Genomic DNA, 57671 nt, shown 5'->3' with positions numbered 1-57671 from the left:
AATGCTTGGTCCTGCCCTATCTTTTACTTCCGGTGGCGCGGGAGGAATTTTTGCTCCGGCTTTAACAGCGGGTGCAAGTATTGGTTCTGTAATTTCTGGAATTATTCATTTAACGCCAAACGAAACCAATGTTGTGATTCTCGCAGGAATGGTGGCTTTTCTTACCGGAATAACAAGAGCTCCATTTACATCTGCAATTATTGTTTTAGAAATGACAGACAGACATTCTTTGATATTTCATTTGATGTTAGCAGGCATGGTTTCTTCTATTGCTTCTATTTTAGTAAGCAGACATTCTCTTTATGATGTATTAAAGTTAAATTTTCTTGCGGAAATTAGAAAATAATTCATTTTTTTTCGTAAATATTTATTATTTTTATAAAAAATAGATATGAAAAAAATTCTCTTCTTTAGCTTTTTAGCATTTTCTTTGAGCTTATTTGGTCAAACTTATTGTGGTCCACTACACTTTGGATACATAGATCCTGATGATCCTTTTTGGAATGAAGATGGTGACGAACCAATTACATTAGTTGATTTTGCAGGGATTAACAATACTACAGATGACGAGGAATATGTTGGAACATTCCATCAAATGTTTTTATCACAAACCGCAAACGTTGTTCAGGGAAATACCTACACGATAACAATTAAAGGTAATACTGCAGGTAATTATACTAATGTATTTGTTGTTTTTATAGATTGGAATAAAAATGGAATTTTAAATGATCCCGGAGAAGTTTATGAAGTAACACAAACACTTACATATTCATCTGGAATAGACTCTCAACAGGTTACACATTCTATTGCGGTACCAGCCACAGCAACTGTTGGAAGTACTAGAATGAGAGTAAAAAAACTATATGATGACGACGATTATATTAATGATCTCACAAATCCATGCATTGGAGGTGGTTTTGGTCAGGCTGAAGATTATACCGTAAATGTAACTGCGTCAGCATTATCAGTCAATGATACGACTGCTAAGAAATCACTTTTCAAAATATACCCCAATCCCGTTTCTGATGTTCTGAATATCGATTCAGCATCAAAAATAAAATCAGTAAAAATATATGACTTAAGTGGTAAGAATGTACTAACTGAAATGATTGATGCAAACAAACCTGCAATTAATGTTTCAAGTCTAAGTTCTGGAACTTATGTAATAACTGCAGAAACAGAAACCGGTTTACAGTCTGCGAAAATAATCAAGAAATAATCAATTTATTCTAAAATGAATTAAGACCCGTTTTTGCGGGTCTTTTTTTATTCCAATAAAAAACCTGCTTCATATTGTATATTACAAATAGATTTCATAATTTTGCACCTCGAAATAATTAACAAATTCATTTAACATTATGAACAATTACGAAACTGTTTTCATTTTAACTCCCGTTCTATCTGAAGCTCAGGTGGAGGAAGCAGTGAACAAGTATGTAGATCTTTTGAAAGAAAAGAACTGTGAGATTGTCACTAGAGAAAATTGGGGATTAAAAAAATTAGCTTATCCAATTCAATTAAAAAAGAATGGATTCTACACTTTAATCGAGTTTAAAGGTGAAGGTAATGTAGTTGCTGATTTAGAATTAGCATTCAAACGTGACGAAAGAGTAATTCGTTACCTTACTACAAAACTAGACAAGCACGCTGTAGAGTACGCTGTAACTAGAAGAACTAAACTTAAAGCTTCAAGAGCTTAATTATTTATTAACCCAAAATTTAAAAAAGACAAGACATGGCAATAGATGATATGGCTAAACAAGCCTCAGCTGGAGGAGAATCTGAAGTAAAATTCCTTACACCACTTGATATCAACACTAAAACTGATAAAAAGTACTGTAGATTCAAAAAATTCGGAATTAAGCACGTTGATTACAAAGATGCTGATTTCTTATTACAATTCGTAAACGAGCAAGGTAAAATTTTACCTAGAAGATACACTGGAACTTCTTTGAAATACCAAAGAAAAGTTTCTTCTGCTATCAAAAGAGCTAGACACTTAGCTTTGATGCCTTACGTAGCTGACTTATTGAAATAAGCTAAAAAAATTAATAAAAGAAGAGAGCAATCTCTTCTTTTGTTGCTGAATACATATTAATTCTAACTTGATTTTAGATTTCAGACTACAGATTTCAGATAACAGACAATGTCTACATCTAACTTCTAACATCTAACTTCTAACATCTAAAAAAGGACAACAACAATGAACATTATTCTTAAAAAAGACGTAGAAAACTTAGGTCTTGAATTCGACACAGTAAATGTAAAGCCAGGTTATGCAAGAAACTTCTTGTTACCTCAAGGTTTTGCTCTTTTAGCTACTCCTAAAAACATTGCAGCTCTTGAAGCTACTTTGGAAGCTAGAAAAGAAGAAGAAGCTAAATTAATCGCTGCTGCAAACGCTGTAGTAGACCAATTAAAGAAAACTTCTATTACTATTCCTGCAAAAGTAGGTTCTGGTGATAAATTATTCGGATCTATCAACAATGCAGATCTTTCTGCTGCTCTTGCTAAAGCTGGAGTTTCTGTTGATAAGAAGTATATCAAAATCCCAGGAAACACTATTAAGAGAACTGGTAAAGTAACTGCAAACGTAAGATTACACAGAAATGTAGAATACAACTTCGAATTCGACATCGTATCTGACGCACCGGTAGAAGCTCCAAAACCAGCTGCTCCTAAAGCTAAAGTTGAAGAAACTCCTTCTACTGAAGAAGCATAAGACTTAAAGAGATTTTCTCAAAAATATAAACCACTTCATTTGAAGTGGTTTTTTGTTTTTATTATGTTTTTTTAGAAGCTATTTCCCGCTAACCACTCATACTCCTCACTCCATCCGCTCTCCCACACCAAAACCCTCAAGTTTCCCCACTCCTTGTTGCGGGGTAACCGTTTTTATCGGGGCTAGGAAATCTGTCTTTCATTCCATTTCTGTCATTACGAGAAGTGTAATGAAGAAGCAATGTTTAGCCTCATAAACCACCCCGTCAAAAATTCTTTCGAATTTTCGCCACCCCTCCAAAGGAGGGGAATTCTTGCGTTAAAAGTTTTGTCATTTCGATGAGCCTTGCGACGAAGTAATCTCGGTATAAAACTAAAATATATATCCACTTTGTCATTCCGTAGAAACCTAAACTCTTTTTGTAGAGACTGATTTGTAAAAACCATTGCCTAAATCCTTTTAGGATGACAAACTTTGTGAAAATCTTTATTAATAATTCTTTTAAAAAGATTGCTTCATCACATCATTTCTCGCAACAACACAAAAAACTTCGCAGCAAAAACTCTCTAACTCTATAACCCTCCAACTCTCAAACACATAACTCTCCTTCTTAATCATTCCCTCTCAGTTTTTGCTGATATTCCGTCGGAGGAATTCCAATTACTTTTTTGAAGATATTACTGAAAGAAGAAAGACTGTTGTATCCTACCATCATGGCGATCTCATACATATTATATTTTTCTTCGATCATTAGTTCCAGAGAACGGGTAATCCTCAATGCTCGCAGAAAACGGACGTAATTCATGCCTAAAATTTCTTTAAACTTTCTCGAAAGCGTTCTTGTACTCATTCCAAATTCTTTTGCGGTAGATTCGATGGTTAAAGGCTTTTCAAGATTAGCATGGATGTATTGCGCAATCTTTAATAATGTTTCATCATTAGGAAAAGGATGCTGAACCGGAAATGCAAGTTTTTTATCTCGTTTTTCAGGTAAAATACCTTTTAAAGCTTTAAGGAAATAATAATTAGCGCCATCCTTTTTTGTGATTTTCCCATCCCAATCTTTTGTATATAAAATCATCTCTCTAAGCAAATGACTGACCGAATAAATATTAATTTCATCAAAAAAGCCATTTTCATTTTCTTCTTTTTTAAAATAAAAGTTATAAAGGTCAACTTTCGGGCTTGTAGAAAAAATATAATGCGGAGTTCCAGCAGGGATCCACATAAAACATCTTGCCGGTAAATACCAGTGTTTCAAATCGGTGAAAATATGCACAATACCGCCTTCTGCATACACTAACTGAGCAGAACTGTGATGATGAATTTCTGTTTTTATATTATCTGCAAGAACATGATAGATATAAAATTCAGCATCCAATTCTTCAACGGCTCCAAAATGACTGTCGTTCATCAAATAAAGGTAATAAAAAAATCAATTTGGCGCAAATGGACAAATATTTTTCTGTTTTCACAAATCACGTCTTAAGCTTCACCCCGTAAATTTGCAGAATCAAAATCAATTCAGCAAAAAACTTTTATTTAAATTATGAAAATGATATTTGGCGCACACAGATATCACTGTATGGCGTTGTGCTTATTATTGATAAGCAGTTTTCTACATTCACAGATGATCGATTATCAACATCTCAGCTTACAACAAGCTGTTGAGATTGGATTAAAGAACAATAAAAAAATTCAGATCAGTCATTTAAAAAATGAAATGTCGGAGACCAAAGAGAAAGATCTCAAAATGGAAAAACTTCCGGATATTGAATTTCACACAAGTTATAATCAGGTTTCAAATCTTTTTCAACATGAAAATGGCGTATTTGGAAAAGCAACAAAGTATGATATCATCAATGGAATGTATGATTTTACGCTTTCAGCTTCAATCCCAGTTTATATGGGTGGAAAAATTAAAAATATTGAAAAAAAAGCAGCCATTGACACTGAAATTTCTTCATTAAAAACGCATTTAGACAAAAGACAATTAACGATGGAGATCATCACCGCTTTTCTTCAGATTCATCATTTAAAAGAACAGCAAGGTTTAATCAATGATAAAATGCATGAAGATTCTGTCAATATTAAACAGGTAAAAGCTTTAAAAGCAAACGGTGTTGTAACGGTAAATGAAGTCTTGAGAACATCTTTACAGCTTTCTAACCATAAAATGAGTTGGACAGAACTGGATAATGATGTACAAATTGCCGAACATAAATTAAAAACCATTCTGTCGCTTCCGGAAAATCAGGAAATGCATGTTGATACGGAAGATTTGATTTCAGAAAATGCAGAAATTCCTTACGTCAATGAATTAACGGAAACTGCTTTGCATAAAAACGAATCTGCTGAAATGGCGACCAAAAATCTTTCGTTGAAGGAATTAGACAAAAAAATTACAAAAGCTAATTATTTACCGAAAATTACAGCAGGTGGAGAATATTTTATGAAATATCCGAATATGATGTTTTTTCCACCCGAACCTTATGCGTATCGTTTAGGAATGATCGGTGTCAATCTTACCTATCCTATCGAAAGTCTGTATAAAAACAAATACAAAATGCAGGAAGCAAGGGAAAATATTAACCTTGCCAAATTGCAGATCGAGGAAAATGAAGAAAACATCAGACATAATGTTTATGAAGCTTACAAAAAGTTTGAAGAAACCGATCAGAAAGTGAGCATCGCAGAAGAAGCTATTAATCAGGCTAAGGAAAACTACAGAATTGTAAGAAAGAAATACACCAACAAATTAAGCTTGATCACCGAATTAATCGATGCAGACAACGCTTATCTGGAAGCTCAATCTAATTTAATTTCAGTAAAAATAAATCGTCAACTAAAATATTACCAACTCCAATATACTATTGGAAACCTATAAAAACTATGGCACAAAAGCAATTAACACGAAAGGAAAAAAGAATCAACAAGACGATTACTTTATTAGCCTGGATCCTCATCATCACCGGAATTACCGGAATGCTAAGCTTTTATCTTTTTTCAAGAAAAAACGTGACGACCAACGATGCGCAAATCGAACAATATATTACGCCAGTTTCAAGCAAAGTTTCGGGGTTTATTCAAACTATTAAGTTTAACGAAAATCAATTCGTTCACAAAGGAGATACTTTAATTATTATCGACAATCGCGAATTTGTCAATCAGGTAAAAATGGCTGAAGCCAGCCTTAATGCAAACTCTGAGAACATTAACACCATCGAAAGCGGAGTAAACACAAAAGCAAGCGACACTAAAATTATTGATGCAAAAATAGCTTCCGCCAAAATAGACATCTGGAGAACCGAACAGGATTTTAAAAGATATAAAAACTTGGTTTCGGAAGATGCCGCAACTGAACAGCAATTTGAAAATGCAAAAGCTTCTTATGAGCAGGCAAAAGCCAATCTTTTAGCTTTAGAGCAGCAGAAAAATGCAGTGAGAGCCAGTGTAAATGAACAGGAAACTAAAGTTGCTCCGGTAAAAAGCCAGATTCAGCAAAGTTCTGCCAATCTGAATAATGCTAAACTTTTCCTTTCTTACACGGTAGTTACAGCGCCTTACGACGGTTGGGTCGGTAAGAAAACCATTCAGGAAGGTCAATTGATCAAAGAAGGTCAGGCTTTAGTACAAATTGTGAGCAAAGAAAAATGGATCATTGCCAATTATAAAGAAACTCAGTTAGGAGAAATCGACCAGAATAAAGAAGTTATCATCACCGCAGATGCTTATCCGAATGCTGAATTCAAAGGAAAAATAGTTTCCGTTTCCCCAGCTTCAGGTTCTCAGTTTTCTTTGATAAAACCGGATAATGCAACAGGAAATTTCGTAAAAATCGAACAAAGATTTCCGGTGAAAATTATTCTTGAGAACAATCAGAATAACGAAAAACTACTCTCCGGAATGAATGTTCTGGTGAGCGCGAAAAAGATATAGAGTTTGAGGGTGGGAGTGTTTTAGAGTTTTAGAAGAGAAACATTCTGCTAACATTTTCAAATTATCTCATTGTCAAATTAAAATATTTTAGCGGAAAGACAGAATCGCAATTTTGCCATCTTACCTTTACTTTTATTCCTTGCTTTTTTGTCTTTTCGCATTTTTTCACTAATAATAATTTTATTTAAACTCTTTAAGCAAGTTTGTCATTCCATAGGAATCTAAACATAGTATTCTATCGGAAAGATTGGAGCCTAGATCCCTACGGAATTACAAGTTCTGTATAATGGATAAACATTGAAGGAATGACTCAACTCTAGCCCCGATTGCAACGGCATCCTTTTGTGTAGCGAAGCGAAACAAAAGATATAGTGGAAAGCGGGATTAAGCTCCTAAAAAAATTAAACAAAATAATATAAAATACAATCGACAATTGGCTAATAAGCTGATTCGCTTTTTAAAGAAAAATCATGCATCACAATACAGTTTATCATAAATGGGTGCCTCAATGGCTGAAATTACCGCTTTTGATTTTAGCTCTTTTTCCTCACCTGATGTTGTTGTCGCTTTTGCACTCCAACAGTGCTTTTACCTCTTCATTCATGGATGCAGATTCCGATGATATTCAATATTTGATGATCTTAATGTACGGAACATTTGTGGTTACTCTTTTGGTAATACAAAGATTTATGGCGTATTTCAGTGTGAAATATTACACGTTGCTGATGTCTTCCGTTTCCATTCTTATTCTTTATGCTCTGTCCATTACCAACGACTATCATATTATTCTGGTCATTCGTGTCCTGGAAGGAATTTTCGGAGTTCTGGAAGGTGCTATATTCTTACCGTTGATCATTGCCGAACTGAAAACAAAACACGCCAAAGAAATTGCCTATCTTTTTATGTATACCATTATTCTCACCGGCGGAACGATCACCACTTCCCTTTTGAAGTCGAGTATTGAAGATTACGATTTTCAGCACATGATCTTAATGATGGTTTATTTTCATGTTTTTGTTTTAATTATTGCTGTTGCTATTTTTAATAAAAACAGATTTTTTGCAAAGAAACCATTGTACCAATTGGATATTGCGAGCTGGTTTTTGCTTTGGTTGTGCCTGCAATCAGGAGCATATGCAATTATTTACGGAAAGAGATTAATGTGGTTTGAATCAAATATTATCATACTCTGTCTTTTTATCTGTATGATTTCCGGAGGTTTATTTATGCTAAAACAAAGAAATTCGGCAAGACCTTTTTTTCATTTTGAAGTATTCAGTTCTAAAAATGTGATCGTTGGTGTCATACTTTTCTTCATCTTTTATATTTTGAGAGCAAGCATCAATAACGTTTACAATATTATGGCAACCGTTTGGAAATGGCCGTGGGATTATATTGTAGAAATTCAGTACTGGAATGTTGCAGGAACACTTTTAGGCGTTTTTCTGTCTGCACTTTGTATTACAAAAGGAGCTTCATCACGATTGGTTTTCTTCAGCGGTTTTTTAATTTTAGCAATAGATTGTGCCTGGTTTACGTATACTTTTTATCCCGATACGACGCTTCAAACGATTTGTCCGCCCTTATTTCTTCAGGGAGTCGGGCAAGGATTGCTTTTCACACCTTTGGTATTTTTTCTCATTGCAGGAATGCCCGAACAATACGTTTCCAATGCAACGGCAGTCGGAACTTCCACAAGATTCTGGACAACCGCAATAGGATATGCATTAATGCAAAATTTGATGTTATTTTTAACTTTAAAACATTCAGACACATTAAGTTCCCAATTTACCGATACCAATCCTATTTTCTACTCACAATGGAGTCATATCTTTGGAGCAAACATATCAAAACTTCCGGTAAACGAGTCGATATCTATGACAGCAGGAGCTTTTAAAGCAAAAATTAATGCACAAGCCATTCTTCTTTCTAATATGGAAATTTTCACAGGATTATTTTGGTTAGCATTGATTACAGCATTTGTCGTTTTACTGTATCATCCGGTAAAAATTGCGGTGAGGAATATTCTTTAAATTTTAGGCAGAAGTTTTGATATGTTTTCTGAAATTTGATTTATGGAAATTCAGGAAATTGTATCAAAGCAGAAAGCGTTTTTCAAAACACAGCAAACGAAAAATTTAAGATTCAGAAAAATGTATCTTGAAAAACTTCGGGATTTGATTTTAGAAAACGAAAACCTTTTATATGAAACGATTTACAAAGATTTCGGGAAATCAAAATTTGATACATTTACCACAGAAATTTCCTTTGTTTTAAATGATATTAAATATTATCTAAAGAATTTAAAATCACTTTCAAAACCCAAAAAAGTAAGAACAAATCTTGCTAATCAATTCGGAAAAAGCAGAATTCACAACGAACCTTTAGGAAACATCTTGGTTATTGGAGCCTGGAATTATCCTTATCAGCTTTCATTATCTCCAATTGTTGCAGCTTTAGCAGCCGGAAACTGCTGTATTTTAAAACCCAGCGAAATTGCCGAAAATACAATGAAAGTGATGGCAAAAATCATCAATAAAAATTTTCCACCGGAATATTTATACGTTTATGAAGGTGGAATTGACGAGACCACAGAACTTTTAAAGCTCAAATTCGATAAAATATTCTTTACTGGAAGTACAAAAATTGGCAATATCGTTTACAAAGCTGCAGCAGAAAATTTAACTCCGGTTGTTTTGGAATTGGGAGGAAAATCACCTGCAATCATTACTAAAGATGCTAATCTTGAAGTCGCTGCTAAAAGAATTGTTTGGGGGAAATTTTTAAATGCCGGACAAACCTGTGTTGCTCCGGATTACTTATTGGTCGAAGAATCTATACAGGAACAGTTTTTAGAAATGTTGAGAAAAAACATTCAGCAATTTAAATATGAACCTCAATCTGAACATTATACAAAAATCATTAATCAAAAGAATTTTCAACGATTAATAAAGCTCATTGATCAGGATAAAATTTATTTTGGCGGAAATTCTGATGAAGAAAATCGATATATAGAACCCACAATCTTAACAAATATTAATTGGAAAGATGAAGTAATGCAGGAAGAAATTTTCGGTCCTATTTTACCCGTCATTTCTTTTACCAATTTTAATTTGATTTTAAATGAAATTATAGAACTCGAAAAACCTTTGGCCGCTTATTTATTCACCAATAATTCTGAAGAAAAAGAAAACTTCAAGAATAAACTTTCTTTTGGTGGAGGTTGTATTAACGACGTGATCATGCATTTAGGAAATGAAAACCTTCCCTTTGGTGGCGTTGGAAATTCCGGAATCGGAAATTACCATGGAAAATTTGGTTTTGAAACCTTTTCACATCAAAAAGCTGTTTTAGAAAGAGCAACCTGGGGCGAACCTAATATAAAATATCCGCCTTATTCTGAGAAAAAGCTAAGCTGGATTAAAAGATTGATGTAAATAAAAAAACCGAGAGAATTTCTCGGTTTTACTTTTTTATGATTTCGGAGCCCATTGGTTAAAAAATGCTTTCGTTTTTTCCAAACTGTAGCCTTTTCCTTCTTCCAGAACGTCACTTTGCTGTACATGAATCATTTTACCCGTTTTATCTAAAACAATAAAAACAGGATATCCGAATTTCTCTCCCGGATTTCCGTATTGACTAAAAACTTTTTCATTTTTATTATCCGGAGAATAATTTAAATGATAATAAAGATAATTTTTATCTACAATTTTCTTCAATTCCGGAGTTGTCTGTACATATTGGTTGAATCTCAAACACCAGATACACCAGTTTCCTCCCGCCTGAATCATAATATTTTTTCCTTCTTTTTTAGCCTGAGCTATAAGTTTATTGATATCAGCCTGCGCATCTGCTTTAGAATCATAAGGTTTGGGCAGTTTTGCTTTTTCTTCTGCCGCAGCTTTTTTCTTCGCTTCCAGTTCTGCTGCATCACTTTTCACCAACAAAGCTTTATCGTTTGAATTTTTAACTTTTGTTGGTTGATCTATCTTCTGTGCAAAAGCCAATGTGCTTAAGGCAAGAAGAGCTACTAACGACATTTTTTTCATACTTTAAAAATAAAAATAATAGTTATTACCAGCAAAAATGAAACCATATTTTTTTTATCACTAAATTTGCATACTTTATGAATCTTCTGATAAAAATACTTTTCCTGATTTCTAAGATGCCGCTTAAAATATTATATATTTTTTCGGATATCATCTTCTTTTTAAATTTCTATTTTGTAGGCTACAGAAAGAAAATTATTACCCAAAATCTAAAAAATTCTTTTCCTGAAAAAACAGATCAGGAAATTAAAGAAATAAGAAAGAAATTCTATTTAAATTTTTCGGATTATCTTGCAGAAACAGTAAAATCTTTCAGTATTTCTGAAACAGAATCCCGTGTAAGAATGCAGCATATTAATCAGCATTTATTTCACGAAGCTAAAGCTGAAGGTAAAAATATCATTCTGATGGCGGGACATGTTTTCAATTGGGAATGGATGAATGCTTTGGCAACATTAACTCCGCAAAAAAATTCACATCCGGTTTACAGAAAAGTAAACAGCAGCTTCTGGGAAGATCAGATGAAGAAAGTCCGTAATAAATTCGGAAACGAAGCTCTGGAAGCCAATGAAGTGATTTTAAATATTTTCAGAAACCAAAACGACGGGGAATCTATTTATATGTTTGTGGCAGATCAAACTCCGCATGTTGCTCACGTCAATTATGGTTTAAAATTTTTAAATCAGCGAACTCCTGCTTTTATCGGTTATGATAAATTAGCAACAAGAATGGATCTGATTTTTATTTACTGTGAAATGAAGAAGGTAAAAAGAGGTTTTTATCAGGTTAATTATCACAGAATTTATCCGGATGGAGAAAAGTTTGTAAAGAATGAAGTGGTAAGAAAATTTCATCAACTGCTTGAAAATACCATCAGAAAAAACCCGGACAACTATCTTTGGTCACACAGAAAATGGAAATATCAGGATTCTATAAAAACTTATGACGGCGAATAAATGACAGAAAATTCTAAAAATATTGCCGTAGCAATCTTAAACTGGAACGGTAAAAACTGGTTACAAAAATTTCTTCCGAGCGTTATCCGTTTTTCTGAAGAAGCTGAAATATACGTTATCGATAATCATTCGACAGATGATTCTGTTGATTTTTTAAAACAAAACTTTCATACTGTAAAAATTGTAATTAATGATAAAAATTATGGTTTTGCAGGCGGTTATAATGAAGGTTTAAAAAAAATAAATGCGGAATATTACTGTCTTCTGAATTCTGATGTAGAAGTGACAGAAAACTGGATTAACCCTGTTTTAAATTTATTTGAAAAAGATCCTTCAATTGCTGCGATTCAGCCTAAAATTTTATCTTTTAATAATAAAAATTATTTTGAATTTGCCGGAGCTGCAGGTGGTTTGATCGATAATTTAGGTTATCCTTACTGCAGAGGAAGAGTTTTTGACGATGTGGAAGAAGACAAAGGACAATATAATGACGAAACTGAAATTTTCTGGGCTTCAGGATGTTGTTTTTTTATCAGATCAAAAGATTTTTGGGAACAGAATGGTTTTGATGAAAGATTTTTTGCCCATCAGGAAGAAATTGATCTTTGCTGGAGATTAATCAATTCAGGAAAAAAAATATTTTACACCGGAAAATCTGAAGTTTATCATGTCGGTGGTGGGACTTTAAACAAGCAAAGTGCTCAGAAAACATATTTAAACATCAGAAATAATCTTTCAATGATGCTTAAAAATCTACCTTTTCCAAAATTGATTGGGTTGATTTTTTTCAGGTTGTGTTTAGACGGAATTGCATCTTTATACTTTGCTTACAAAAACGGATTTTCACATCTTTGGGCAGTTGCAAGAGGACATTTTGGATTTTATGCCCAACTTCCTGAGACGATTAAGCGCCGTCAAAAGCATCAAAAATCAGAATACTACCAAAAAAAATGGCTTATTTTTAAGCACTTTTTAGGAGGTAAAAAATAATATCGTTTATCACTTATCATTAATAATTTATGGACTTCTGCGCATTAGATTTTGAAACCGCCACTCACGAGAGACATTCTGCCTGTGAATTGGGAATCTGTATTGTTCAGGATTCTAAAATCGTGGAGACCAAAACATGGCTGATAAAACCGCCAAGTTACCCTTATTTTCATCAGAGAAACATTGATGTACACGGCATTTTACCAAGTGATGTAAAAGACGCACCAAGGTTTGATGAAATCTGGTATGAAGTACAGGATATGATGTACGGAACTTTAATGATTGCTCACAATGCAAGTTTCGATGCAGGAGTTTTAAGAGGATGTCTTGATTATTACGGAATGTTTACCCCAAAATTGAATTATCTCTGCAGTATTCAGTTAGCCAAAAAATCTTGGAATTATCTTCCGAAATATGGCTTAAAACATCTTGCAGAATATCATGATATCCAGTTTAAACATCACAGAGCCGGAGATGATGCAGAAGCTTGTGCGAGAATTTCGCTTTTAGCTTTTGAAAAACTGTTTCTTACCAGCAATGATGAAGTTTCAGAGTTTATGAAGCAGAAAATTAAAGCTTTATAATTTCTACAGATTTTCAGAGATGGAAACAGATGAAAGAAAATTTAGACTAAAAAGCATTAAACTATCACCTAATAACAAATAACTATTAACCAATTTTAATTGCTTAAAACCTCAGACACCAGATTAAATTTAGGAATATCTATTTCAAACTGTTCTTTGGTATATAAGTTTTCAACCAAATATTTTCCGCTCATATTTCCTACGCCTGAACGTAGCATAACATTCGAAAAATAAGCAAAGTTATCTCCGATTTCTACATCCGGAGTCAATCCAATCACACCATCACCTACAACTTCTGTAAACCCAAATCCTACATCGAAAATAAGCCATTTTCTTTTAAGGACTTTAATCGGGAAATCACCATCGTTTTCAATCACAATGTTATACTTAAAAACGTAACGGTTTTCTGAAGGATAAGAGTTCATACTATCATATTCAGGGTCTACCGAAACTTTGATATTAGAAGTAATTTTAGAAAACATTTCATTCAATTTAAAACATTAAATACAAAAATCTCGCCTTTTTCAAGGCGAGATTGTAGATATATATCTATTTAAAAAAATATTATAATCCTAAGCCTTTTCTTTCGTCTCCACCCAATAGAATTTCTACCGGATTATCGATCCCTTCTTTTACCGCAACAAGGAACCCTACAGATTCTTTACCGTCGATAATTCTGTGATCGTAAGACATTGCAACATACATCATTGGTCTGATTACAACCTGTCCGTCAACCGCAACTGGTCTTTGGATAATGTTGTGCATTCCTAAAATTGCAGATTGTGGCGGGTTGATAATTGGCGTAGACAACATCGATCCGAAAGTACCACCATTTGTAATAGTGAAAGTACCACCAGTCATTTCGTCAACCGTAATTTTACCGTCTCTTACTTTGATAGCCAAATCTTTGATGTTTCCTTCAACGTTTGCGAAAGACATGTTTTCAGCATTTCTCAATACAGGAACCATCAATCCTTTAGGACCTGAAACTGCAATTGAAATATCGCAGAAATCATAATTAATTTTGAAGTCTCCATCGATAGATGCATTCACATCAGGATACATTTGTAATGCTCTTGTAACCGCTTTTGTAAAGAAAGACATGAAACCAAGTCCTACTCCGTGTTTTTGAGCAAATTCTTCTTTATATTGCTTTCTTAATCTGAAAATCTCAGACATATCAACTTCGTTGAAAGTCGTCAACATTGCAGTTTCGTTCTTTACAGAAACTAATCTCTGAGCGATTTTTCTTCTAAGAACTGAAAGTTTAGTTGTTGTAGTAGATCTTGCACCTGTAGCTGTTAAAGAGTTTCCTCCCATTGCAGGAACAGCAGCTAATTCAGCATCAGATTTAGAGATTCTTCCGTCTCTTCCAGAACCTGAAACCTGAGCAGCATCAATTCCTTTTTCGTCAAGAATTTTCTTGGCAGCCGGAGAAGGAGTTCCTGTAGCGTAGGATTGAGGAGCAGCCGGAGCTGGTTTTGGAGCTTCTACTTTTGCAGGTTCAGCAGCTTTAGCTTCTTCCTGTTTTGGAGCTTCAGCAGCAGGAGCAGCACCTTCCGGTTTAGCTGCAGCCATATCAATTAAACAAACAACCTGACCTACTTGTACCACATCACCTTCTTCAGCTTTTAAAGTGATAATACCACTTTCTTCTGCAGGTAATTCTAAAGTTGCCTTGTCTGAATCTACTTCAGCGATTGGTTGATCTTTTTGTACATAATCACCATCTTTTACAAGCCAAGTTGCAATTTCAACTTCTGTAATTGATTCTCCCGGTGAAGGAACTTTCATTTCTAAAATTGACATATCGTATTTTTTATTTTTTTAATTGATATTTATTAAGACTTTGAGAAAATAGATAAAAGATGAAAGACTAATTTCTAACCTCTAATTTCTAACTTCTATTTTTTTATTAAGCTGTTACTGGTCTTTTAGCCGGAGCATCGTCTCTGTCGAATACTCTGTTGATTACAGCATTTTGATTTTTTTCAAACATTTTGTGACTTCCCGGAGCCGGTGCACCACTTGGTACCGGAGAAACAACCTGAATTCCTGTATCTCTGAAATTTCTTAAGATATAAGACCAAGCTCCCATGTTTTCTGGTTCTTCCTGAGCCCAAATGATTGATTTTCTGTTATCATATTTAGCAAAAATAGCTTCGATAGCATCAGTTTGAAGCGGATATAACTGCTCGAATCTTACCAATGCAACATTTTCACAATTTAATTCTTCTTTTTTAGCTAATAATTCGAAGTATAATTTACCTGAACATAGAACTAATTTTTCAATTTTTGCAGGATCTGCAGTAGGATCATCTAAAATAGGCTGGAATCCTTTGTTTGAGAAATCTTCAAGCGGAGAAACCACTTTTGGATGTCTTAATAAAGATTTTGGACTCATTACGATCAATGGCTTTCTGAATGCCCATTTCAACTGTCTTCTTAATAAGTGGAAATAGTTTGCCGGAGAAGTAATATTCGCAACAACCATATTCTCATTAGCACAAAGCGTAAGGAATCTTTCCAATCTTGCTGAAGAGTGTTCTGCACCCTGTCCTTCTGAACCGTGAGGTAACAACATTACCAAACCGTCCTGAATTTTCCATTTTTCTTCTGCTGCAGCCAAATACTGGTCGACAATAATCTGAGCTCCGTTGACGAAATCTCCGAACTGAGCTTCCCAAATCGTTAAAGTATTCGGAGATGCCATTGCATACCCGTAATCAAATCCTAAAACTCCGTATTCTGAAAGGTGAGAATTGAAAACATCAAATCTGCTTTCTGAAACTTCTTTTAAAGGAACATACTCTTCTTCTGTATCTTCCGTTTTTACAACAGCATGTCTGTGAGAAAATGTACCTCTTTCCACATCTTCACCAGAAATTCTTACGTTGTGACCTTCTACAAGAAGTGTAGCATAAGCCAACCACTCTCCAAGAGCCCAATCTAAAGAGTTTGCCTCAATAGCTTTGATTCTGTTATCGAAAAGTCTTGTAATCTTATTGATGAATTTTTTATCAGCAGGAAGTGTTGACATTTTAATTGCCAATTCTTTTAGCTTAGCTAAATCATATTTTGTATCAACAGCATCTTGTACAGCTCCTCTTTTTGCAATCGGGAAATTCGTCCAGTCATCTGCCATGAAAATATCCATCACATTCTTTTCGATTTCCTTAGAAGCATCAAAGTCTTTATCTAAAAGCGCTTTGAATTCTGTTTCCATTTTTGCAATTACATCGTTTGATGTAACGTTGTCTTTCAACAGTTTATCTTTATAAATCTCTCTTGGGTTCTGGTGTTTTGAGATTAATTTATACAAATTAGGCTGTGTAAATCTTGGCTCATCACCTTCGTTATGACCATATTTTCTGTATCCTAATAAATCGATATAAACATCTTTACCAAATTTAGCTCTGAAATCAGCAGCAAAATGCATCGCATGAACTACCGCTTCTGCATCATCTGCATTTACGTGCATTACAGGAGATTCTGTTACTTTCGCAACATCTGTACAATACGTAGAAGATCTTGCATCCATATAATTGGTTGTAAATGAAACCTGGTTATTTACAACAATATGAACTGTACCTCCCGTTTTGTAACCGTCCAAAGTCATCATCTGAGCAACTTCGTAAGCAATACCCTGACCTGCCAATGCACCATCACCATGAATAATGATTGGTAAAACTTTAGAGTAATCTTTATACTTATCGTCTACTTTTGCACGGCAAATACCTTCTACCAAAGCAGCAACAGTTTCTAAGTGAGACGGGTTCGGAGTCAAATTAATTGCAACCTCTTCTCCAGAAGCTGTTTTTATTTTTTTAGATGAACCTAAGTGGTATTTTACGTCACCAGAGAATACATCTTCTTCAAATTCTTTTCCTTCAAATTCTGAGAAAATCTGCTTGTAAGATTTCCCGAAAATATTGGTTAAAACATTTAATCTTCCTCTGTGAGCCATCCCCAGAACAACCTCATCAACTCCTAACTGAGAAGATCTTGAGATCAACTGATCCAAAGCAGGAATTAAAGTTTCGCCACCTTCCAGTGAGAATCTTTTTTGCCCAACAAATTTTGTATGAAGATAATTTTCAAACGCAACCGCCTGATTTAATTTTAATAAAATTTCAGTTTTTTCGTTAGCCGAAAGAATTGGGTGGTTTTCGTTTACCTGAAGCCACTGCTTGATAAAGTCTTTCTCCTGAACGTTGTTGATGTGCATGTATTCCACACCAATAGAATCGCAGTAGATGCTTTGCAGGTGTGTAATCAAATCCTGTAAAGTTGCAGGACCTTTCATACCTGTTTCAACAGCGCAGTTGAATTTTGTATTTAAATCAGACTTGTCAAGCCCAAAATTTTCAATATCCAAAGTTGGCGTATAATGCCTTCTTTCACGCACCGGATTGGTTTTTGTAAACAAGTGACCTCTCGTTCTGTAAGCTTCAATAAGGTTTACCACCTTAAATTCCTTTTTGATGTGCTCCGGAACTTCACCGTTTGAAGCCGCCTGAGAAATCTGCTGCACTGCAGGTGAAGATTTCACCGAATTTTGCACGTACTGGATGCTTTCGTCATCACTGTAGTTCTCAATGGCAAAATCAAAGCCTTGAAAAAAGGCTTTCCATGATGGTTCTAAAGAGTCAGGAAATTTTAAGTATTGTTGGTATAAATCCTCAATTAACTGAGAATGAGCTGCGTTTAGGAATGAAAATCTGTCCATTATTACAGTTTATCTATTATTAAATTTTGTTTAACGTATTAATCTTCAAATTTAATAAAAAAAACCGAGTTGGGATAACCTCAAAACCTTAAAAAAAATATAAAAAAGAGAATTGGGAAAAAATCATCTATAAACAGAGAGAGAAAGTTTCATGTTAACATCCTGACCTTCCACAGGCGGCTCTATAAAAGTCTGATAAACATCACCATAGCGCATTTTGTCTTTCTTTGCTTTTTGTATAAGCTGCTGAATTGCTTTTATTCTTGCCGGATAAGATCCTTTGAAATAGATTACATAATTTTCTGTCGGGTTCACAGATCTGAAACTGAAATTATTATCTGAAATTCCAATTCTTTTTGATAATGGAATTCCGAAAAAATAAGATACCTCATTGTCTTTAAAATTGTCGGCATCGGTAATCAAAACAGGATATCCTACTTCATCACTTTTTTTACCTAAATCCATCGTCACAAAATTATTTATTTTGTTATAATTCATGACAATATTTCTGTACAAAGCATCTTTTTTATTAGAAGTACTTACATTCACCCCCAAAATCATTTTCTCCTCTTCCTTTTCCACCATAAGACTGTCGTATTTTATGGCAGCCAGCTGATTGTCTTTTTCTACTTTATTTCCTAAAACATTTTTAAGATTAAGCATGCTTTTCTCGATGTTATCCGCAAATTTATCTTCAGTCCAAAAATTCTGAGCTCTTGATAAAACTGATAACTTCGGAGTATGAACATACCAAGTGATCTTTGTTTTTTCAGCAGAAACTGCGGTAAATTTCACATCAATTAGAGTAGGATTTTCATCCTCATCTTCGAAAAGCTGATACCTCAGCGTTTTGTTTGGATTTTCGTAACGGATAAACATTTCGCCACCATCGTCGCTTTTAGGATCATTGTAACTAATTGCACTTCCTTTTCCTTCGTAAGGCGTGTAATAATCAATCGTAATGGTTTTTGAGCTGGAGAAAAAATTATTCCAACGAGTAAAATTCTGTAAATTATTAAACTGGTTGAAGACCTTTTCTAAAGGATAATCTACTTCTTTCTCTATCGTAAATTCTTTACTTTCATCTACAAAATAATACATGGAAGCCGCATAAGCTCCCACTAACAAAACTATAATAACCGCTATGATTTTAAAAAAACGCATCGTACAAAAGTAATACAAATAAAAAAAGTGACCAATATCTTGATCACTCTTGTTTTTTATTTTTGATGGGTGATGGAAGCTTGATGGCGGATGTTTGATATTCAACCGCAAAAATTTTGAATTAAAAACAAAACTTCAAAGTTATAATTTCTCAAAACATCCATCTTCCAGCATCAAACTTCTAGCCTTTTATCCAATGTGGGTTCCCGGAGGAAGTATCGCACCTTTTTTTACGACAACAATTCCATCCTGTACCGAATGCGTTCCGTAATCACCGTCCTGAAGGTGTTTCCCACCAATGATCCTTACATTATCACCGATGAAACAGTTTTTATCTAAAATCGCCTTCTCAATGTAGCAGTATTTCCCGATCCCCATGTTGGGCAAACCTTTTCGGTCGTTATTCACAATTTCTGTGGTATTTTGATAAAAATCGGCTCCCATAATATATGAATTAACGATGGTGCTACCTTTGTCAACTCTAGTACGATTTCCAATCACAGAATTTTCTATTTTATCTGCCATGATGATACATCCGTCTCCGAAAACAGCTTTACTTACATAAGAACCATTCACTTTTGATGGCGGAAGCATTCTTGCACGTGTAAAAATTGGTGCTGATGAAAACAAATTGAACTGGGGAAAATCATGACAAAGATCTAAGTTGGCTTCGTAGAAAGATTCAATGGTTCCAATATCCGTCCAGTAACCTTCGTATTGATAACTAAGCGTTGTATATTTTCCGATAGAATTTGGGATAATATCTTTTCCGAAATCATCTCCAGCTCCCTCATCAAACATTTTCTTTAAAATTGTTTTAGAAAAAATATAAATTCCCATCGAAGCTAAAAACTCTTTTCCTTTCGCTTTATTTTCTTCTGAAACTTCAGATTGTAGACCTTCAAGCTCATCAAATCCTGGTTTCTCAACGAATGAAGTGATATTTCCATCATCATCAGATTTTAAAATTCCAAAACCTGTTGCATCTTTTGCATTTACAGGAATCGTTGCAATTGTTACATCACCTCCATTATCGATATGAAAATCGAGCATTTCATTAAAATCCATCTGATACAGCTGATCTCCTGAAAGAATAAGAATATACTCATAATCGTATTTTTCAAGATGCTTCATTGATTGGCGAACCGCATCTGCAGTTCCCTGAAACCAGCTGTCACTGTCAACATTCTGCTCTGCTGCCAAAATATCTACAAAACCCTGACTGAAAATATCAAAGTGGTAAGAATTTTTAATGTGCGAGTTAAGAGAAGCCGAATTAAACTGAGTCAAAACCAGGATCTTATTTAATCCTGAATTCAAACAATTCGAGATCGGAATATCTACCAATCTGTATTTTCCTGCAATCGGAACAGCGGGTTTAGACCTTGTATAAGTCAATGGAAAAAGCCTTGTTCCTCTACCTCCTCCCAACACAATAGAAATAACGTTGTGTTTCATAAATATCTGCGTTTTTTTTTAATTTTTATATAATGTTAAATATTTTTCAGCTGATTTTTCCCAGGCAAAGTCAAATTTCATATTAGACAAAACCAATTCATCCATTTGTGCTTTGTTTTTGTAAATATTCACACCACGACTCATCGCGTGAATAATATCGTCAACTCCGGGATAGGTAAAATTCAAGCCGGAACCTCCGGTTGTAATATCTTTTACAGTATCTCTCAATCCTCCTGTATAACTCACCACAGGAACAGTTCCGTAACGCATTGCATACATCTGATTGAGACCGCAAGGTTCAACTCTTGAAGGCATCAACAAAAAATCTGCCGAAGCGTAAATTTTATGTGATAAATGTTCTTTATATCCAATATCTGTCGCAAAATTTGAATAAACTGAGTCCAATTCTTTCAACTGTTGTTCTATATAAGCATTTCCTGAACCAAGAACAATAATATTTAAACCTCCGAAACTCTGCTTAATACTTCGCCAAATTAAATCCGGAAGCAAATCTGCACCTTTTTCAGTAGCAAATCTTCCGATAAAAGCAAACAAAGGAAGTTCAGGATTTAAACCATATTCTTTACAAAGTTTAGCCTTGTTTTTCTTCTTTATTTTAAGTGCATTTTTGCTATTAAAATTAAAATCGATCATTGGATCGGTCTGTGGATTCCAAACATCTGTATCGATCCCGTTGATAATTCCATAAGCTTTTGAAAATTCTTCTCTTACCAAACTTTCAAGACCTCTGAAACTCACAAACAATTCTTCTAAATATCCTTCTGAAACCGTTGTAAAAGCATTACAACATTTAATCATACTCGCCAAAGGATTGATAAAGCCATTCCAGTCGAGAAGTCCCCATTTGTGATGATCAAAAGCAGGCATATAATTGACCATATCCCAACTCATCATTCCCTGATATTCACCGTTATGAATCGTTCCTATCGTTTTTACACCTTTTAAAAATTCAAACTCTTCACAGTTTTCTATCATAAAAGGAACCAAACCTGTATGGTAATCATGACAATGCAAAACATCGGGACGAATTTTCATCGCAGTCAACCAATGTAAAACCCCGTGCTGAAAAGCTAAAAACTGAAAACTTTCATCTTGATAGCCATAAGGATTTTCACGGTCAAGCAATCCCGGAATTTTCACCATAAACAATTCAAATCCCAAAACATCTGTCGTTTCTTTCATTACCTGAACCTGAAGCATATTGGAACCCTGATGAATAAACCCATCAAAAACCACTTCAAAATCATAGTCGTACACAAAATGTTTGTTATACCAAGGCATCACTACTTTTGCGTTGACCTCTTTTATTTTGTTCTGATATTTTGGCAAAGCACCGACCACATCTGCAAGTCCGCCAACTTTTGCTACGGGATAACATTCTGTACTGAGGTGAAATATTGTCATTTTTTGTGTTGTTTAATCCTATTTAATTTATACTTTTTATCTTTTCTCTGTCTTAAAACAATTCCGGAAAGTGCAGGAAGATTTATGCTTATTGATCTTGGACGGTTCATCCATTCATCGTGATCTTCTCTGAAGATATTCGCCTCAACTCCGCTTCCATTGTATTTTTCATCATCGGAATTCAAAACTACTTCCCAGTGTGTACCTAAATTTACGCCAACTTTATAATCTAAAACATTTGGGGTAAGATTTAAGATCACCATAAAAACATCATCCCTTCTTTTTCCTTTCCTTAAATAAATATAGACAGAATTTTCCTGATCGTTGGCTTCAACCCATTCAAAACCATTTTGATTGAATTGATTTTCAAAAAGCGCTGTTTCGTTCTTATAAAGATGATTCAGATCTTTCACTAAAGTCTGCAAACCTTTATGAACCGGATATTCCAACAAATGCCAATCTAAGCTCTGCTTAAAATTCCATTCATTGGTTTGCCCGAATTCATCACCCATAAACAATAATTTTGCTCCGGGATGCGTAAACATATAAACATACAAAGCTCTAAGATTGGCAAATTTCTGCCATTCATCACCTTTCATTTTATAGATCAAACTTGCTTTTCCGTGTACCACTTCATCGTGCGAAAGCGGAATCATATAATTTTCATTATACATATACATCGAAGAAAAAGTCAGCTTGTTATGATGATGTTTTCTATTGATTGGATCTTCTTTAAAATAAAATAAAGTATCATGCATCCATCCCATCATCCACTTCATACCAAATCCTACCCCGCCTTCATGTACAGGCTTTGTCAGCTTTGGAAAGTCTGAACTTTCCTCAGCAATGGTCATGATATTATTTCCAAATTCTTTATAAACGGCTGTATTAAATTCCTGAAGAAAAGCTTTTGCTTCAAGATTTACATTTTCTCCATAAATATTCGGTTCCCATTCGCCTTCATTTCTTGAATAATCTAAATGAAGCATTGAAGTTACCGCATCAACCCGAAGTCCGTCTGCGTGATAACGATCGAGCCAGAATACCGCATTTGAAATTAGAAAAGATTTCACTTCATTTCGTCCGTAATTAAAAATATAAGATTTCCAATCGGGATGAAACCCCTTTCTGGGATCTTCATGTTCATATAAATAAGAACCGTCAAAACGATGCAATCCATTTGCATCACCCGGAAAATGCGAAGGAACCCAATCTAAAATAACGCCAATATCATTTTTATGAAGTTCGTTAATTAAAAACATCAAATCCTGCGGAGAACCAAAACGAGACGTTGCTGCAAAAAAACCGGTAATCTGATACCCCCAACTCGGATCATAAGGATATTCCATCACGGGCATAAACTCTACATGAGTAAAACCCATTTCATTAATATAAGGAACCAGTTTTGAGGCAATATCTCTGTAATTCAGAAATTTTTCAGGATTATTTTCGTTTCGTAGCCACGAACCTAAATGTAATTCGTAAACGGAAATCGGAGCCTCTAAACTGTTTTTTTGCCAGCGTTTTTCCAGCCATTCCTGATCGCTCCATTCATACCAATTGGTAGAGACCATTGATGCAGCCTGGAGATTTTGTTCCCAGCTTAAAGCATATGGATCACTTTTTTCTAAAATTTTTCCTTGAGCCGTTTCTATTGCATACTTGTAAAGTATTCCCAAAGAAAGCGCAGGAATAAAACCTTCCCAAATCCCGGATTGATCCCATCTCGGAAAAAGGATATGTTCTCGGTGATTCCAGTTATTAAAATTCCCGATAACGGAAACTTTTTTGGCATTCGGAGCCCAAACCGAAAAATAAACCCCTTTTATTCCGTCTTTTTCAACAGAATGAGCACCAAACTTTTCGTAGAGTCTGTAATGTTTACCTTCTTTAAAAAGATAGACATCATGCTCCGTAAAAAGGGTGTAGGTTTTTACAAAATTCATCATAATCGGTTTTGGTCTACATCATCATAAACATATATCTTTTACAGAATTACGATGACTACCAAATATATAAAATTTTCCCTTGGCTGGAGCTATTTTTAATCAATATTAAAAAGAATTCATAAAAATATTTTTTATAAATTTGAAAGTTTTAAAACCGTTAAAAACACAGAATGAAATTTACGCTCAATACGGCAGAAAAAGACAGCAGACCTATTTTCATCACCGGAAATTTTAATAAATGGAATCCTAAAGATTACCATTTTCAACTTACAATTTTGGATGAAAACATCTACAGCATTGACATTGAAGACCAATTGCTAGGTGATGACATAGAATATAAATTCACAAAAGGCGGTTGGGAAAATGTAGAACTGGATCAGTACGGAAACATTACGCCAAACAGAAAAATCAACAAAAAATCTGGAACAACCAATGATTTTGTGGAAAAATGGAGATTCAACTGGGGACCATTTAAAGATGAGTTCTTCCCTATTGTTGAGGTGATCTCTGAAGAATTTTACATTCCGCAGCTTGACCGTTACCGTAAAGTTTGGGCACTTTTACCCTACGATTATTATATTTCAGATAAAAAATATCCTGTGCTTTATCTTCAGGATGCTCAAAATTTATTCAATGAAGGCAGCGCCTACGGAAACTGGGAGATCGACAAAAAACTATCGATTCTTGCGGAATACGGTCGTGGAGATGTTATCGTAATCGCAGTAGAACACGGAAGCGAAGACCGGATTAAAGAATATATTTTCGATAATGATAACGTTGCCAACGGATCTGAAGGGAAAAAATACATCAGATTCGTTACTGACACTTTAAAACCTTTTGTTGATGAACATTATCGTACAAAAAAAGACCGCGAAAACACAGGGATTGGCGGAAGCTCTTTAGGAGCGCTCATCAGTCTTTACAGTGGTTTTCTTTACCCTGAAGTTTATTCTAAACTGCTTATTTTTTCACCTTCCCTTTGGATAGAACCCAACAATAACTTTCCGATGATGAGTTTCAGAGTTCCTTTTAAGACTAAAATCTATCTTTATGGAGGCGAACAGGAAGGAGCTAAAATGGTAAAAAGAATTCAGGTTTTTGAAAACTATTTACAACGGTGGGAAAAGAAAAACCTTTTTGATTTTGAATTTAAAACCAATATCAATCCCGACGGAGAACATAGCGAATTTTATTGGTCACAGGAATTTCCTAGAGCAATTGAATGGCTTTTCTATAATAATACAGAAAACCCTGTTGAAGTAACACCAAAACAGGAAAATATTAAAAATAAAACGATTTAAAAATGCAATTATTCAATAAAAAAAATAAACAATATGCTCAGATCTTTCAATTATTCACAGAAGAATCCTGGACTCTAAACTCTAAAAAATTCAACAAAAATATTGCCCTTCTTTTTTCAGGAAAAAAACATGAAGTTTTTATAGAAACCAGTGAAAAAACCATCACTTATTATATAGGTCTTGGAAAAGAAACTTTACAGAATTTTGAATTTCAGCAAATTGGAGTAAAATTCTCTCAGACTCAAAAAAAAAATATACAAACCGTACCTACGTTATTAATTTCTGAATTCATTATTCAAAAACAATTTGAAGAGTTCACAAAAGGATTACTATTAGGAACTTACACTTACCCATTTGATAAAACCCATCCTTTTTGGAATAAATCTTTCGAGCTTCATTTTGGGAATTTAAGCCAGAAAAAATTAGATACTATTTCTTCAAGAATAGATGCGATCTGTCAAGGACAAGTAGCTTGTCAGGATTGGCTTAATAAACCAGCCAATCTAAAAAAGCCTGAGATCTTCAATACTTATCTAAAGAATTTAGCCAAGAAAAATCAGTTAAAGCACACCGTTTTTAATAGAAAAAAATGTGCCGAATTAGGTCTTGGAGCCTTTCTTTCTGTTAATCAGGGAAGTGCTTATGATGCCGCTTTTACTATTTTGGAATATAAAACAACGGAGAAAAACGCCAAAACTTTTGGGCTTGTAGGAAAATGCGTTTTATTTGACACGGGGGGAATTTCCCTGAAAGCTTCAGACAATATGCACTATATGAAATCTGACATGGGAGGTGCAACCGCAGTGATTGGAGCACTAATTTACGCATCGCAAATGAAACTTCCCGTTAACATTACAGCAATTTTACCGATTACTGACAATGCAATTTCTGAAAATGCCTACTTACCAAGCGATGTCATTACGGCTTACAACGGAAAAACAATTGAAGTTTTAAACACCGATGCAGAAGGCAGAATGACTCTTGCAGATGGCTTATCTTATCTTTCAAAAAATTACAAAACGGATATTTTAATTGATCTTGCAACCCTTACAGGAAGTTCGGTAAGAATGTTTGGAGACACTTGTGGAGCGATGTTTTCTAACAATGAGGATTTGAAAAATCTTTTAATTAAAACCGGTGATAAGACTAATCAGAGATTATGGAATCTTCCTTTATGGGATGTTTGGTTGGATGATTTTAAATCTGATGTTGCCGATTTTAAAAATATTTCAATGAAACCTCTCGGAGATTGTATTATTGCTGCAAAATTCTTGGAACAATTCATCGGAAACCATCCAAATTGGGCACATCTCGACATTGCAGGAGTTGCATTTGGAAGTGTAGGATATGCAAAAGAAAAAGCAGCAACCGGCTTTGGAGTGCAATTACTGGCCGATTTAATCGAAAATTATCATTAAAAATTAGTTTTTTAAAATTTTTCTTCTTATACTTGATTAGTAATTTTCAAAAGCACACCGATTATCAATTTTTAATATTAAATAATCAACAATCATAAGCTTTTATTTTTTATAATTTAATAAAAATTAAAAATCATTATATGAAGGAGAAAACCATCGTATGCATTTCGTGCTATTATAAAGGTTACGATTTTATGGACGAGATGAAAAAACTCGGTAATAAAATCATCCTCGTAACATCGGAAAATTTAAAAGAAAAAAACTGGCCATGGCACGCTGTCGATGAAGTTTTCTATATGCCGGAGATAAAGCCTTCGGTCTGGAATCTTGATCATCTTATTCAGGGATTTTCTCACTTGATGAAAACCAGGAAAGTAGATGCTGTAATCGCTTTGGATGATTATGATGTTGAAAAAGCTGCACTGATTCGTGAGACATTCCGTATTCCCGGAATGGGACAGACAACGCACCGTTATTTCAGAGATAAACTCGCCATGCGTCAAAAAGCAAAAGACTCCGGAATCAATGTTCCTGAATTTACTGCTGTGTTTAATGATCAGGAAGTAAAAGATTTCACCGAAAAAGTTTCTCCGCCATGGGTTTTGAAGCCACGTTCTGAAGCTTCAGCATCAGGAATTAAAAAATTAAAAACTCAGGAAGAGCTTTGGAATGCTTTGGAAAAACTGGGTGAAGAGAGACATTTATTTCTTCTCGAAAGTTTTAAACCAGGCGATGTTTACCATGTAGACAGTTTAACATTCAATAAAGAGATTGTTTTTACTTCTGCTTCAAAATACCTTGCTCCACCGATGCAGGTTTCTCATGAGGGCGGGGTTTTCAGAACCAAAACTTTAGGAAGATATTCTGAAGAGTTTAAAGCTTTGGAAGAAGCTAATGCAAAAGTTTTAAACAACTTTGGCTTGCTTAATGGTGCTACTCACACAGAATTTATTCGTGGTAAAGAAGACAAAAAATGGTATTTCCTGGAAACTTCCTCAAGAGTTGGAGGTGCGCATATTCCAGATTTGGTAGAAGCTTCTAGCAATATTAATATTTGGCGTGAATGGGCAAAGATTGAAGATGCATTGCTAAGAGGAAATCATTACGAAGTTTCAAAACCAACTGGATATTATTCGGGATTGATCGTAGCGTTGATTAAAGATTTAGCTCCCAATTATAAAGATTTTGAATGTGAAGAAGTTGTGAAATTTCTTCCAATCGACTATCATGTAGGAATTGTTTATAAGTCGAAAGATTCTGATATTGTTCAGGACAGGCTTGATTCTGCAGCTGAAAAGATTCATGCGGAGATGTTGAATGTACTTCCCCCGAAAGATAAACCGAGTTCTTAATTTTAATGAATAGAAAAATTGACATTCAAGAAATTATAGATTTTATAACATTTAATTTACCAAAAGAATCTAATTTAAAAACTAATTTAAACACCATCAAATTTGGAAAATGGGAAAGTAAAGCATATTACAAATTTGTTGATTCTACAGATGCAAATAAACCTGGATCAAAATGGCAGTTTAAAGAAAATATTATTTTAGAACATCCAAAATATAAAACAATTGTTCTGGATATTCTTCAAGATGATCAACTGGGTGGAATTGAATTCATTAAGTTCATATAATATTAACACAAATAAAAGCTCAAACAATAAAATATGCCACATATAGAACATACAGATTATTATTCCAATATCTTAGGAACAAGCCTTAAAGTGGAAGTTACGGGACATTACGGTTATCCGATTATTATGTTTCCGACCTCACAAGGTTTATATACTCAAAATCATGATTTTCACCTGAACAGCAGCATCAATTATTTTATTGAGCAGGGAAAAGTAAAATTATACAACGTTCAAACGATTGATGCGTGGACTTTTTATGACGAAAAAATTTCGCCGCAACAAAGAATAAAAAATTATGAAAAATATGTACAGTTTCTGATTCAGGAGTTTGTTCCTTATATCCAAAAACTTCACCAGATCCATCGTGTTGCGATTGCAGGAGCGAGTTTCGGAGGTTATCATGCAGCTAATTTTGCGTTTCGTTTTCCGGATGTGATTTCGCATTTATTCTGTCTTTCGGGAGCATTCAGCATTAGAAATTTCATGGATGGATATGATGGTGAACTGGTTTATTTTAACTGTCCGAGAGAATTTGTAAAAAACGATGAAGCCTGGAAATATAAGCATATGCACATTGTTTTAAGCACTTCTGATGAAGATATATGCAAAGATAAAAATGTGGAAATGGCAGGGATTTTAGCCTCAAAAGGAATTGATTTCTGGTATGACGAAAAAAAATGGATCAATCACGACTGGCCACTTTGGAGAATGACTTTTCCAACGTACATCGGGGCATTTTTTTAAATTAAAACAACTCAAATATTAATATTAAATCATTAAAAAACAAATTATGGCAAAAAAAGTAGGAATTTTATTCGGGATGGAAGATACATTTCCGTGGGCATTTATTGATAAAGTAAACGAACTTGGAGGCGGAGAAGTAATCGCTGAAGCAGTGAATATAGATAAACTGGAGCAAGGTGCAGATTATGGGTATGCCGTGATTATTGACAGAATTTCTCAGGATGTTCCTTTCTACAGAGCTTATCTTAAAAATGCAGCTTTAAACGGAACCTATGTAATCAACAATCCTTTTTGGTGGAGTGCTGATGAAAAATTCTTCAACAATGCTTTAATGACTAAACTTGGAATTCCTTTACCTAAAACCGTTTTGCTTCCTTCACACGAAAGACCTACAGATACTTCAGAAACTTCATTCAGAAACCTAAAGTTTCCACACGACTGGGAATATATTTTTGATTACGTAGGATTTCCGGCTTATATGAAACCTCATGATGGTGGTGGCTGGAAAAGCGTTTACCGAGTAGAAAATCCGCAGGATCTTTGGGATAAACTGAGCGAAACAGAACAATTAGTGATGATGGTGCAGGAAGAAATTGTTTTCCAGGATTATTACAGGGTGTATTGTTTAGGACAAAAATACGTTCACATTATGCCATATGAGCCAAGAAATGCACCTCATTTGAGATATGAAACTACTCATCAAACAGAAGGTGAAGATTTGAAAAAATTATTGAAAACAATTCATGATTATACCATAAAAATGAATCAGGCTTTAGGATATGATTTCAACACCGTAGAATTTGCGGTAAGAGACGGAATTCCTTATGCTATTGATTTCTGTAACCCAGCTCCGGATGCAGACAAAAATTCTGTAGGAGAAGAAAATTTCGCCTGGATTGTAGAACATTCTGCAAAATTAGCCATTGAAAAAGCTAAAGAATACGTTCCCGGAAAACCTAATATTTCGTGGGGAACTTTTGTAAAAGACTCTGTAAAATAAAAACCTAAAAAAACACTGAAAAAAAAATGCATCAATTTACAATAGGAATCGAAGAAGAATATCAGATTATCGATGTTGAAAGCCGCGATTTAATTTCTCATGTTTCAAAAATTATTGAAGGTGGAAAAGCTGTTTTAAGTGAAAATTTAAAACACGAAATGCACGAATCAATGATTGAAATGGAAACCGGAATTTGCCAGAATATTCAGGAAGCTCAGGCTGAACTCACCAATCTTAGAAGACATTTAATCAATACAGCGCACGAACAGGGACTTCGTGTTTCCGGAGGTGGAACTCATCCTTTTTCAAACTGGGAACACAACACGATTACAAACGGTGAACGTTACAACAAAATTGTAGACGATATGGGCGATGTTGCCCGTGGAAATCTTATTTTCGGATTACACGTTCACATTGGAATTCCCAACCGTGAAGAAGGCGTGAGAATACAGAATGTAATGCGTTATTTCCTTCCGCATGTTTATGCACTTTCCGTAAACTCCCCTTTTTGGATTGGAAGAAGCACAGGCTTTAAATCTTACAGACAAGAAATTTTCGTCAAATTCCCAAGAACCGGAATTCCGAGTTACTTTAATTCGTTGGCGGAATTTGACAGTTATGTTGATCTTTTGGTAAAAACCGGAACGATTGACAATGCCAAAAAAATATGGTGGGATCTGCGTGTTCATCCGTTTTATCCAACTATTGAGTTCAGAATTTGTGATATGCCTTTAAGAATTGAAGAAACAGTTTGTCTGGCTGCAATTATGCAGAGTTTAGTGGCTAAAATTTACAAGCTTCACCAGCAGAATTTAAGCTTCAGAAGTTACAGAAGATTATTGCTTAACGAAAATAAATGGCGTGCTTCCAGAGATGGAGTTCATTCTAAACTGATTGATTTTGGTAAAGAAGAATCGGTACCTTATCCTGATCTTTTAAAAGAACTTTTAGAGTTTATCGATGATGTTGTAGATGATTTAGGATGCAGAAAAGAAGTAGAATATGCCTGGAAAATTTTGGAAAACGGAACCGGCGCAGACCGACAATTAGCGGTCTATAAAGAAACAGGCGACTTAAAGAAAGTCGTTGATTATATGATATCTGAGACAGAATACGGCATCACGCACAACCAAACTGCTTTATAATAATTTCATAACTTTGCAGAAATTATGTGGTTATGAAAGATGTAAGAATTGCTTTGCTGGATATGAACAACAATCAGGCGAATCAGGGATTTAAAAATATAAAAGAAATCTCTGAGAATTTCCAGAAGCAATCGGAAGAAAATATAAGTATTACAGGTTTTGATGTAAGACATAAAAATGAAATTCCAAACATTGAAGATTTTGATATATTTATTTCTTCCGGCGGACCGGGAAATCCGCACCGTGAAGGCTTTGAATGGGAGCAGAAATTTGCAGATTTTTTAGATTCAGTTTATGAATATAACAAGCATAATGATGCAAAAAAATATCTTTTTCTGATTTGTCATTCTTTCCAATTGGCAAGTATTCATTGGGATTTAGGAAATATCTGTAAAAGAAAATCTTATTCTTTTGGAGTGCAGCCTATTCATAAAACGGAAGAAGGTGAAGCTGAATTTTTATTCAAAAACCTACCCGATCCTTTTTATGCTGTAGATTCCAGAGCATATCAGTTTATTGAACCTAATGTAGAGCGTTTTGAAGAATTAGATATGAAAATGGTAGCGATTGAAAAATCTCGTCCTCATATCGATTTGGAGCGGGCAATTATGGCAGTTCGTTTTTCTGATGAAATTTTCGGAACACAGTTTCATCCTGAAGCTAATCCTGACGGAATGATTGAAAATCTGAAAGACGAGAAAAATAAAGAAGCTATGATTGAAAATTACGGTATGGAAAAATATCTGGAAACCGTAGACAGAATTAATGACGAAGACAAAATCGTTCTTACACAATCTCAGATTCTACCTCGTTTTTTAAGCGATGCTAAGAAAAATATTTTGAAACAAAATACGGCAACAGCCTGATAAAAAATTCAAATAAAAACAATTAAAATCGAGCATTATTGCTCGATTTTTTAAATCACAAAAGAAAAAAATTATGATCCAAAAATACAGAAAACAGTTTAACGAAGAATTCACCCGCGAAAAGTATGATCAGATAAAATCAATCTTAGAAGAAAAAAGCGGCATACAACCTACATTCAGATTGTCTGAAAGTCCTATTTTTTTAACCAAAGAATTCAAAGAAAAATTAGTTTCAGCAAGTGAAAGTATTATTGATCAGATTAAAAATTTCCCTGAAGGAACTTTAGAAAACTCGATTCCTGAAAACTGTAAAGTTCCCAATGATACAAAGCAACCTCATTTTTTCACCATAGATTTTGGGATTTGCAGAAGTGAAAACGGAAAAATAGAACCTCAACTGATAGAATTACAAGCTTTTCCTTCGTTGTATGCGTTTCAGAATGTTTATGAAGATACTTTTTGTGAGGTTTATCCATTCTTAAATCAATTGAAAAATAATATTTCGGATGAAGACTATCAGAAGCATTTATATGAATTGATTGTTGGTAAAGAAAATCCTGAAAATGTTGTTTTGCTTGAAATTTATCCTGAAAAACAGAAAACGGCTATTGATTTTGCTTTAACTGAAAAACTTTTAGGAATAAAAACTGTTTGTCTAACTAAAGTAAAAAAGCAGGGAAATCAATTATTTTATGAGCGTAATGGTGAACTGATCAGAATCAAAAGAATTTATAACCGCGTCATTTTTGATGAGCTTGATAAAATTCCAGACCTTAAAACTGAATTTAATTTCCGTGAAGAGGTAGATGTGGAATGGATTACTCATCCGAATTGGTTTTTTAAAATTTCTAAATATCTTCTGCCTTTGCTAAAACATGAATTTGTTCCGAAAAGCTATTTCCTGCACGAGTTTCCTGAAAATGAAAGCCTTGAAAATTTTGTTTTAAAACCTTTGTTTTCTTTTGCAGGTAGCGGTGTAAATCTAAATCCCACAAAAGAGATTACTGATGCTATTTTAGATAAAAAAAATTATATCTTGCAGCGAAAAGTAAACTACGAACCAATTTTTGAAGATATCAACGGAGATTTTTCAAGAGCCGAAATCCGTTTACTTTATATCTGGAAAGAAAATGAAGAAAGACCAATTTTACTTCAAAATCTTTCAAGAATGACAAAAGCTGCAATGGTAAATGTAGATTTCAACAAAAAAGATGCAATCTGGATTGGCAGTTCTCATGCGTTTTTTGGAGAAGAATAGATTATGGAATGAATAAATATGTATTAAAAATCATTTTGCCGTTTATTTTAGTTTTTACTTTTAAGCTGAATGCTCAACAAAAAGTTTATTCTAAACAGGAAATCGGAAAATTTAAAGAAAATGAACAATTTTACCTCAATAAAAAAGTAAAAGACGTTTTAAGAGACCTTAAAGTAAATTTTGAGATAGCTTATGTTGGAGGTGGCTGGTCTGAAGAGACAAGTTTCATTACTTTTAGATTTAATAATCGAAAAGATGATTATCAGCTTCAGCAAAAAGGAATACAACCCGCAAGGTTAACGCTTTTTATTAAAGAACGAGATGCTAAAACTAATAAGCTTTTTCTTTCCGGGGAAAAAAGAATTGCATTTTATAGAGATAGTTTAAAAAATAAATCTAATCAACAGATTTTAAAGAATTACAAAAACCTCACTGTAGGTATGATTTACGCTAATTCTGAGCAGCTGGAAACAAAAAAAGGAGTAAATTAACTTTACTCCTTTTTTTATTTTAAAATTTATCGTCTTCAAGCAATTCCCTCGCCTGATAATCCTGAACAAGGTCAATTGCATTAGAAATTACATCACTTAGAGCTGTAATAAAAGTTCCTTCTTCCGCCATTCCCATTGCGTGTTTCAGCGCATCAATTTCTTTAGGAATCGTTTCGTAGCTCACATCTCTTCCCGAAGATTGCATTCCGTCGATAATCAAACCGTTGATTTCTTCTTCTGTTCTTCCTCGAAGATGTTTTTCGTTTCTGATGATAATATGATCAAACATTCTTCCGGCAATTTTTCCACACAGTCTGATGTCTTCATCTCTTCTGTCTCCCACACCGGAAATAATTCCGATTTTCTTGGTAGATTCTACATTTTTAAGATAATCTTCAATCGCTTCATAACCTGCAGGATTGTGTGCAAAATCTATCAAAACTTTAAAGTTTTTAAATTTAAATACATTCAGTCTTCCCGGAGTCAACTGTGCACTTGGAATAAATGTACGAAGTGAGTTTGAAATATCCTCAATCCCAAAACCATAAAGATAACAAGCCAAACTCGCCGCCAAAACATTATCTATCATGAATTTTGCCTTTCCTTCCATCGTAATCGGGAAATCTTTTACTTTTCCGATTCTTATTTTCCAATCGCCTTTTTTAATGGTTACATAGCCTTCTTCATAAACACAGGTTGTGCGTCCTTCTTTAGCAAATTTTTTGATGTATTCATTATTTTCATCTAAACTAAAAATAGCGACATTACTCGGCAAATCGTTGATGATTCTCATAGAATATTCATCTTCAGCATTCAAAACGCTCCATCCGCTTTTCTTTACACTGTCGAGTACTACTCTTTTTACTTTGGTTAAATCTTTCAGGTTGTGAATATCATTCATTCCTAAATGATCTTCTTTAATATTGGTTAAAACCCCGATGTCACACTGTCCGAAACCTAAACCGGAACGAAGAATTCCGCCACGTGCGGTTTCCAAAACTGCAAATTCTACAGTTGGATCTTTTAGAATAAATTCGGCTGAAATAGGACCTGTTGTATCACCTTTCGTCAACATCGTATTCTGAATGTAAATTCCGTCTGATGTGGTGAAACCTACTCTATAACCGTTACTTTTTACGATATGTGAAATTAATCTTGTCGTCGTGGTTTTTCCATTAGTTCCTGTAACTGCAATAATCGGAATGGTAAAAGGTTTTCCTTGCGGATACAACATATCTACAACCGGAGCTGCAACGTTTCTCGGAAGACCTTCACTTGGAGCCAAATGCATTCTGAAACCAGGAGCTGCATTTACTTCAATGATTGCTCCGCCGCTTTCTTTCAAAGGCTGTGTAAGATTTTCTGCCATAATATCAATTCCGCAGACATCTAAACCGATGATTTTTGAAATTCTTTCAGCCATTGTGATATTTTCCGGATGCACCATATCGGTAACATCAATAGAAGTACCACCTGTAGAAAGATTAGCTGTAGATTTTAGATAAACTATTTCTCCTTTTTGAGGAACTGTTTCTAAAGTATATTGGAGTTTTTCAAGTAATTCTAAAGTGTCTTTATCAACTGTGATTTCGGTCAAAACATTTTCGTGACCATATCCTCTTCTCGGATCTTTGTTTTCTTTTTCAATTAATTGCTCAAGATTAGATTCACCGTCACCAACAACATGAGCGGGAACCCTTCTTGCTGCTGCAACCATTTTATTATTGATTACCAAAACTCTGAAATCGTATCCCGTAATATATTTTTCAACAATTACTTTTTTTGAATATTTCTGAGCGTATTCTAAACCTGTCACAGAAGAAACCCAATCATTAACATTGATTGAAGAACCTTTTCCGTGATTTCCGTCCAAAGGTTTAATAACGATAGGATAACCAATTTTTTTGATAACGCTTTGTAGTTCTTCCTCATCCACAATTAAATCTCCCATCGGAACAGGAATTGCAGCATCATGAAGCATTCTTTTCGTCAGCTCTTTATTGCATGCAATATCTACAGCAATCGAGCTTGTATTTCCGGTAATTGTCGCCTGGAATCTTTGTTGATTAACTCCGTAACCTAACTGAACCAGCGAGTTGCTTCCCAATCTTATCCACGGAATTTTTCTTGAAACTGCTTCCTCAACAATACTTCCTGTTGAAGGTCCCAATCTTACACGCTCTCTGATTTCTTTTAACTTTTGAATACAGGCATTGATATCGTATTCTTTATTTTCAATTAAAGCTAAAGCAATTTCTACCGCCTGTTCGGCTGCATAGATTCCTGCATTTTCTTCGATATAATCAAACACGACGTTGTAAACTCCTGGAGATTTTGTCTCGCGCGTTCTTCCAAATCCTGTTTCCATACCCGCTAAAGTTTGAATTTCTAAAGCGATATGCTCAATGACATGTCCCATCCAGGTACCAGTTTCTATTCTATGAAAAAAACCTCCTCTCGTTCCTTCAGAACAACGGTGACTAATGAGCGAAGGCATAAGATGTTCTATTCTTTCACGAAAACCTTCGATTTTATTTGTAGGAAAATCTTCCATTTCCTCCAGATCCAAACGCATCTGTATCAGCTTCTTTCTTCTTATACTCCAAATATTTGGACCACGCAAAGCCTGTATCTTCTCAATTTTCATACTTTAGTTATACCTTATTATATTAATAAAAACATCTTTCTAAATCAAAGATAATGTAAAACATGAAACAAAACCATAGCGTTATTAAAGATTTATTAAAAAAATACAATTTCTTTAATCAATTAGAAATCAAACTAAATACGTTAAAAATCGGTTTACATTTCATTAACAATTTATTATTTTTTAAATTTGCAAGCTATGAAACCTGTTGGAAAATTAATTATTATCGGTGGGGCTGTTAATAAAGGCAGTTTTTCTGAGACCGATTACGATCAGAATGTCGAAAAAAATCTTAACTTTTTTGAGAGAGGAATCTTAAGAAAAATCATTACTGAATCTAAGAATAAAGAAAACTCAATTATCGAAGTCATTACTACGGCTTCGCAGATCCCTCAAATAGTAGGTGCTGAATATAAAAAAGCTTTTGAATTTTTAGGAGCCAAAAATGTCAATATTCTTGATATTCACAATCGTGAAGAAGCTAATTCGGATGCTATTGTTGCAAGAGCAAATGCTGCCGATGTTGTAATGTTTACGGGTGGTGATCAGTTAAGACTGACTTCTATTTTGGGTGGAACAAGATTTCATGATACTATTTTGCTGAAATATATGGAGCAGGATTTTATCTACTCCGGAACTTCTGCAGGAGCTGCAGCAGCTTCTGAGAATATGATTTACCAAGGAAGCAGTTCTGAAGCTTTGTTGAAGGGTGAAATTAAAACAACTCAAGGTTTAGGTTTAATCGATAACGTAATTGTTGATACGCATTTCGTACAAAGAGGAAGAATCGGAAGACTTTTCCAAGCTGTGGTAAACAATCCTAGAACTTTAGGAATCGGTTTAGGTGAAGACACCGGACTTTTCATTCATAATGATACCATGACCGCTGTAGGATCTGGTTTAGTAATTATTGTTGATGGAAGATTCATTAAAGACACCAATCTTACCAATATCAATTTAGGTGAACCTATTTCAATAGATAATCTTACCGTTCACGTGATGTCGATGAACGATCACTATGATTTGACGACAAGAAAACTGACGATAGAAAACTCTCAGTTTAACCCGATACCTCAAACGTAACAATACATTAAAGTGAAGATTTCTTCACTTTTTTTTATATATTTAAAATCAAATAATCAATATGAAAATCATTATCCACGGAGGTTTTTTCTCTGAAAGTGACCAGAGCCATGAAGTGAAAGTTGCTAAACAAAATTCTTTAAAAAACATCGCTGAAAAGGCATATCAATATTTAGAAACCCATTCTGCAGTCGATACCGTTGCTTATGCGGTTTCTCTTTTGGAAGATGATGAATTGTTTAATGCAGGAATCGGTTCGCAAATTCAAAGTGACGGCGTTATCAGAATGAGTGCAGCATTAATGAATGGTGAAACTCAGAAAATGAGCGGTGTTATCAATATTCAGGATGTGAAAAATCCGATTTTTGTAGCAAAGGAACTGATGAAAGAAGATGACCGGGTTTTAGGTGGAAACGGAGCTAAAATTTATGCTAACAATAACGGATTTGAAAATTTCTCAACAGAAATTCCTCAAAGAAGAAAAGAATATGAAGCGAAACTAAAAAACGGGGGAAAAGGAACTGTTGGTTGTGTTGCGATCGATAAAAACGGAAAATTAGCTGTTGCCACTTCTACCGGAGGTAAAGGTTTTGAAATTCCGGGAAGAATTTCAGACTCTGCAACGGTAGCTGGAAATTACGCCAATGAATTTTGTGCTGTAAGCTGCACCGGAGTTGGTGAAGATATTGTAAGCAATGCAACTTCTGCCAAAATTGTAACCAGAGTGACAGATGGAATGAACTTAAAAGACGCTTTTGACAAAACTTTTGCTGAGCTAAAGACTATCGATGGCTTTGCAGGAGCTATCGCCATTGATAAAAACGGAAATATTTATCATCAAGACTCTTATCCTACAATGGTTTTTGCAAGTTTTGATGGAAATCAATTTGAAATCTTTAAATAATTTTAACATATTTTTATTATTCCCATAAATTTTTTGGCACACATTTTACATAGTTATTAATAACAAAATTTTAATATTATAACTTTTAAAAATCAGAAATCATGGGAAATAAGACAAATGGATTATTAGCTTTATTAGGAATAGGTGCTTTAGCATATTGGAAATACAAAAAATCTACTCCGGAACAGCAACAAGCTGTGAAAGACAAAATTAACTCTGCTAAAGATAATTTGAATAAATGGGGAAATGATTTGAAAGATAAAGCAAATGAAGTGGCTTCCCAAGCTCAAAGTAAATTTGACGAAGCAAAAACAAAAGTAGAAGATTCTACATCTAAATTATAAGATTAGAATCGATAAACTTAGATATTCATTTTAACATTCATATACAAAAAAGTCATCATTACGATGACTTTTTTTGTGCTGAAAGGGCATAAACCATAGGTATTTTATTTCCAAATTTTTCTGTGCGCCATTTTCCTTTTTCAAATTCTTCAATGTGCTTAAAACACGGGTAAGGTGACCAATCAAATTCCTGAAACTGCTCTATTACTAAGTTTTTATTAATCAGATTTTGCATTACTTCGGATAACGAATGATTCCACATTACATAATCCTGAACGATTTCGGCTGAAAAGTCTGCATAGGTTCCTTCATAAGTTTCTGCAATAGGTTTTTCATTGAAATAATTATACGCAATGTCTTTAAAATCATCATCAAACATCCAAACTACAGGATGAAATTCTGCCATGATAAACTTTCCGTTTGGTTTTAAAAAATGATCAATTACACCCGCCCACTTTTCAAGATCGGGAAGCCAGCCAATTGTGCCGTAACTTGTAAAAACTATATCAAATTTTTCGTCTAAAATAGTAGGTAAATCATATACATCAGAGCAAATAAATTCTGTATCTGTATTGCATTGTTTCGCTAAATCTTTTCCCGCTTCAATTGCTTTATCTGAAAGATCAATTCCTGTAACCTTTGCTCCCATTCTCGAAAGCGAAATAGAATCCTGCCCAAAATGACATTGCAGATGAAGAATTTTTTTACCTTTTACATCTCTTACAAGCCCAAGCTCTATAGAATTTAATGATGTTCTTCCTTTCAAAAATTCATCAACAAAATAGAAATCCGATTTCAGATGTGGTTCTACTTTGGCATTCCAGGATTTCCTGTTGATGTCTAAATAATTTTCCATTGTTTTTTTTTCTGTAAATATAATTTTTTCTCTGAAACATTCATGCTTTATGGTTTCCCGTAAAAAAATATAAGAATGCCACTGTAGTTTTGGAGAAAATTAGAATACTGAATTTCTTGTTTTAAAAAAAGAAAAAAAACAATATTATAAAATACCAACCATGAGTAAAAATTCTTTAGGAGCATCAGATCTATTTTTAGGAGTGCTCGCAATATTATTAATCAGCGTGAGCTTTTATCAAACCTGGGTCGGGCTTGAGCAGATCTTCGGCAACGCATCATTTGTAATAGCACTCGTGCTTTCTTTGCTATTATTATTCCTTTGCTGGATGCTTCGTGCTGCAAAACTTGAAGGTAAATCTACCGGAAGCTTGGTGGGAATTTACATCTTCATTGCATCCTTTTGCTTTATCGCCAATTTCAACGCATTATACACAAGATTTATGCGTACCGACATCTACACCAACGAATTAAAAACGATTAATGAAGATTTTAATACGCTGGAAAATAATATTGAAGCAAAATTAAATTATAAATACCCGAAAGAAACCACAAGAAATATTGAGATTAAGAAAAAACAATTAATGGCTCAAATTATTGATCCTGCAAATCAGGGAATCGGCTCAAGAGCGCAGTCATTAATCAGAGATATTGAAAAAATGACGGGGCAAAAAGTAGATCTTTTAACTCCGATTGGAAATGATTATGAAGATTTAGCACAAAGAATGGGAAGCCAAATCGATAATATGGTGATGGATTTGTCGCCTGATGAAAGAAATTTAAAATCAGACATTAATAATTCTGTTCTGAAATGGAATAAAAGAATACAGGAGTTTTTGTTGTTGCCTAAAAAAGATAAAGATATTTTGGCACAAGCCCTTATAGACAATGCCTTAACCGATTATAACAAGCTTGGAAACCGAGGCAGCAATGTTTTGGGAGAAGAAAAATTCAAATTCGAACCTTTACTTTCTAAAACACAAGATGTTGGAAAAATTGGTTATGCTTTTGAACATGCGATTAAAAACTTCGGAATGTATCAATTTGTTGTTTTGGCAGGATGTATTTTATTAGATTTTGTGATTGTAATTATCATTTTATTGGTGACAAGTCCGGATAATAGAACCAATAACAGCGTTTTAGGAAACAGAAAAAAAGGCAGAACATTAATCCCAAATAAATAATTACCATGATGAATAATGACAAACCTTTTTCTTTCGATAACTATGATTATGACAACGATTTTAAAAAATTCGATGATTTTACAGAGCCTCAAAACGAGATTATAACGAATGAAAACATTTACGCACATCCTGAAATAGAAGATGACGGTTTTGTTCCCACTTCAAACGGCAGTACAACCACTGTGAAAAATAAAGACAGTAATTTCGTCTTCTTCTACGGAACTTCAGCTTCAGGAAAATCTGTTATTTTATCGGCAATTTTGTATTATTTGAACTCTTATGCCGGAGTTTTAAGACCAAAATTGGGAAGTCCAAATTCCAGAGAAGCGCAAATTTTATTGGCTGATTTTTTTGAAAATATAAAAAAGGGCATTCTACCCAATAGAAGTACGAGAGATCAGGTGACAAGATTAGATTTTGTATTTGACCCGAATAATCAATCGAAAAAAGTTCCTTCCATTAATATTTCGTTTTTAGAAACGGCTGGAGAAAATCATAACGAAATTTCAAGAGGCGGAAGATATCACGCAGACATTGAAGCGTACTTAAATTCAGACATTCCGCTGAACTTTCTGATTGTAACAAGCTATGACAAAGCGCACAATGAAGATTCTAAAATTGTAGAATTTTTAGATTATCTGGAAAAAAAGGGAAAGAATCTGAAAAATGTAAATGTGCTTCTTGTGATTTCTAAATGGGATAAATCTGGAAATACAGGCGTAGATAACGAGCAGCATCTTGAAAATTTCATCAGCGAAAGATTGAGTATGACCAATAATCGAATTGACACTTACAACCTCAGCAAAACCTATTTTACAATAGGAAATGTACAGAATCAGGCCGGAATTGAAAAAATAACACTTTTGAATCTGGAATCGGCAGAAGTCATTGCAAAGTGGCTCTATCACAATATTGTTGGTTACAATTTGGATTACGAAGGGACTTTCTGGGAAAAAATAAAATTTAGCTTTTCAAAATAAATGAAAAATATAAATGTCTTTGGTTATGCAACATTTGGGACACCGAATGGTTTTACACAATCCTGTATTTATGGAAATAAAAATTTAGAAAAAGCGCTAAAAACTTTCGATTTAAAAACAGATGCTATACAATTATTATCTGCCAATGACCGTATTTATTCGATTAGAAAAGAAGGTATTGCCGATAAGTTTTTGATCTCTTACTCTGTTTATACCTATGCAAAAGAAAAAAATTCTAACAGAACAGGTACTTTTATTGGGACAAGCTTGATTTTTTCTGATGAAATAGCTGATGAAAATTTAATTTTAAACTCATTGCATCAGATTCATCAGAAATTAAAAAACAATAATGTAAGCAACAATATTTTGAATATTAATCATTCAAAAGAGTTTAATCTCACCAATATTTTTGATCAGGATTTTGAAAAAATTAAATACAACAGCAGAAAAATAGGTTTTATAGACTGGCAAAGTTCAGATAAAAACGTGGTTATTTTCACCAATAAATTAGACAATAATTCAATTCAGAATCTGTTTAAAAAAGCGTTAGAAATTTTACCAAAATATGATACTCTGTTTTTTATAGACAGTAAAGAAATCGCTGAATTTGTATCTCAAAAAAGGCTTTTCAGATTAATTGACGTCAATATTTTAGAAGAAGAAATTCAAAACTTTCAAACTGAAATAAAACAACAGGTTCTCAATACGATTTCTACATTCGAAAATCAAAAGGAAAAACTAGAGATTGAAAGGAAAAAAATTGTGGACGATTTAAAAACACAAATTGAATCAAACGAGAAAAAACAGAGTGAAAATGCAAAAAAAATTGATGAGTCAAAAAACAATGTAAACAAAATCAGTAATCTTTATTTTAATTTTTCGAAAAAATATGATGAATTTATTCAACAACTAAAATCTGATAAAAAGCCTGATGAAGTGCTTCGTTTTTATAACGATTGCAAGAAAAATTTTGAGGAAGAAAAAAGAAAATTAGATTACCGTACCCAAATTTCATCTTTAACCAATAATCGAAATACGAGTTCTTTTCCATTACAAAGACCGTCTTTATCCGAATTTTCTCATCATACTGAAGAAAAGCAAAGTAAAAATGCAGTCTTTCTCATTATTTCTTTTGTTTTGAATCTTTTATTGATAGGTGCCTTGATATTTTTCACAATGTTTTATGATAAAGAAAAAAAACAGGAAGTAATTCCAGACGTTTCTCCCGTATCTCAAGAAACAGTTAAAAATGAAACTTCAGAAAAAGACAGCTTATGGAAAAGTAAGCTTAATCCTTTGCCTAATAAAATGGCTTTGAATGCAGAAAACAAAAACCTTGATTTGAATAAACTTACGGACAGCACAACACATGTTGACGAGATTGTAGATTTAATCTTTGAAAAAAATAAGATAATCAAGGATGTTTATCAATTTCAAAAGAACGATTATGCAGATGATTTAATTAAAGAAAATATTGATGCATTCGACTCAAAAAAAGTTTAATAAGGAAAGATTTATTACTAAAAATACCATTCTTCTTAAAACCTTCTGATAAAAATGTACCCGAAATAAATACTTATCAAAGCGCAGATCATTGAAAATAAAATTTTCAGTACGATAATTTTACTCTCAGGTTGTCAAAATACTGAGAGTAAGTGTTTTAAAAATGGGTAAAATATATTAATGGAATACATCCCATTTGAATAGATTTTTTTATCATTTCTTTTGATACTTTTGCAGCAAAAAAGATACTTAAGCTTTTCTGTCGTGTACTAAGAATAATGTAGAGGCAATCGTAATCGATCATACTTTTTAAGAAATCTCATCTGTAGATTTTGGTATTATTGAAAGCGAATAACAATGATAATGTAATTATATTTAAATGATTTATAAAACTTTTCTTCTCTTTCTCTTTCCAATTATTATACTTTCACAAAATAAATCTTACAAAGTAATCGGAGTAAAAGACGGCGATACTGTAGAGATATTAATGGATGGAAAACCGCAGGTAGTGAGACTTTCACATATTGATTGTCCGGAAAAAAAACAGCCTTTCGGAAACAATGCAAAACAGTTTGCATCTGATTTATGCTTTGGAAAAAAAGTTAAACTTTCTACAGGCTGGAAAAAAGATCGCAATAAAAGATTGCTTGCCGAGATTATATTATCAAACGGAAAAAATCTTAATAAAGAACTAGTAAAAAATGGTTTTGCTTGGCATTACAAAAAATATTCTAAAGACAACAGCTATGATGATTTGGAAAAGCAGGCAAGAAATCTGAAATTAGGATTATGGAATGACAAAAGCCCAACCGCACCTTGGGAATGGAGGAAATCACGAAAAAAATCTTCGAAACCTTCCTTATCTACAGTTATTATAAATAAATAATAGAAAAAATTCCGGTTCTTCGAGCCGGAATTTTATATTTTATCTACAAGAATTATACTTTATTTTTCTAAAAACTATAATCTTAATATTTCTTTTAAAAAATCATCTAGAAAACTTGTCAATGCATTTCTTTAACTGCAAGTCTCCAAAACCATAAATGGGATATTTTTGGGTGAAAGTTTTGAAAACGTCTTCAAAGCTTTCTGCATTTTTTTGAATTTCTTTTATTTGATTTTCCAAAGTTCCGTTAAACCTATTTTCGTTTGCAGTAATCAGTTCTTCAAGGTTTCTTACAATTTCAGATGAAACTTCTTTCGATAATTTATTTTGTTGGAAATCTGCCCAAAGATTTGAAATTAATTTTCTTTCGGTATCATTAATTTCTTTTGCAGAATAAAATAGTTCCAGCAAATCATTTTCTTCACTTTCCGCAAATCCTTTTTCTGTGTCTTTTGGGAAAACTCTAAAAATATTTATTTTACCTAAATTCAAGTTCGAAATTAAAAACCAAAAATTTACCTGACAAAACAAGTCGTCTTCAAACCAGAAAAATATATCAGAACCCTCTGGAAGATTTTGCATTTTCTGAAATTCTTTTACGACCAATTCATCATAATCGCTTTCTGAATCGTAATTTTCTGCGATAAATCTCTTACGATTTTCAAAGAAATTATTGTCCGAAACAGGTCCATCAATTAAAGCTTCTCTCCAGATAATACTTTCACCTTCCAAGTTTTTTGGAAATTTTTCGGCTAAACAATCGCCATTCAAAATGTGAAAAGTACTCACCTGCAAAGAATTTAAGAATTAAGAAACTCTTCCAAAGAAACCGTTTTCTGTTCTCCTGCTTCTAAATTTTTAAAAGTAACCGTATTGTTTTTCAATTCTTCTTCCCCTAAGAAAACAAGATTTTTAATTCCTTTCTTTTCAGCGTAAGTAAACTGCTTATTGATTTTTGCATTTTCAGGATACAGCTCTGCGGAAATTCCTTTTTCTCTTAATTGGATGATTAATTTTAAAGCTTCTGAAGTTTCTTCTCTACCAAAGTTGGCAAACAGATATTCAACATTTGATGCTGCTTCTTCTGGGAAAAGATTAAGCTCTTCCATTACCAGATAAATTCGGTCTAAGCCAAAAGAAATTCCGATTCCGGGAACATTTTTCACCCCAAAAACTTCGGTTAGGTTATCATATCTTCCACCACCACCGATGGAACCCATTTGCGCTTCATCTGCTTTCACTTCAAAAATTGCTCCTGTGTAATAATCTAAACCACGCGCCAAAGTAATATCAAAAACAAGATTCTGAATATCGACACCTAAATTTAGAGATTGTGTGATCACAAATTCTAGTTCTTCAACACCTTTCAAACCGATTTCATTACCTACAAATTTTTCTTTCAGCTGAAGAAGATTTTCTAAAGCATCATTCGACTGATTGAAAAGGAAATCTAATTTATCAATTGATTCCTGAGAAATATTTCTTTCTAAAAGCTCCTTCACTACTCCATCCTTCCCGATTTTGTCTAGCTTATCTAAAGCAACGGTAAAATCGATCAGCTTATCTGTAATTCCGGCATATTCTGCCAAACCTGAAAGAATCTTTCGGTTGTTGATATGAATGGTTACTGAAACTTTTAACTGAGCAAAAGATTTTAAATACAATTGAACCAGATCAACTTCCTGCCAAAGACTTTCGCTTCCCACAACATCGGCATCACACTGATAAAACTCTCTGAATCTTCCTTTTTGCGGACGGTCTGCTCTCCAAACCGGCTGAATTTGGTAACGTTTGTAAGGGAATGTCAGTTTCCCATGATTCATCGCTACAAATCTCGCAAAAGGTACCGTTAAATCATAACGAAGCGCTTTATCTGTAAGACTTTCTGCACTGAAAGGTTTATCTAAAGCTTTCTGAAAATCAGTCAACATCTGAGTTTTCTTATCCTCTTTAGCTTCGTTGATGCTTGAATTTAAAATTTTAAAAATCAGACGATCTCCTTCTTCTCCGTATTTTCCGGTCAATGTTGAAAGATTTTCAAAACTTGGGGTTTCTAAAGGTTGAAATCCGAATAATTCGAAATTCTTTTGTAATATATTGATGATGTATTTTCTTCTTGAAACTTCCAGCGATGTAAAATCTCTCGTTCCTTTTGCTAAGCTTGGCTTCATTATTATAAATGATAATTGATGATTGATAAATAATCTAGATTGCAAAAATAAGGAATTGAAAGGACTTTTAAATCAATAAAAAAAGCCGTAGATTTTATTTCTCCGGCCTTCATTTAATCATTTGTGTTTTAGTTTTTGATTTTAAACGCTTTCTAAGATTTCTAAAATCTCTTCGCCGTAGTTTTCAATCTTATGTTTGCCGAAACCTTTGATGTCGAGCAACTCTTCTTTTTTAGCTGGTTTATATTTAGCAACAGACACGAGTTCTTTATTGGTTGCAATAAAATAGGTTGGAAGATTTTGCTCTCTTGCTTTCTCGGAACGCCACAATTTCAGCGCATCCAGAATTTTTATTTCATCACTGTTTAGAACTTCGTCTTCTGCAGAATATTTTACAGCTTTAGAATCTTTTACAATCGTCTTAGTAATGGCAGATTCTACATCATTAAAATACAATACCACCGACCAAAACTGTTCGTCATGAACAAATACCGTTTCGGTTTTAATAATTTCATGGTTTTCAAGAAAATGATCAATTACTTTCTGGTCTTCACGCAGAAATTCATCTGCTATTCTGATTTTTAAAACTTTTATTTTCATTATTTGTGATTTTAAAGTTTAGCAATTATCTAATTTTTCCGTTTTAATCCTACAATTATTTTAACGCAAAGTGCGCAAAGTTTTTTTGACAACTCACTGCTTTTAAGGTCGCAAAGGCGTAAACTTAGCAAAGAACTTAAACAAAATGTAGGTTGATAAACGGAAGTTATTTACCTCCTAAAAGCAGAAGTTCATCTACTCTGATTTCGGTAGTATATCTTTTCACACCATCTTTATCATCGTACGATCTGTACGTTAATTTCCCTTCAATGGCAATCTCTTTTCCTTTTGGAACATATTTCTGAAAAATCTCAGCCGTTTTCCCGAAAGCAACCAGATTGTGCCATTGTGTTTCTTCTACTTTCTCACCTTTTGCATTGGTGTAATGGTCATTTGTAGCCAATGAAACTGAAATTTTCATTCCTCCGTTTTCGAAGTTTACTGTTTCAACTTCTTTTCCTGTGAAACCGATCAAGGTTACTTTGTTTCTTAGTGACATAACTTTATATTTTTAAGATTAGCAATTTAGATAAGAGACGTTCACTTATTTTCTCAAATCTCTGTTGCAAAGATTCATCAGATTGGAAACTTTAGTCGGTTATAAACTATTTAAATTCATTTGTAGTCGTTTGAAAACGGGTAAGAATGAAATATATTTATAAATCATTTTTTGAGTAATTGATTTATTATATTTGATGCTAATAGTAATTTAAAATGACTATAAATGAATTGTATATTTTGTAATAAAAATTCAGATAATTCGAGAAGCATTGAACACATAATTCCCCAATCGTTAGGTAATACGAAAAATGTTCTCGATAAAGGAATAGTATGTGACTCTTGTAATAACTATTTCTCTACAAAAATAGAAAAGGACGTATTAGACTTACCATACTTTAGAAGTTTAAGAAATAGAAATAACATTTTGACTAAAAAGAAGAAAATTCCAAATGAAATTGGTTTTTTGGAGACTTAAATAATGGTAAAGTTGAAATTATTGGAAGTAAAGGTAAAAATTTAGAAATTGTTATTGAAAAAAAAGAAATTTTCAACAAAATATTAAATGGTGAATTTACTAGTTTTAAAATACCCATTTATAATAAACCGCCAACTAAACATCCACTTTTATCAAGATTATTAGGAAAGATTGCAATAGAAGCCTTAGCTCAAAAGGTTAAAAATATAGAGAATTGGAATTATGAATTTATTACTAATGAAGGCTTAAAAATATCATAAATTATGTTCGTTTTGGAAAAGGTAAATATTGGGAATACCATGTCAGAAAAGTTTATGAAGAAACAGATATGTTCACAAATTTTTCAAAAGAAGAAAAACCTTACCAAATACTAAATGAGTATGATTTTATATACATTGAAGAAAAATATTTAATTTTTGTTTGTATCATATTAGGAATGGAATATTCAATATTTCTTAACGATCCCAATATAAATATATATAAAGATTGGCTTAAAGAAAATAATTACAAAAATCCATTGTAAACTGATAAAGATAAAAAGCTTCCATGAACATAAATTTGATAAAATAATTAAAGAAAAAAGGTTTGAATTTTAAATAAAATAATCAAACTCCCTTCTAAAATTAGAATGCTGCGTCGACGTAAAATAATCACAGAAAACCTGATAGACCGCAGAATCGGTACGACTCGCCTTAATTCCTAACTGAATGTAGATCTGCAAAATCTGATGTGATAAATTTTCAACTAAATCTGAAGAATAATCATGAATTTCAGATTGCTTTTCCTGAGTTATCGTTTCAGATTCTTTTAATAAACCTTCAATTTCATTGGCAAATTCAATCACTTTTACCAGCGCATCTTCTATTTTTTTATCGAAAAAGTTTAAATCAAGATGAGGACGGATTTTAATTGCTTCTTCAACAAAATGAGAAGCCATTCCAAGATAATTAACCAACAATGTCAAATCTGCAAAAATCCTAAACGGAATTTTATCTAAAACATCATCCGTAAAAAACTCGTCATAAATAAAACTATGATCCTCAGAAACTTTTACATTTTCAACTTTAAAAGAATACGTTCCGGTTGCTTTCATTCCCATCGATTTCCAGTTCGGAATAATTTCAACCTGGTTTTTAGAAATAACAAAAGATATGATGAGTTCATTTCCCGATTCATCAAGCAAAGGATTTCCGTTTTCGGTCAATTTTGCGTTTAAGGTAAAATGACTTAAATGGGGAGCGCCCGTTGCAAAATGCCAAAGTCCGTTAATAAGAAAAGTTCCGTCGTTTTGTTTTTCGGCTGTTCCACCAATCATTCCGCTTCCTCCAAAACAGGTTTTTGAATTGGAAAAAAGTTCTTTAGCTATATTGGGTTTTAAATTTCTTGAAAAAAAATTAGCACCCGAACATAAAGTGAGCATCCAACCTAAACTTCCATCTATTTTTGACCAATCAAGAAGTAGTTGCAAACCTTCCTTTAATCGTAATCCCAATCCGCCATACCTTTTCGGGACCCAAATTTGAAGCAATCTTTCATGATGAATCTGAGTCATGATTGATTGTGGAACTTCAGAAGCTCCATGCATTTTTTCTCTTATTTCTTTAGGTGTAAACATACCTTTTATCTATTTCTGAATATTTAAACAGATTAATTTCCTTAATCTAAATGGGACTTTATAATTCTTATTTTGTCAACGCAAAGTTTTATTTATTTAAGAGGCAAAGAATAATCACTAAAATTGATTCTAAGCGTATGTTTTCAAGCTTCATCAGCAACGAAGTTGCCATCTTTGCTCCTTTAAAATATGTGTTTTTAATATAAAACTTTGCGTTTAATTATTTCTCGTTGATTTAACAGATTAAGCAGATTCTCGATTCGTTTAAGCATTTTAATTAAATAACAACCGATTTAGATTTAATAATTTTCCTCCATTCCAAATAACCGGAAATTGCAACGATGAACAAAAAAGCTGTCAAAACTGCATATAAATAAAGTCCTTTGTGAATCAATAACGGAATTGCGATTATGTTGCTGATGTTAAGCAAAATCCAGTTTTCAATTTTTCTACGAGCCATCAACCACATTCCAGCCCATGCAAAAGCACTGACTAAAGAATCCAAGATCGGAACATCAGAATCCGTAAAATTCGTCAGGAAAAAATAGAAAATACTAAAGGTTCCAATCACAATTCCTACGGTAATTAATTTTTCATTATTTGTCGTTTCAGAAATTGTTGTTTCAGATTTTCTTTTTCCAAATTTCCAGTACAACCATCCGTAAATGCTCATTACCAAATAGTAAAGATTAAGCGTAAACTCTGCGTAGAGTTTAGACTGAATCATCACATAAAGCGTTAGTGAAATCCCCGCAATACCGAAAAGATAATTATTCGAATTATTTTTTCTTGCCAATAAAACCTGAAAAACTGAAAAGAAGACACCAAGCCATTCTTGCCATGTTGTCTGTTGTAAAATGTCCTGCATCAAATTAACTTATATAAATTAAATGATGAGATGATAAATCAAAAAATCCCTACGTCGGCATTATCCGAATCAGGTGTGGAAAATTTTCCCGGGTATCATCTCAGCCGCAATTTGCAGCACCCCATTGATGGCGCAAAATTGATGTTTTTAAATGACATTAAAAAATATTTGGTCTTTTTTATTACAAAAGAGACAAAAGAAATAATTGAAATTAGAAATCTGTTTAAAAATAATTTTCTCACTGATATCGCAAATTTTCAGATGAGAAATGTTAAAAAAAATGTCTAATTAACTTAAATGCGAATTAAGCGATAGCTATGAACTTCTGATTTTTAATTTGTTGTTTGTTTAACGCAAAGTTTGATTTTCTCAAATCTAATTTTTAAGGAGCAAAGATGAATCAATAAATTGATTTTTATTAAGCACTCTCTTTATTCAAGCTTCATCAGCGACTTTGTCGCAATTCTTTGCTCCTTAAAATAATAAGTTTAAAAATTAAAATCTTTGCGTGGAAGATTTTGTTGAATTTCTTTTCCTGAACTCAGGTTAATTAGATAAATCTGAGAAATTAAAAGGGAAACTAGAAAATAGGTTTCACTAAATACAAAAGATAACATTTAAAGAAATTCAATCAACCTATTTTCATACCCGTTTACAAACGGATATTTCGTACCTTTAAATCTCAAATAAATTTATTGTGAAAAAAACTTTCAAAAGAACGTTCAGAGTTTCAAAATATGTCATTTATAAAGAAACGCTTGTTGATTATAAAGAACATTTTTGGTCTTTTCTGGGTGCGTTTTTCGGAATTGGATTGATCGCTTTTCTGCAGTCTCAATATCTATTCAAACAAGAGAATATCTTTTTAATCGGTTCATTCGGAGCCTCTTGTGTATTAATTTACGGAGCCATTCAAAGTCCGCTCGCTCAGCCTAGAAATCTTGTTGGCGGTCATGTTATTTCAGCATTAATCGGAGTTACCGTTTTTAAAATTGTTCCTGATATTATCTGGCTTTCTGCACCACTTGCTGTTGCTTTTTCAATTGTTGCTATGCAATACACCAAAACGCTTCATCCACCCGGTGGAGCAACGGCGTTAATTGCAGTAAGCTCAACGGGTAAAATTCCTGAACTGGGATATTGGTATGTACTTTCTCCGGTTCTTTCGGGTTGCTTAATTTTACTTTTGGTGGCTTTGGTTTTTAATAATATGACCAAACACAGAAGCTATCCCAACAGTACAAAATGGAAGCAACTTTTACATAAAAGACACAGACACAATTTGAAAAATTAATAAATATGGAATGTATAGAATGCGGCGAAAAAATCATTGGAAGATCTGATAAAAAGTTCTGCGATGATGCCTGTAGAAATGCTTACAACAATAAGCAAAATAAAGATTCGAGCAACCTGATGCGGAATGTGAATAATAAACTCCGTAAAAACTACCGCATTCTGAATGAAATAAATATCGACGGGAAAACTAAAATTCCAAAATCTAAACTCGATGGCTTAGGTTTTGATTTTAATTATTTTACCAATATAAAAGTGTATAAAAACGGTTCGAAATACAAATTTATTTACGATCACGGCTATAAAATTCTTGAAGAAGATTACGTTCTCATTGTAAAAAATTAATCTAAAAAACTGTAATGAAAGAAATTGTATTAATCACCGGTGCAAGCGGAGCCATTGCAAGAGTGCTTTCAAAAAAACTGGAAAACCAATATTCTATACGGTTTTTAACCCGCAAGAAAGAAGCTGAAAACGAATTTGAATGGGATCTTGAAAACCAGATTGTTGACGAAAATGCTTTTGAAAACGTAAGCCATATCATTCATCTTGCAGGAGCTAATATTTCTGAAAAACGCTGGACAGAAGACCGAAAAAAAGAATTGATCTCTAGTCGTGTAGATTCTGCAAAATTGATTTTAAACACACTCAAAAAGAAAAATTTAAAGCTAAAATCTTTTATTTCAGCTTCTGGAATTAATTTTTACGGAACAAAAACTACGGATAAAATTTTCACTGAAAACGATGCTCCCGGAAATGACTTTCTGAGTGAAGTTGTCGTGGTTTGGGAAAAAGCTGCTGATGAATTTAAAGAACAAAATGTAGCAGAACGAGTGGTAAAAATAAGAACTGCCGTTGTTCTTTCTAAAAATGAAGGTGCTTTAGCAAAAATGAAAATTCCAATACAATTCGGAATTGGGTCGCCACTTGGAAGCGGAAAACAATATATGCCGTGGATTCATATTGATGATATTTGCAGGATGTATGAGTTTGCTTTAAAAAATCCAGAAGTTGAAGGTTCTTACAATGCTTCAGCGCCACAACATACAACAAATGAAAGTTTGACGAAATTAATTGCGAATGTTTTAAACAAGCCTTTGTTCATGCCGAATGTTCCAACCTTTATTTTAAAATTGATATTTGGTGAATTGGCAGACGCTTTGCTGGAAGGTTCTAGAGCTTCTTCAGAAAAAATAATAAAAGCAGGTTTTGAATTTCAATTTCCTGATTTGAAAATGGCTTTGGAAGATTTGCTGAAAAAGTAAATGATTTTCAATACTAATTGGTATAAATTACTTGTCATTCTGAATGAAACGAAGTGGAATGAAGAATCTTTTTAATAGTTAATAGATTCCTCCTTCGTCGGAATGACAAATTAATAAAAAGACAAAACCTTGACAACCAATAATACATTGAAAGAATTAATTTAATAAATAAAAAGATATACAATATAGAATGCAAGAGACGAATGTAAGTATCGAGAAAACAGAGATCTTATCTGATAACTGGTATACTTTAAAAAAAGTAACTTTCAATATAAAAAAAGAAAACGGAAACACCGAAACTCAAAGCCGGGAAGCTTATGACAGAGGAAACGGAGCCGTTATTTTACTGTACAACACGCATACTAAAAATGTAATTTTAACGAGACAATTCCGTCTTCCTACGTACATCAACGGAAATCCGGACGGAATGTTGATTGAAGCTTGTGCCGGACTTTTAGACAACGATAATCCCGAGGACTGCATCAAAAGAGAAACTGAAGAAGAGACCGGTTATAAAATTTCGAAAGTCGAAAAAATATTTGAAGCTTATATGTCGCCCGGTTCGGTTACAGAAATTCTGCATTTTTTTATCGCCGAATATTCTGATGATATGAAAATAAACGAAGGTGGCGGATTGGAAGAGGAAGGGGAAAACATCGAAGTTTTGCAGCTTCAGTTTGATGAAACCCTTTCTATGATTGATAATGGTGAAATAAAAGATGCCAAAACCATTATGCTTTTACAGCATCTTCGTCTTAAAAATATTCTTTAAATATTTAAATCCAAAAATCAAAAGTATTATGAAATTTATATTCACAATTGGTCTTTCACTATTGCTTTCTTCCAATTTTTTTGCCCAGAAAAATGAAAAATTGAGCACGAAAGATGCTGCCATCGTTGAGCATTTTAAAACCGATTATAAAAAGAAAAATTATAAAAAATTTGTAGGTAAAATTCTTGTAAAAGATAATGTAATACAGTTTGATAATAAGACAGTTTATTATGATAAAGGCGATAAGATCACGGCTACAATTTTAAAAGAAGGTCTGATTTATCCGCAGCTTTTAACCGATTATCAAATGCAGAAGTTTTTAGATGAGTCAACTGATAAAACACAGAAAAGGTTTTTGAAGCTTCAGAAAGACCCGAAAGCTTCTTTTGATGTGAATAATATCAAGCTGAGCAATACTTCTGAACTGACTTTTTTTAATTCAAACATAAAAACAAAGAGATTTAAAGTTTCACTAAAAGACATTCGATTAAATACAACCTCAACCTATCTTTTTGAATTGATGAACGATAAATCTACGAAAGATATTTCTTTGGAAGAGTTTATTAAAGGAGCGAAACTGACGTATATTGATACTGAATAGATCAAATAACCTCAATGAAAAACATCTTTACTCTAAGAACCCTAATTTTACTAAGCTTTTTATTGTTTTGCCTTCCCTTTTTACGCACCTGTTCAAACTCATCTATTGAAAAATTGAATCCCGTAATTTCAGACGTTTTACCACAAAATAATGTATCTAAAGATAGCAACGAAAAACTTTTGCAAAAATCGCTTGAGGACCGAAAAGAAAATATTAAGGAAAGTAAAGAAAAATTCACTTACAGTTTTTATGGATTACTAGATCTAGGTTTTGTAAATAAGGATACAAAATTAGATTCTTCGGTATTTTCTGATCAATCATTTTATGCCTTGTTAAGTCTTTTGTTTATTTTTATTTCAACAATTTGCATGCTTGTTTTTTCCCTTTTTAAACGAGTTCGACTGATTAAGATTTTAGGAATCTTGAATATATTATTTTTGATAACCTCAATGATTCTCTTTTATAGTTCTGACATTCTTGAAGATTTTAATCAGCTTAAAGTTGGATTTTATTTAGTGTTTTCCAACACAGTTTTAATTATTTTTTCAGCTTTTAAAATTGCAAAAACACAAAAATTGATTAAATAAAAATGAAAAGATACTTCTTAATTTCATTATGTTCATTAGCTTTAGTTCATTGCACTAAAGAATCTGAGAAACCATCATCAGTTCAAAGTTCTAAACCAGAAAATGTAAATATTGATGTGAAAATTTCAGATTCAGAAATTGATTACTTAGAATTTAAACCAGATAGTATTTCTAATGTGAAGATAAAAGGATTTGAGGTGATAAGCTCTTATTCTTACAATCAGACCAAATTTGTAACGGGATATTATAATCCTGTAGATGGCAAAACCGTTGCTCCCGATACAGAAAAAGATAACGGACAAAGACTTTTGGTGTTGAATAATAAAAATGAGATCATTTTTAAAGGACAAGGTGGCGGAGATACATATCTGTACCAACCTCATTTTTACAAGAACAAGTCTGACAACAAAATACTCATCGTCTGTCAATTAGCTTTTGAATATTTTTTCGGTGGCGAAGTTTTTCTGCTTGAAAAAAATTCTGTAAAATACGTTGGAAACATTGATCTAGAGCCTTTTGATATGGAGACCTCAATGACTGAAGTTCTTAAAATTTACGAAAAGAAAAACGCTATTCATTTTAAGTTTGATTCTGATTCTCTTTTGCTAAAACCCGGAAATGAAGACATTAAGATTAAAAATAATGATACTGAATATATTTATGAAAAGGGAGTTTTAAAATTTAAAAAATGAAAATAAATAACATAGACCATCTTGTCTTAACCGTTGCAGACATTGATAAAACGATAGATTTCTACACCAACATTTTAGGTTTTGAAGTTGTAATATTTGGAGACAACAGAAAAGCACTGACCTTCGGAAATCAGAAAATAAATCTTCATCAAAAAGGAAAAGAATTCGAACCGAAAGCTGAATACCCAACTTCAGGTTCAGCCGATCTATGTTTTATCGCAGAAACCAATATTGAGGATGTTTTAGAAGAACTAAAACAGAAAAATATAGAAATCATCGAAGGAATTGTAGAAAGAACTGGGGCAACCGGAAAGATTAAATCGGTTTATTTCAGAGATCCTGATTTGAATTTGATAGAGGTGAGTAATTATTATTGAAATGAATATTTTTTTAATAATTATTCATTATTTGTTTCTAAATTAAGTTCTATTTTTACGAAAAATTAATCATGAAAATCACTTATTTCATTCCTATTTTAATCTTAATATCTTCTTGTAACCCGAAAAATGGGAATAATGAGATTAATCAAACTGTTTTTAAAACTAATCAGCCTAAACAAAGCCAATCAAAACAAATGAATGATAAAGAATTGATAGAAAATGTGAAATTAGCAATAAACCCTAAATTTCAGGATTGGGTTCTTTTTAAAAACGGAACTTATATCATATTTGATGATATAACTAAAGTTAAAAATATCAATGATGAAGCTATGGTGATGATGAAAGAATTTGGACCAGTTTTCGCCGGTGGTCCTGCAGGAGATTTTAATACAATTCATCTAACAAAAACTGAAGGTTGGATTGTTTCAGGTCACGGATATGGAATGTATACTTATGTTTCTCCTTCTGAGATTCAAAATGAATCTGCTAATGATATGGAAATTGGATTATTGGGGAGATCAAAAAGAGATTTAGATGGTAAAAAACCGGAAATCATTTATGTAAATAAAAGTAAATAGTCCTCTTTCTAAATACTCACTCCATGAATATTCTTCACTTCCGCCATCACAAAAGTACTGTGTGTACTTCCGATAGAATCTACACTTCCTAATTTATTAAAAACAAAATTCTGATAATGCTTCATATCTCTTACCTGAACCTTCAGTAAGAAATCAAAATCGCCTGAAATATTATAACATTCTGCCACCTCATCAATCTGCAGAATATCTTCCACAAATTGGTTTCCTACGGAACGGTCATGAATTTTGAGTTTAATTTGGCAAAAAACGGTAAATCCACGATTAAGTTTTTCAGCTTCCAAAACGGCTGCATAATGCTTAATATATCCTTCTTGTTCTAATCTTTTCACACGTTCAAAAACAGGTGATGTTGAAAGATTTACTTCTTTAGCTAACTCTTTTACGGTCAGTTTTGCATTTTTTTGGAGGATCCTTAGTATTTGTAAATCCTTTTCGTCGAGTCTTTCCACAGAATAATATTTTTTTTTTGATTATAATTTTCAAATTTAAAGAATAAATATTTTTTATAATTAAAATAAAAAGAACAATATCCTTTATTTTCAAATTAAAACCAATCAATTCACTTTAACGCTATCTTTACCAAAGAAATTGTTCTTTCACATACTTCATCAAACGGAAAAGGTTTTACTCAAGTAAATTAATAGGGAATCGTGTGAAAATCACGAACTGTCGCGCAACTGTAAGTAACACACCAAAAGTTTTTGTCCGAGAATATCCACTGTGAAAACGGGAAGGATGACAAAAACTGTTACAAGTCAGGAGACCTGCCTGTTCCGAATGATCAATGCTCTCGCGAATTGGAGTTTTTGGATCAACAGATGATACTTTTGAATGTATTTTGGGTTTAAATTTTAATTTTTTTAATTTTTAAACGCAAAGATTTTCTTTTGTAAACGCATTATTTTAAGGAGCAAAGAATAGCGATGAATCGCTGATGAAGCTTATTGTTAACGTTAGCTTCATAAAATCAATTTATTGATTAACTCTTTGCTTTCTTAATATATAAAGAATATTGAATTAAAACTTTGCGTCAAAAAATAAA

58 protein-coding genes and 1 riboswitch (1 of these 59 only partly in view) are annotated in these 57671 nt (G+C 33.3%); of the genes, 40 read left to right on the top strand and 18 right to left on the bottom strand.

The annotated features are described in order from the left end of the window. The 5 genes from FDY99_RS20090 to rplI form a co-directional block, all read left to right on the top strand. A protein-coding gene (locus FDY99_RS20090; protein WP_139423464.1) for a chloride channel protein crosses the window boundary here: on the top strand, nucleotides 1–346 show its final stretch. It extends 1001 nt beyond the left edge of the window; 346 of the gene's 1347 nt are visible here — the last part of the coding sequence; its start codon lies off the left edge, out of view; the stop codon is at nucleotides 344–346. A 45-nt stretch (nucleotides 347–391) separates the two neighbouring features. Further along, complete coding sequence (locus FDY99_RS20085) at nucleotides 392–1219, top strand: GEVED domain-containing protein (RefSeq protein ID WP_139423463.1); 828 nt, start codon at nucleotides 392–394, stop codon at nucleotides 1217–1219. Nucleotides 1220–1358: 139 nt separating this feature from the next. After that, nucleotides 1359–1700 carry a 30S ribosomal protein S6 gene (rpsF, locus tag FDY99_RS20080; RefSeq protein WP_074229139.1) on the top strand — a complete coding sequence of 114 codons (342 nt, stop codon included), beginning with the start codon at nucleotides 1359–1361 and terminating at the stop codon, nucleotides 1698–1700. 35 nt (nucleotides 1701–1735) lie between these two features. After that, nucleotides 1736–2038: a 30S ribosomal protein S18 gene (rpsR, locus tag FDY99_RS20075; RefSeq protein ID WP_074229140.1), complete on the top strand. Its 303-nt coding sequence runs from the start codon at nucleotides 1736–1738 to the stop codon at nucleotides 2036–2038. Nucleotides 2039–2203: 165 nt separating this feature from the next. Next, nucleotides 2204–2722 carry a 50S ribosomal protein L9 gene (gene rplI, locus FDY99_RS20070; protein WP_139423462.1) on the top strand — a complete coding sequence of 173 codons (519 nt, stop codon included), beginning with the start codon at nucleotides 2204–2206 and terminating at the stop codon, nucleotides 2720–2722. 610 nt (nucleotides 2723–3332) lie between these two features. Here the strand turns inward: rplI and FDY99_RS20065 are convergent. Continuing rightward, nucleotides 3333–4136, bottom strand: a complete 804-nt coding sequence (locus FDY99_RS20065; RefSeq protein ID WP_139423461.1) for a helix-turn-helix domain-containing protein — start codon at nucleotides 4134–4136, stop codon at nucleotides 3333–3335. Between the two features lie 135 nt (nucleotides 4137–4271). On the opposite strand from FDY99_RS20065, the gene FDY99_RS20060 reads away from it, so the two are divergent. The 4 genes from FDY99_RS20060 (at nucleotide 4272) to FDY99_RS20045 (ending at nucleotide 10098) form a co-directional block, all read left to right on the top strand. Next, nucleotides 4272–5609 carry a TolC family protein gene (locus FDY99_RS20060; protein WP_228448875.1) on the top strand — a complete coding sequence of 446 codons (1338 nt, stop codon included), beginning with the start codon at nucleotides 4272–4274 and terminating at the stop codon, nucleotides 5607–5609. 5 nt (nucleotides 5610–5614) lie between these two features. Next, nucleotides 5615–6661, top strand: coding sequence for an HlyD family secretion protein (locus FDY99_RS20055; protein ID WP_102980223.1), 1047 nt, complete (start codon nucleotides 5615–5617; stop codon nucleotides 6659–6661). A 470-nt stretch (nucleotides 6662–7131) separates the two neighbouring features. Beyond that, entirely contained in the window at nucleotides 7132–8694 is a 1563-nt protein-coding gene (locus tag FDY99_RS20050) for an MFS transporter (protein WP_139423460.1), read from the top strand. Nucleotides 8695–8736: 42 nt separating this feature from the next. After that, nucleotides 8737–10098: an aldehyde dehydrogenase gene (locus FDY99_RS20045; RefSeq protein WP_139423459.1), complete on the top strand. Its 1362-nt coding sequence runs from the start codon at nucleotides 8737–8739 to the stop codon at nucleotides 10096–10098. A 36-nt stretch (nucleotides 10099–10134) separates the two neighbouring features. On the opposite strand, the gene FDY99_RS20040 is transcribed toward FDY99_RS20045, so the two are convergent. After that, nucleotides 10135–10710 (bottom strand): thioredoxin family protein, encoded by a 576-nt coding sequence (locus FDY99_RS20040; protein WP_139423458.1) that lies wholly within the window; start codon nucleotides 10708–10710, stop codon nucleotides 10135–10137. A gap of 77 nt (nucleotides 10711–10787) precedes the next feature. Here FDY99_RS20040 and FDY99_RS20035 point away from each other — a divergent pair, with 77 nt between their 5' ends. From FDY99_RS20035 to FDY99_RS20025, 3 genes are read left to right on the top strand one after another with little or no spacing between them, the layout of a single operon-like run. Next, a complete protein-coding gene (locus FDY99_RS20035; protein WP_139423457.1) occupies nucleotides 10788–11666 on the top strand; it encodes a lysophospholipid acyltransferase family protein in 879 nt (292 codons plus the stop codon). Further along, the gene (locus tag FDY99_RS20030) at nucleotides 11667–12656 is read left to right on the top strand and encodes a glycosyltransferase family 2 protein (RefSeq protein ID WP_139423456.1); all 990 of its coding nucleotides are present in this window, start codon (nucleotides 11667–11669) and stop codon (nucleotides 12654–12656) included. A 29-nt stretch (nucleotides 12657–12685) separates the two neighbouring features. Next, nucleotides 12686–13240 carry a 3'-5' exonuclease gene (locus tag FDY99_RS20025; protein ID WP_139423455.1) on the top strand — a complete coding sequence of 185 codons (555 nt, stop codon included), beginning with the start codon at nucleotides 12686–12688 and terminating at the stop codon, nucleotides 13238–13240. A 95-nt stretch (nucleotides 13241–13335) separates the two neighbouring features. Here FDY99_RS20025 and apaG read toward each other — a convergent pair whose 3' ends face one another. The 7 genes from apaG to glgB form a co-directional block, all read right to left on the bottom strand. Next, nucleotides 13336–13722, bottom strand: a complete 387-nt coding sequence (gene apaG / locus FDY99_RS20020) for a Co2+/Mg2+ efflux protein ApaG (protein WP_102980216.1) — start codon at nucleotides 13720–13722, stop codon at nucleotides 13336–13338. Between the two features lie 82 nt (nucleotides 13723–13804). Beyond that, nucleotides 13805–15049 (bottom strand): 2-oxoglutarate dehydrogenase complex dihydrolipoyllysine-residue succinyltransferase, encoded by a 1245-nt coding sequence (gene odhB, locus FDY99_RS20015; RefSeq protein WP_139423454.1) that lies wholly within the window; start codon nucleotides 15047–15049, stop codon nucleotides 13805–13807. A 106-nt stretch (nucleotides 15050–15155) separates the two neighbouring features. Next, nucleotides 15156–17969 (bottom strand): 2-oxoglutarate dehydrogenase E1 component, encoded by a 2814-nt coding sequence (locus FDY99_RS20010; RefSeq protein ID WP_102980215.1) that lies wholly within the window; start codon nucleotides 17967–17969, stop codon nucleotides 15156–15158. Nucleotides 17970–18092: 123 nt separating this feature from the next. Further along, a complete protein-coding gene (locus FDY99_RS20005; protein WP_228448873.1) occupies nucleotides 18093–19238 on the bottom strand; it encodes an SRPBCC domain-containing protein in 1146 nt (381 codons plus the stop codon). 84 nt (nucleotides 19239–19322) lie between these two features. After that, nucleotides 19323–20591 carry a glucose-1-phosphate adenylyltransferase gene (locus FDY99_RS20000; protein WP_139423453.1) on the bottom strand — a complete coding sequence of 423 codons (1269 nt, stop codon included), beginning with the start codon at nucleotides 20589–20591 and terminating at the stop codon, nucleotides 19323–19325. Between the two features lie 18 nt (nucleotides 20592–20609). Then, nucleotides 20610–22016 (bottom strand): glycogen synthase, encoded by a 1407-nt coding sequence (locus FDY99_RS19995; RefSeq protein ID WP_139423452.1) that lies wholly within the window; start codon nucleotides 22014–22016, stop codon nucleotides 20610–20612. Continuing rightward, nucleotides 22013–23962 (bottom strand): 1,4-alpha-glucan branching protein GlgB, encoded by a 1950-nt coding sequence (gene glgB, locus FDY99_RS19990; RefSeq protein WP_185148753.1) that lies wholly within the window; start codon nucleotides 23960–23962, stop codon nucleotides 22013–22015. The genes FDY99_RS19995 and glgB overlap by 4 nt, the downstream gene beginning before the upstream one ends. 173 nt (nucleotides 23963–24135) lie before the next feature. Between glgB and FDY99_RS19985 the strand changes: the two genes are divergently transcribed. From FDY99_RS19985 to FDY99_RS19940, 10 genes are all read left to right on the top strand, one after another. Continuing rightward, nucleotides 24136–25266 carry an alpha/beta hydrolase-fold protein gene (locus tag FDY99_RS19985; protein WP_139423450.1) on the top strand — a complete coding sequence of 377 codons (1131 nt, stop codon included), beginning with the start codon at nucleotides 24136–24138 and terminating at the stop codon, nucleotides 25264–25266. Nucleotides 25267–25268: 2 nt separating this feature from the next. Further along, complete coding sequence (locus tag FDY99_RS19980) at nucleotides 25269–26684, top strand: leucyl aminopeptidase family protein (protein WP_139423449.1); 1416 nt, start codon at nucleotides 25269–25271, stop codon at nucleotides 26682–26684. Between the two features lie 140 nt (nucleotides 26685–26824). Next, nucleotides 26825–28036: an ATP-grasp domain-containing protein gene (locus FDY99_RS19975; protein ID WP_102980209.1), complete on the top strand. Its 1212-nt coding sequence runs from the start codon at nucleotides 26825–26827 to the stop codon at nucleotides 28034–28036. A 5-nt stretch (nucleotides 28037–28041) separates the two neighbouring features. Further along, the gene (locus tag FDY99_RS19970; protein WP_139423448.1) at nucleotides 28042–28320 is read left to right on the top strand and encodes a hypothetical protein; all 279 of its coding nucleotides are present in this window, start codon (nucleotides 28042–28044) and stop codon (nucleotides 28318–28320) included. A gap of 33 nt (nucleotides 28321–28353) precedes the next feature. Further along, the gene (locus tag FDY99_RS19965) at nucleotides 28354–29064 is read left to right on the top strand and encodes an alpha/beta hydrolase-fold protein (RefSeq protein WP_074229165.1); all 711 of its coding nucleotides are present in this window, start codon (nucleotides 28354–28356) and stop codon (nucleotides 29062–29064) included. Between the two features lie 46 nt (nucleotides 29065–29110). Beyond that, complete coding sequence (locus FDY99_RS19960) at nucleotides 29111–30064, top strand: ATP-grasp domain-containing protein (protein WP_074229166.1); 954 nt, start codon at nucleotides 29111–29113, stop codon at nucleotides 30062–30064. A 26-nt stretch (nucleotides 30065–30090) separates the two neighbouring features. Then, nucleotides 30091–31209: a carboxylate-amine ligase gene (locus tag FDY99_RS19955; protein ID WP_074229167.1), complete on the top strand. Its 1119-nt coding sequence runs from the start codon at nucleotides 30091–30093 to the stop codon at nucleotides 31207–31209. A 32-nt stretch (nucleotides 31210–31241) separates the two neighbouring features. Beyond that, nucleotides 31242–32075, top strand: coding sequence for a type 1 glutamine amidotransferase (locus tag FDY99_RS19950; protein ID WP_139423447.1), 834 nt, complete (start codon nucleotides 31242–31244; stop codon nucleotides 32073–32075). A gap of 73 nt (nucleotides 32076–32148) precedes the next feature. Further along, nucleotides 32149–33333 carry a hypothetical protein gene (locus FDY99_RS19945; protein WP_139423446.1) on the top strand — a complete coding sequence of 395 codons (1185 nt, stop codon included), beginning with the start codon at nucleotides 32149–32151 and terminating at the stop codon, nucleotides 33331–33333. An 8-nt stretch (nucleotides 33334–33341) separates the two neighbouring features. After that, entirely contained in the window at nucleotides 33342–33824 is a 483-nt protein-coding gene (locus FDY99_RS19940; RefSeq protein WP_139423445.1) for a hypothetical protein, read from the top strand. Nucleotides 33825–33843: 19 nt separating this feature from the next. Here FDY99_RS19940 and cphA read toward each other — a convergent pair whose 3' ends face one another. Continuing rightward, nucleotides 33844–36471, bottom strand: a complete 2628-nt coding sequence (cphA, locus tag FDY99_RS19935; RefSeq protein WP_139423444.1) for a cyanophycin synthetase — start codon at nucleotides 36469–36471, stop codon at nucleotides 33844–33846. A gap of 198 nt (nucleotides 36472–36669) precedes the next feature. On the opposite strand from cphA, the gene FDY99_RS19930 reads away from it, so the two are divergent. The 3 genes from FDY99_RS19930 to FDY99_RS19920 all read left to right on the top strand — a co-directional run bounded on the left by FDY99_RS19930 (nucleotide 36670) and on the right by FDY99_RS19920 (nucleotide 38802). Beyond that, nucleotides 36670–37554 (top strand): cyanophycinase, encoded by an 885-nt coding sequence (locus tag FDY99_RS19930; RefSeq protein ID WP_074229173.1) that lies wholly within the window; start codon nucleotides 36670–36672, stop codon nucleotides 37552–37554. Nucleotides 37555–37615: 61 nt separating this feature from the next. Further along, on the top strand, nucleotides 37616–38458 hold the full coding sequence (locus FDY99_RS19925; protein WP_139423443.1) for an isoaspartyl peptidase/L-asparaginase: 843 nt from the start codon (nucleotides 37616–37618) through the stop codon (nucleotides 38456–38458). A gap of 101 nt (nucleotides 38459–38559) precedes the next feature. After that, the gene (locus tag FDY99_RS19920; RefSeq protein ID WP_139423442.1) at nucleotides 38560–38802 is read left to right on the top strand and encodes a YtxH domain-containing protein; all 243 of its coding nucleotides are present in this window, start codon (nucleotides 38560–38562) and stop codon (nucleotides 38800–38802) included. A 58-nt stretch (nucleotides 38803–38860) separates the two neighbouring features. On the opposite strand, the gene FDY99_RS19915 is transcribed toward FDY99_RS19920, so the two are convergent. Next, entirely contained in the window at nucleotides 38861–39658 is a 798-nt protein-coding gene (locus FDY99_RS19915) for a class I SAM-dependent methyltransferase (protein ID WP_139423441.1), read from the bottom strand. Nucleotides 39659–39818: 160 nt separating this feature from the next. On the opposite strand from FDY99_RS19915, the gene FDY99_RS19910 reads away from it, so the two are divergent. The 4 genes from FDY99_RS19910 to FDY99_RS19895 all read left to right on the top strand — a co-directional run bounded on the left by FDY99_RS19910 (nucleotide 39819) and on the right by FDY99_RS19895 (nucleotide 44210). Further along, a complete protein-coding gene (locus FDY99_RS19910; RefSeq protein WP_139423440.1) occupies nucleotides 39819–40841 on the top strand; it encodes a hypothetical protein in 1023 nt (340 codons plus the stop codon). 5 nt (nucleotides 40842–40846) lie between these two features. After that, nucleotides 40847–41821, top strand: a complete 975-nt coding sequence (locus tag FDY99_RS19905; protein ID WP_139423439.1) for a hypothetical protein — start codon at nucleotides 40847–40849, stop codon at nucleotides 41819–41821. Next, nucleotides 41822–43324 (top strand): hypothetical protein, encoded by a 1503-nt coding sequence (locus tag FDY99_RS19900; protein ID WP_139423438.1) that lies wholly within the window; start codon nucleotides 41822–41824, stop codon nucleotides 43322–43324. 379 nt (nucleotides 43325–43703) lie between these two features. Beyond that, on the top strand, nucleotides 43704–44210 hold the full coding sequence (locus tag FDY99_RS19895) for a thermonuclease family protein (RefSeq protein ID WP_139423437.1): 507 nt from the start codon (nucleotides 43704–43706) through the stop codon (nucleotides 44208–44210). Nucleotides 44211–44312: 102 nt separating this feature from the next. On the opposite strand, the gene FDY99_RS19890 is transcribed toward FDY99_RS19895, so the two are convergent. From FDY99_RS19890 to FDY99_RS19875, 4 genes are all read right to left on the bottom strand, one after another. Then, nucleotides 44313–44999, bottom strand: coding sequence for a DUF1835 domain-containing protein (locus FDY99_RS19890; protein ID WP_139423436.1), 687 nt, complete (start codon nucleotides 44997–44999; stop codon nucleotides 44313–44315). A gap of 11 nt (nucleotides 45000–45010) precedes the next feature. Then, the gene (gene hisS / locus FDY99_RS19885) at nucleotides 45011–46381 is read right to left on the bottom strand and encodes a histidine--tRNA ligase (protein WP_139423435.1); all 1371 of its coding nucleotides are present in this window, start codon (nucleotides 46379–46381) and stop codon (nucleotides 45011–45013) included. A 141-nt stretch (nucleotides 46382–46522) separates the two neighbouring features. Continuing rightward, the gene (locus tag FDY99_RS19880; protein ID WP_139423434.1) at nucleotides 46523–46981 is read right to left on the bottom strand and encodes an HRDC domain-containing protein; all 459 of its coding nucleotides are present in this window, start codon (nucleotides 46979–46981) and stop codon (nucleotides 46523–46525) included. Between the two features lie 166 nt (nucleotides 46982–47147). Continuing rightward, nucleotides 47148–47480: a single-stranded DNA-binding protein gene (locus FDY99_RS19875; protein WP_139423433.1), complete on the bottom strand. Its 333-nt coding sequence runs from the start codon at nucleotides 47478–47480 to the stop codon at nucleotides 47148–47150. 225 nt (nucleotides 47481–47705) lie between these two features. Here FDY99_RS19875 and FDY99_RS23730 point away from each other — a divergent pair, with 225 nt between their 5' ends. Further along, nucleotides 47706–47957, top strand: coding sequence for an HNH endonuclease (locus FDY99_RS23730; RefSeq protein WP_139423432.1), 252 nt, complete (start codon nucleotides 47706–47708; stop codon nucleotides 47955–47957). Nucleotides 47958–48549: 592 nt separating this feature from the next. Here the strand turns inward: FDY99_RS23730 and FDY99_RS19865 are convergent. Then, nucleotides 48550–49572 carry an acyl-CoA dehydrogenase family protein gene (locus FDY99_RS19865; protein ID WP_139423431.1) on the bottom strand — a complete coding sequence of 341 codons (1023 nt, stop codon included), beginning with the start codon at nucleotides 49570–49572 and terminating at the stop codon, nucleotides 48550–48552. 277 nt (nucleotides 49573–49849) lie between these two features. Next, a complete protein-coding gene (gene pnuC / locus FDY99_RS19860) occupies nucleotides 49850–50443 on the bottom strand; it encodes a nicotinamide riboside transporter PnuC (protein ID WP_139423430.1) in 594 nt (197 codons plus the stop codon). A 27-nt stretch (nucleotides 50444–50470) separates the two neighbouring features. On the opposite strand from pnuC, the gene FDY99_RS23760 reads away from it, so the two are divergent. The 10 genes from FDY99_RS23760 (at nucleotide 50471) to FDY99_RS19815 (ending at nucleotide 56608) form a co-directional block, all read left to right on the top strand. Further along, nucleotides 50471–50728: a hypothetical protein gene (locus FDY99_RS23760; protein ID WP_162304117.1), complete on the top strand. Its 258-nt coding sequence runs from the start codon at nucleotides 50471–50473 to the stop codon at nucleotides 50726–50728. 409 nt (nucleotides 50729–51137) lie between these two features. Further along, nucleotides 51138–51734 carry an HPP family protein gene (locus tag FDY99_RS19855; protein WP_139423429.1) on the top strand — a complete coding sequence of 199 codons (597 nt, stop codon included), beginning with the start codon at nucleotides 51138–51140 and terminating at the stop codon, nucleotides 51732–51734. Nucleotides 51735–51739: 5 nt separating this feature from the next. Next, complete coding sequence (locus tag FDY99_RS19850; RefSeq protein ID WP_139423428.1) at nucleotides 51740–52078, top strand: DUF2116 family Zn-ribbon domain-containing protein; 339 nt, start codon at nucleotides 51740–51742, stop codon at nucleotides 52076–52078. Between the two features lie 14 nt (nucleotides 52079–52092). After that, nucleotides 52093–52998 (top strand): TIGR01777 family oxidoreductase, encoded by a 906-nt coding sequence (locus FDY99_RS19845; protein ID WP_139423427.1) that lies wholly within the window; start codon nucleotides 52093–52095, stop codon nucleotides 52996–52998. Between the two features lie 190 nt (nucleotides 52999–53188). Continuing rightward, nucleotides 53189–53770, top strand: a complete 582-nt coding sequence (nudK, locus tag FDY99_RS19840; RefSeq protein WP_139423426.1) for a GDP-mannose pyrophosphatase NudK — start codon at nucleotides 53189–53191, stop codon at nucleotides 53768–53770. A 28-nt stretch (nucleotides 53771–53798) separates the two neighbouring features. Continuing rightward, a complete protein-coding gene (locus FDY99_RS19835; RefSeq protein ID WP_139423425.1) occupies nucleotides 53799–54371 on the top strand; it encodes a hypothetical protein in 573 nt (190 codons plus the stop codon). A gap of 14 nt (nucleotides 54372–54385) precedes the next feature. After that, nucleotides 54386–54958, top strand: coding sequence for a hypothetical protein (locus FDY99_RS19830; RefSeq protein WP_139423424.1), 573 nt, complete (start codon nucleotides 54386–54388; stop codon nucleotides 54956–54958). Nucleotides 54959–54960: 2 nt separating this feature from the next. After that, complete coding sequence (locus tag FDY99_RS19825; protein ID WP_139423423.1) at nucleotides 54961–55650, top strand: hypothetical protein; 690 nt, start codon at nucleotides 54961–54963, stop codon at nucleotides 55648–55650. Continuing rightward, the gene (locus FDY99_RS19820; protein WP_139423422.1) at nucleotides 55647–56027 is read left to right on the top strand and encodes a VOC family protein; all 381 of its coding nucleotides are present in this window, start codon (nucleotides 55647–55649) and stop codon (nucleotides 56025–56027) included. Before FDY99_RS19825 ends, FDY99_RS19820 begins: the two co-directional genes overlap by 4 nt. Nucleotides 56028–56098: 71 nt before the next feature. Beyond that, complete coding sequence (locus tag FDY99_RS19815; RefSeq protein ID WP_228448871.1) at nucleotides 56099–56608, top strand: hypothetical protein; 510 nt, start codon at nucleotides 56099–56101, stop codon at nucleotides 56606–56608. A gap of 8 nt (nucleotides 56609–56616) precedes the next feature. Here FDY99_RS19815 and FDY99_RS19810 read toward each other — a convergent pair whose 3' ends face one another. After that, nucleotides 56617–57078 (bottom strand): Lrp/AsnC family transcriptional regulator, encoded by a 462-nt coding sequence (locus tag FDY99_RS19810; protein WP_139423421.1) that lies wholly within the window; start codon nucleotides 57076–57078, stop codon nucleotides 56617–56619. A gap of 153 nt (nucleotides 57079–57231) precedes the next feature. Beyond that, a riboswitch (cobalamin riboswitch) is annotated at nucleotides 57232–57415 on the top strand. Nucleotides 57416–57671: the final 256 nt, after the last annotated feature.

The organism is Chryseobacterium mulctrae (assembly GCF_006175945.1).
Lineage (GTDB): Bacteria > Bacteroidota > Bacteroidia > Flavobacteriales > Weeksellaceae > Chryseobacterium > Chryseobacterium mulctrae.
This window is presented reverse-complemented; position numbering and strand designations above follow the sequence as displayed.

Coding starts and splice junctions, on each gene's coding strand:
- FDY99_RS20085 (WP_139423463.1), top strand. CDS start 392: ATGAAAAAAATTCTCTTCTTTAGCTTTTTAGCATTTTCTTTGAGCTTA.
- rpsF (WP_074229139.1), top strand. CDS start 1,359: ATGAACAATTACGAAACTGTTTTCATTTTAACTCCCGTTCTATCTGAA.
- rpsR (WP_074229140.1), top strand. CDS start 1,736: ATGGCAATAGATGATATGGCTAAACAAGCCTCAGCTGGAGGAGAATCT.
- rplI (WP_139423462.1), top strand. CDS start 2,204: ATGAACATTATTCTTAAAAAAGACGTAGAAAACTTAGGTCTTGAATTC.
- FDY99_RS20065 (WP_139423461.1), bottom strand. CDS start 4,136: ATGAACGACAGTCATTTTGGAGCCGTTGAAGAATTGGATGCTGAATTT.
- FDY99_RS20060 (WP_228448875.1), top strand. CDS start 4,272: ATGAAAATGATATTTGGCGCACACAGATATCACTGTATGGCGTTGTGC.
- FDY99_RS20055 (WP_102980223.1), top strand. CDS start 5,615: ATGGCACAAAAGCAATTAACACGAAAGGAAAAAAGAATCAACAAGACG.
- FDY99_RS20050 (WP_139423460.1), top strand. CDS start 7,132: ATGCATCACAATACAGTTTATCATAAATGGGTGCCTCAATGGCTGAAA.
- FDY99_RS20045 (WP_139423459.1), top strand. CDS start 8,737: ATGGAAATTCAGGAAATTGTATCAAAGCAGAAAGCGTTTTTCAAAACA.
- FDY99_RS20040 (WP_139423458.1), bottom strand. CDS start 10,710: ATGAAAAAAATGTCGTTAGTAGCTCTTCTTGCCTTAAGCACATTGGCT.
- FDY99_RS20035 (WP_139423457.1), top strand. CDS start 10,788: ATGAATCTTCTGATAAAAATACTTTTCCTGATTTCTAAGATGCCGCTT.
- FDY99_RS20030 (WP_139423456.1), top strand. CDS start 11,667: ATGACAGAAAATTCTAAAAATATTGCCGTAGCAATCTTAAACTGGAAC.
- FDY99_RS20025 (WP_139423455.1), top strand. CDS start 12,686: ATGGACTTCTGCGCATTAGATTTTGAAACCGCCACTCACGAGAGACAT.
- apaG (WP_102980216.1), bottom strand. CDS start 13,722: ATGTTTTCTAAAATTACTTCTAATATCAAAGTTTCGGTAGACCCTGAA.
- odhB (WP_139423454.1), bottom strand. CDS start 15,049: ATGTCAATTTTAGAAATGAAAGTTCCTTCACCGGGAGAATCAATTACA.
- FDY99_RS20010 (WP_102980215.1), bottom strand. CDS start 17,969: ATGGACAGATTTTCATTCCTAAACGCAGCTCATTCTCAGTTAATTGAG.
- FDY99_RS20000 (WP_139423453.1), bottom strand. CDS start 20,591: ATGAAACACAACGTTATTTCTATTGTGTTGGGAGGAGGTAGAGGAACA.
- FDY99_RS19995 (WP_139423452.1), bottom strand. CDS start 22,016: ATGACAATATTTCACCTCAGTACAGAATGTTATCCCGTAGCAAAAGTT.
- glgB (WP_185148753.1), bottom strand. CDS start 23,962: ATGAATTTTGTAAAAACCTACACCCTTTTTACGGAGCATGATGTCTAT.
- FDY99_RS19985 (WP_139423450.1), top strand. CDS start 24,136: ATGAAATTTACGCTCAATACGGCAGAAAAAGACAGCAGACCTATTTTC.
- FDY99_RS19980 (WP_139423449.1), top strand. CDS start 25,269: ATGCAATTATTCAATAAAAAAAATAAACAATATGCTCAGATCTTTCAA.
- FDY99_RS19975 (WP_102980209.1), top strand. CDS start 26,825: ATGAAGGAGAAAACCATCGTATGCATTTCGTGCTATTATAAAGGTTAC.
- FDY99_RS19970 (WP_139423448.1), top strand. CDS start 28,042: ATGAATAGAAAAATTGACATTCAAGAAATTATAGATTTTATAACATTT.
- FDY99_RS19965 (WP_074229165.1), top strand. CDS start 28,354: ATGCCACATATAGAACATACAGATTATTATTCCAATATCTTAGGAACA.
- FDY99_RS19960 (WP_074229166.1), top strand. CDS start 29,111: ATGGCAAAAAAAGTAGGAATTTTATTCGGGATGGAAGATACATTTCCG.
- FDY99_RS19955 (WP_074229167.1), top strand. CDS start 30,091: ATGCATCAATTTACAATAGGAATCGAAGAAGAATATCAGATTATCGAT.
- FDY99_RS19950 (WP_139423447.1), top strand. CDS start 31,242: ATGAAAGATGTAAGAATTGCTTTGCTGGATATGAACAACAATCAGGCG.
- FDY99_RS19945 (WP_139423446.1), top strand. CDS start 32,149: ATGATCCAAAAATACAGAAAACAGTTTAACGAAGAATTCACCCGCGAA.
- FDY99_RS19940 (WP_139423445.1), top strand. CDS start 33,342: ATGAATAAATATGTATTAAAAATCATTTTGCCGTTTATTTTAGTTTTT.
- cphA (WP_139423444.1), bottom strand. CDS start 36,471: ATGAAAATTGAGAAGATACAGGCTTTGCGTGGTCCAAATATTTGGAGT.
- FDY99_RS19930 (WP_074229173.1), top strand. CDS start 36,670: ATGAAACCTGTTGGAAAATTAATTATTATCGGTGGGGCTGTTAATAAA.
- FDY99_RS19925 (WP_139423443.1), top strand. CDS start 37,616: ATGAAAATCATTATCCACGGAGGTTTTTTCTCTGAAAGTGACCAGAGC.
- FDY99_RS19920 (WP_139423442.1), top strand. CDS start 38,560: ATGGGAAATAAGACAAATGGATTATTAGCTTTATTAGGAATAGGTGCT.
- FDY99_RS19915 (WP_139423441.1), bottom strand. CDS start 39,658: ATGGAAAATTATTTAGACATCAACAGGAAATCCTGGAATGCCAAAGTA.
- FDY99_RS19910 (WP_139423440.1), top strand. CDS start 39,819: ATGAGTAAAAATTCTTTAGGAGCATCAGATCTATTTTTAGGAGTGCTC.
- FDY99_RS19905 (WP_139423439.1), top strand. CDS start 40,847: ATGATGAATAATGACAAACCTTTTTCTTTCGATAACTATGATTATGAC.
- FDY99_RS19900 (WP_139423438.1), top strand. CDS start 41,822: ATGAAAAATATAAATGTCTTTGGTTATGCAACATTTGGGACACCGAAT.
- FDY99_RS19895 (WP_139423437.1), top strand. CDS start 43,704: ATGATTTATAAAACTTTTCTTCTCTTTCTCTTTCCAATTATTATACTT.
- hisS (WP_139423435.1), bottom strand. CDS start 46,381: ATGAAGCCAAGCTTAGCAAAAGGAACGAGAGATTTTACATCGCTGGAA.
- FDY99_RS19880 (WP_139423434.1), bottom strand. CDS start 46,981: ATGAAAATAAAAGTTTTAAAAATCAGAATAGCAGATGAATTTCTGCGT.
- FDY99_RS19875 (WP_139423433.1), bottom strand. CDS start 47,480: ATGTCACTAAGAAACAAAGTAACCTTGATCGGTTTCACAGGAAAAGAA.
- FDY99_RS23730 (WP_139423432.1), top strand. CDS start 47,706: ATGAATTGTATATTTTGTAATAAAAATTCAGATAATTCGAGAAGCATT.
- FDY99_RS19865 (WP_139423431.1), bottom strand. CDS start 49,572: ATGTTTACACCTAAAGAAATAAGAGAAAAAATGCATGGAGCTTCTGAA.
- FDY99_RS23760 (WP_162304117.1), top strand. CDS start 50,471: ATGATAAATCAAAAAATCCCTACGTCGGCATTATCCGAATCAGGTGTG.
- FDY99_RS19850 (WP_139423428.1), top strand. CDS start 51,740: ATGGAATGTATAGAATGCGGCGAAAAAATCATTGGAAGATCTGATAAA.
- FDY99_RS19845 (WP_139423427.1), top strand. CDS start 52,093: ATGAAAGAAATTGTATTAATCACCGGTGCAAGCGGAGCCATTGCAAGA.
- nudK (WP_139423426.1), top strand. CDS start 53,189: ATGCAAGAGACGAATGTAAGTATCGAGAAAACAGAGATCTTATCTGAT.
- FDY99_RS19835 (WP_139423425.1), top strand. CDS start 53,799: ATGAAATTTATATTCACAATTGGTCTTTCACTATTGCTTTCTTCCAAT.
- FDY99_RS19830 (WP_139423424.1), top strand. CDS start 54,386: ATGAAAAACATCTTTACTCTAAGAACCCTAATTTTACTAAGCTTTTTA.
- FDY99_RS19825 (WP_139423423.1), top strand. CDS start 54,961: ATGAAAAGATACTTCTTAATTTCATTATGTTCATTAGCTTTAGTTCAT.
- FDY99_RS19820 (WP_139423422.1), top strand. CDS start 55,647: ATGAAAATAAATAACATAGACCATCTTGTCTTAACCGTTGCAGACATT.
- FDY99_RS19815 (WP_228448871.1), top strand. CDS start 56,099: ATGAAAATCACTTATTTCATTCCTATTTTAATCTTAATATCTTCTTGT.